The organism is Pseudomonas sp. Irchel s3a18, from assembly GCF_900187535.1.
Classification (GTDB): domain Bacteria; phylum Pseudomonadota; class Gammaproteobacteria; order Pseudomonadales; family Pseudomonadaceae; genus Aquipseudomonas.
Map to the genome: position 1 here is coordinate 223,765 of NZ_FYDV01000005.1, position 57,020 is coordinate 280,784.

Below are 57,020 nucleotides of genomic sequence, written 5' to 3' on the forward strand. Positions count from 1 at the left end.
ACCATTCTCGGTTACTTGCTGGTGCCTTATGCGGGCCTGGCGAAGCTGACCCACAACGAGCTGTTGCCGACCATGGGCCGGGAGTTCCTGGAGCAGCCGACCATCACCAAGATGGGCATCGTGGTGGTGTGCCTGGGGTTTCTCTACAACATCGGCATGACCCTGCTCAAAGGCCGCAAGACCACCGTCAGCATGGTCATGATGACCGGGTTGATCGGCCTGGCGGTGTTCTTCCTGTTCTCCTTTTACAACCCCGGCAACCTGGCCCGCGACAAGTTCTACTGGTGGTGGGTGGTGCACCTGTGGGTGGAGGGTGTGTGGGAACTGATCATGGGCTCGATGCTGGCCTTCGTGCTGATCAAGATCACCGGGGTGGACCGGGAAGTGGTGGAGAAATGGCTCTACGTGATCATCGCCATGGCGCTGATCACCGGGATCATCGGCACCGGTCACCACTTCTTCTGGATCGGCGCACCCGAGGTCTGGCTGTGGGTGGGCTCGATCTTCTCGGCACTGGAGCCGCTGCCCTTCCTGGCCATGGTGATCTTTGCCTTCAGCATGGTGAAGAACCGCCGTCGGCAGCACCCGAACCGCGCCGCCACGCTGTGGGCCAAGGGCACCACCGTGACCGCCTTCTTCGGTGCCGGAGTCTGGGGTTTCCTGCACACCCTGGCCCCGGTCAATTTCTACACTCACGGCTCGCAACTGACCGCCGCCCACGGGCACCTGGCGTTCTACGGTGCTTACGCGATGATCGTGATGACCTTGATCAGCTACGCCATGCCACGCCTGCGCGGGCTCGGTGAGGCCGCCGACGAACGCTCGCAGACCCTGGAGATCTGGGGCTTCTGGTTGATGACCCTGTCGATGGTGCTGATCACCCTGATGCTGACCGCCGCCGGCGTGGTGCAGGTGTTGCTGCAACGTTGGGCAGAGGACGGCAGTGCCTTGCCGTTCATGGCCACGGTCGAGCATCTGCAAGGCTTGTTCTGGGCGCGCCTGGTCAGTGGGCTGGGGTTCTTCGCGGGGCTGCTCTGCTACCTGGCGAGCTTCCGCCAGCGCGCTCGTGCCGCGTTACGCGCACCGGCGGCGGTGGTTCCATCATGAGTTGCCGTTAGGTCTGGAAAGGGGCGGTCCGGCGGCGACGCCGGGCCGTTTTTTGGCACATGAAACCAGGAGGCTCCATGGCCTTCACCCTTGAATTGGAAGAATGGGTCGGTAGCGTCTGGCATCGCTTCATCACCCGCCGCGCGAGTCCGGATTTTCCTGAGGCCCGGGTTGAACTGGCCCCGCGGCAACGCTCGCTGGCGCTGTTGCAGCGGGCCATGGGCGATGTCGGCAACCGGGGCGTGGAGGCCGCCAGCGAGCGTGACCTGCTGCTGCGGCGCACCCTGTTGCAGCAGATCGCCGGCACCTGCCGGCAAGTGCCGTTGGCCTGGTGCGACGCGCAGAATCTGCGTCTGCCGGCGAGCCTGGCGGTGTTTCCCGATGCCGGACTGAATGAGGAACTCTATCGCTGGCTGGCACTGTTGGCGGCGCATTCCGGGCCGATGCGGCACTGGGGCCGGGACAATCAACGCTGGACCCAGACCCTGTTACAGCGCTATCCGCCGTTGCGCGCCCGCTATCGGCGCCTGGTCGAGGCCCATCTGCAACTGCGCCCGGATCCGGCGTCGCTGAGCCCTGCCGAAGCCGCGCTGGAGCGCAGTGTGTGCCAGGCCCTGCGCGAACCGGGCAGTGTCAGCGAGTTTGTGCGCAGCGAGCGGGCGGCCTGGCCGGTGCCGCTGTGGCTGTATCCGCCGCTGCATCTGGCCAGCCCGCAAGCGGCGGATCTCGAGGAGTCGGATGAGTGCCTGGCGACACCTCCCGGCGAACAGCAAGGCGGTCGCAAGCGCGCCACGCGGATCGACGACAGCACGCGTCAGGGTGGGCTGCTGGTGGTGCGCCTGGAGAACCTGTTCAGCTGGACCGAGCACGTGGACCTGGATCGCTGGTCGGATGATCGCGAAGACCCCGACGCCGCAAGGGTCGCCGATGACCTGGACCAACTGACCCTGTCGCGCACCCGCCTGCGCAAGGGCGGTGGTCTCAAGCTGCACCTGGATCTGCCACCGGCGGACGTCGATGACATCCCCCTGGGGGCGGGCATCAAGTTGCCGGAATGGGACTATCGCCAAGCACGTTTGCGGGACGACTTCGTCAACCTGCAAATGCTTGTGCCCCGTGACTCTCAGGCGCAGCCGCTGCCTGCGCGGCTCAAGCCCTCGGCGCAGCGCTTGCGGCGACAGTTCGAACACCTGCGCAACGACCGGCAGTGGTTGCGGCAGCAGCCCCAGGGCAGCGAGCTGGATATGCAGGCCTGGCTGGACTTTCACGTCGAGCGTGCGCATGGGCAGTGCGCCGAACGAGGCCTGTTCATGGAGCAACGCCAGACTCGTCGCGATCTGGCGTGCCTGTTGCTGGCCGATCTCTCAATGTCCACCGATGCCCACCTGAACACTGAACATCGGGTGATCGATGTGATCCGCGACAGCCTGCTGCTGTTCGGCGAAACCCTGTCGGTGCTGGGCGACGACTTTGCCCTGTACGGGTTTTCCTCGTTGCGCCGCCAGCAGGTGCGGATGCAGGAACTCAAGGCGTTCGATCAGCGTTATGACGACACTACCCGGGGGCGCATTCAGGGGCTCAAGCCGGGTTACTACACGCGCATGGGGGCCGCCATCCGCCAGGCCACCCAACTGCTGGGCGACTGCAAGCGGCGGCGCAAGCTGTTGTTGTTGCTCACGGACGGCAAGCCCAATGACCTGGATCTGTACGAGGGGCGCTACGGCGTTGAAGACACCCGCCAGGCGGTGCTGGAGGCCAGGCGACAGGGGCTGACGCCGTTTTGCATCACCATCGATCGTGAAGCCGGTGCGTACCTGCCGTACATGTTCGGCGGCCATGGCTACACCCTGATCCACCAACCGCAACAACTGCCCCTGCGCTTGCCGCAGCTGTATCGGCAATTGACCCAGCCTTGAGGGTAATGCTGTTCAGTTAAGCGAACGCCGACCTTTTGTAGGAGCGAGCGGGCTTGCGATGGACGTTAACGATAACGCGTGTTTTCTGATTAAACGCGCTGCTCTTGAGTTCATCGCGAGCCCGCTCGCTCCTACAAATGCGGTCTCATCTTCTTAAATGAACAGCATTACAGCCTTGAGGGGGGGGAGGATGGCGGCGAGCGGCCGCGCTTAACCGCGCGGCAGCCAGAAAAACATCGTCACGCAGAAGATCGCAAGGCCGATGCAGAACCACCTGAAGCGTCGTAGCGTGCGTTGTCGGGCACCGTTCGCCAGCGCCGACAGGGGCATGCCGCAGTGGCTGCAAGTACTTTGCCGAGGCGGGTGGGGGCGTTGGCAATACAGGCAGACGGGCAGGGCATTCACTCGAAGTGCTCCAGGCGCGGACGGTCGAGAATGACAATCTGGCGGCCGTCCTGGGTGATGATCTTCTCATCGATCAGGCGGCGGATGATCCGCGAGAAGGTTTCCGGCTGGATGGACAGGTGGCCGGCAATCAACTGCTTGGCCATCGGCAACTCGAAATGGCGCTCGACCGGCTGCAGGTGCATCAGTTGCGTGAGCAGGTAACGCACGACCCGGTGGGTGGCGTTTTTCAGCGACAGGGTTTCGATTTCGTTGACCCGTTGATGCAGGCGCATGCTGAGTTTGCCGAGCAGGGCGAAGGTCAGGCGGCTGTTGCTCTGCAGCAGGCGCATGTAGGTGCTGTTGCTCAGGCGATAGAGCTGCGTGGGGCCCACGGCTTCAGCCGAGGCCACATAGTTGGGCGTGTCCATCAGCATCATCGCCTCGGCGAAGGTTTGTCGCGGGCCGATGACTTCGAACACTTTCTCCTGCCCGTCCGGGGTCAGGCGGTAGATCTTCACCGCACCGGCAATCACAAAGTAAAACGAATCGGCGGGCTCGCCCTGGCGAAACAGCGGTTCGCCCTTGTCGATGCTCAGCAAATGGCTGGACCCCATCAGCTCATCCAACTGTTCTTCATTCAAGGGCTCGAACAAGTGATGGCTGCGCAGAATCTGGTGATGGACGCGGTGAAGCACCATGAGAATTCATCCTGATAGCGGAAAAAGGGGGGAGCCATAGGGGTAGGAGCGAGCGTGCTCGCGATGAACTCAAGAGCAGCGCGGTTAATCAGAAAACACGCGTTATCGTTAACGTCCATCGCGAGCTTGCTCGCTCCTGCAAAGGTCGGCATTCGCAGGCCAAGCCGTCAAACCAGGCCCAGGGAGATGCCACTGGCCAAGGCGATGACCGAGCTGAGGACGACAAACCAAGCCAGTGGCTGGATAACGTTATTCATGACGACTCCGGCGGAGTGAAAGGGGATCAAGGTGGCATGGCTTGAGCAAGACTCGGGCCAGGCGCGCCTCCCTAGCATTTAGTGGGTTTTTCAAAATCATGAGGTCAAAATGACCAAGGTGTTACGAGTCAAAATGACCATCATCTTGTCATTTGGACCATTTTCTTGGTGGTCCTCGCGATGAGGGGGACTGCCGGGACCCTTGTGTGCCGGCACCGCAGTCTCACCACGGGGGCAGGGCACGGCCCTTGCAAGTCCTGGTGTGACAGCAGGCGGGCAGTTTGCCCCCGTTGTTGCCCGGTAAGCTTGATTTGCGACAAAGGCAGTGACGCGTCATTACCGGATGATTGCCTCGGAATTCAATTCGTCGCGAGCGGACCCGTGTCAGGTCGGCAGCGAGGTAAAGGAGTGGCTTGATGCAAGTACTTGACCGCCGTACGGCGATGGCCATCGCGCCAGTGTTACGCCTGGCTTTCCGGCCGTTGTTCCTCGCCGGCGTTTGCCTGGCGTTGCTGGCGATACCGCTCTGGCTGATCGCCTTGAAGGGGGGCGTTGGTGACTGGCAGCCCGCCGGTGGCTGGCTGGCCTGGCATCGGCATGAGCTGTTGTTCGGTTTTGGCCTGGCGATCATCGCCGGCTTCCTGCTGACCGCGGTACAGACCTGGACCGGCCAGCCCGGTCTGAGCGGCAAGCCGCTGGCGGCACTGGCCTTGCTCTGGCTGGCCGCGCGGGTGGCCTGGCTGGTGAATCTGCCATGGCCGCTGGTGGCGCTGCTGGAACTGGCGTTTCCGTTGGTGGTGGCGGGGCTGATGGGGCGCTCCCTGTGGCGCGTGAGGCAGCAACGCAACTACCCGATTGTCGTGGTGTTGCTGCTGTTGGCGGCGGCGGACGGCTTGTCGGTGTACGGCCTGGCACAGGGCCATGAAGGCTGGCAGCGCCAAGGCGTGCTGACCGGCATCTGGCTGGTGGCGGCGATGATGGGCTTGATCGGTGGACGGGTCATTCCGTTCTTCACCCAGCGTGGCCTGGGCCGGACCGAGGCCGTTGCCCCCTGGGCCTGGCTCGATCGTCTGTTGTTGGCAGGGGCGGCGCTGGTGGCGCTGCTGTATGCCGCCGGGCCCGCGCTGTCGGCCAATCTCTGGATCGGCCTGCTGTTCGCAGCATTGGCGGCCGGGCACCTGGTGCGGCTGGTGCGCTGGCATGACCGCGGGCTGTGGCGCGTGCCGTTGCTGTGGTCGCTGCACCTGGCCTATGGCTGGTTGGCGCTGGCGTGCCTGGGCATGGCGCTGTGGCATTTTGGGGTGGCACTCAACCCCAGCCTGGCGGTGCATTGCCTGACGATAGGGGCCATGGCCGGGCTGATTCTGGCGATGATCGCGCGGGTCAGCCTGGGGCACACCGGGCGTGCATTGGAACCGCCGTCGGGCATGACCCTGGCGTTCATTCTGCTCAACCTGGCCTGCTTCAGCCGGGTCGTACTGGTGCTGGTGCTACCGGTGGCGGCGTTGTGGCTGGCGGGACTGTGCTGGGCCCTGGCGTTTGCGCTATACGCTTGGCGCTACGGGCCGATGCTGCTGCGGGCCCGGGTCGACGGGCATCCGGGATAAGCGCACGGCGCAGGAGGCGGACGATGATCTATCCCTTTTTACTGGTCACCCATTTGCTGGCGGCCATCGGCTTCATTGGCACACTGTTTTTCGAGGTGTACATCTGGCACTCGGCGCGTCGGCAATTGGCGGCGGATGCCCGGGCAACGGCGGACCAGGCCATTGCCGTGCGCTCGCGCAAGGTGCTGCATGGCGTGGTGCTGGTGTTGTATGGCGCAGGTCTTGGCCTGGCCTGGCAGCATCGCAGTGTCCTGAGCCATCCGCTGGACAGCCGTTTTGCCAGCCTGTTGAGCCTGAAGATCGTGCTCGCCCTGAGCATCGTCGGGCACTACCTGCTGCTGGCGTACTGGCTGCACCACGCACGGCTGACAGAGGCCCGGGCCAGCTGGATTCGCCGCAGCATCCTGGGGCACATGCTGCTGATCGTGATCCTGGCCAAGGCCATGTTCTATTGGCACGGTTGAACGTCGGTGCGTTGACCGCCAGGGTTTCTTGATCAGTGAGGACTTTGTGCTGATGCATCACCCATTCAACGCCCGCTGTTGATGGTGATCAAGGTGTTGCTGTGCACGGCCTCGCAGACTGTGCGCAACCTCACCGGAGATCACCGTCATGCCCCTTTCCCTGGCTCAGATGCGTCGCAACTACACCCTCGATGGCCTGCAGGAGGAGGGCGCGCCGGACGATCCATGGCGGTTGTTCGGCCAGTGGCTGCAACAGGCCCGCGATACCGAACAGGCACCGGTCGAGGCCAACAGCATGCTGTTGGCCACGGTCGACCGTGAGGGCCGGCCGCACTGCCGGGTGTTGCTGCTCAAGGGTTTCAGCGAAGCCGGCTTGACCTTTTTCGGTCACTACCAGAGCGCCAAGGGCCAGGAACTGGCCGCCAACCCCCATGCCGCCATGACGTTCTTCTGGCCGGCGCTGGAGCGCCAGGTGCGGATCGAAGGGCAGGTATCGCGCCTCGACCCGGATCTGTCGGATGCGTACTTCGATTCCCGCTCCCGGGCCAGTCAGTTGGGGGCCTGGGCATCACCGCAAAGCCATCCGCTGGCCAATCGGGCGCAGCTGGATGGATGGCTGGCGCAAACAACCCGGCGCTTCGACGGCCAGCCCGTGCCGCGCCCCGAGCAGTGGGGCGGTTACTGCCTGCAGCCGCAACGCATGGAGTTCTGGCAGGGGCGCGCCGACCGCCTGCATGACCGGCTGGACTACCGTCTGCACCAGGGGGTGTGGGCACGCAACCGCCTGGCTCCCTGAACGGCGGCGCCTCGTGGAGGTACCTCCTTGGAGGAATAGGTTCGCCCGGTGTTTCGGTTCAGGCTTGGGCCAGTCCTCATTTACGGGAAGGCTTGGATATGGCCCATCTGGCGCAACGCACGTTTCAACCGTTGAACATTGCCGTGCTGACCATCAGCGATACGCGCACCTTTGCCACCGACACCTCGGGGCAGACCCTGGCCGACTTGCTGCAAAAGGCCGGGCATGTGCTGATCGATCGTGACCTGGTGCCGGACGATATCTATCAGATTCGCGCCAAGGTCTCACACTGGATCGCGGACCCCCAGGTACAGGTAGTGCTGATGACCGGCGGCACCGGTTTCACTGCCCGGGACAACACGCCGCAAGCGGTGATGCCGTTGCTGGACAAGCATGTGGAAGGCTTCGGCGAGTTGTTCCGCCAGGTGTCCCTGGCGGAAATCGGCATGTCCAGCCTGCAGTCCCGCGCCCTGGCCGGGATCAGCAACGGTGTGCTGGTGTGCTGCGTACCCGGCTCGCCGGGTGCCTGCCGCACTGCCTGGAACCAGATTCTGCTGCAACAGCTGGACAGCCGTACCGGTCCGTGCAATTTCGCTCCTCACCTCAAGCCTCAACCACACCAGGTGCTCGAGGCGTGCGAGGTGCGCTCATGACCGGCCGGGTCTGTGACAGCGGTCAACTGATGCCCGTTGACGAAGCTGTCCGCCATCTGCTCGACCAGGCACCACCGCCGCCCTCGGTGCAGACGATTCCCCTGGATCAGGCCCTGGGCCGGGTGCTGGCCCGCGACATCCATTCGCCGCTGAGCCTGCCCTGCTGGGACAACAGTGCCATGGACGGTTTTGCCTTCAGGGCCGCCGACCTGCCCGCCACGGGGGGCTGCCTGCCATTGGCCGGACGTATCGCCGCGGGGCAGCAGGCAGGCTCGCCCTTGCCGGCGCAAGCGGCGGTGCGGATCTTTACCGGCGCGCCGTTGCCGCCGGGGGCTGACACCGTGGTGCCGCAGGAGAGCTGCCGGGTCGAGGGCGATCGCGTCTGGTTGCCCCCGGCAACGGTGGGCGATCACGTGCGCAAGGAAGGCGAGGAGATCCGTCAGGGACATCTGTTGCTCATGGCCGGCAAGCGCTTGCGCGCCCAGGAGCTGGGGTTGCTGGCCGGTGCCGGGATTGCCGAGGTCGAGGTCTATCGGCCGTTGCGGGTCTGCCTGTTGAGCAGCGGCGACGAGCTGCGCGAGCCGGGCCAATCCCTGGCGCCGGGGCAGATCTACAACAGCAATCGGTATTGCCTGTCGGCCTTGTTGCGCGGCTGGGGCGTCGAGGTGCATGACTATGGGGTCATGGCCGATGAGTTGGCGGCCAGCCGGCATGCTTTGAGCCTGGCGTCGTCGGAGTGCGATCTGCTGTTGACCTCGGGCGGTGTCTCGGTCGGCGAAGAGGACCATCTGAAGCGGGCCATCGATGAGTTGGGCAGTGTGGATTTCTGGCGGCTGGCGATTCAGCCAGGCAAGCCACTGGCGTTCGGCGAAGTGGCCGGCAAGCCGTGGATCGGCATGCCGGGCAATCCGTCGGCGGCGCTGGTCACCGCCCTGGTGGTGGTGCGTCCGTTCCTGCTCAGGGCCCAGGGCGTGAGTCAGGTGATGCCGCGGCCCGTGGCGCTGCCAGCGGGCTTCGACTGGCTGCAAGCCAACCGGCGCCGGCAGTACTTGCGGGCAAAACTGGTCCCCGATGCCGACGGGCGATTGAGCGTGCAGCTGCATCCCCAGCAGAGCTCGGCCATGTTGTCGGCGGCCTGCTGGGCCGATGGACTGGCGGTCGTGGAGTGCGAGCAGCAGGTGCGCAAGCACGACAACGTGCAATTCCTGTCCTTCGCCGAGCTGATGCACTGATGGCAATTGATTGCCGTCAAGGCCGTCGCTGCCGGTCTCGCTAGACTGGCGGCGCACTCGACACCGCGGGCCTGTCCGCACCCGGCACGACGCGCAGGTCCGCACGCACTCCTTGATGAGGATTCCCCATGCAACTGGTCTGCCCGGCAGGCAACCTGCCTGCGCTCAAAGCGGCGGTGCGCCAAGGCGCCGACGCCGTTTATGTCGGTTTTCGCGATGACACCAATGCCCGGCATTTCGCCGGATTGAACATGGACGACAAGCAGTTCGATGCAGCGGTCGCCCACATTCGCCAGCATCAACGCAAACTCTATGTCGCGGTCAACACCTACCCGCAACCCAAGGGCTGGGAGCGCTGGCAGCGTGCCGTGGACCGTGCCGCCGATCATGGCGTGGACGCGCTGATCGCCGCCGACCCCGGGGTCCTGGCGTATGCCAGCCAGCGTCACCCGCAACTGACCTTGCACCTGTCGGTCCAGGGCTCCGCGACCCATGCCGCCGCGCTGGCGTTTTATGCGCAGCGCTACAACATTCGGCGCGCAGTACTGCCGCGGGTACTGTCGCTGGCCCAGGTGCGTCAGGTCGCGGCCAGCAGTCCGGTGCCCATCGAAGTCTTCGGCTTCGGCAGTTTGTGCATCATGGCCGAGGGGCGTTGCCACCTGTCGTCCTACATTACCGGCGAGTCACCGAACCTGTGCGGCGTCTGTTCGCCGGCCAAGGCGGTGCGCTGGAGCGAAGATGCCGAAGGCTTGAGCGCACGGCTCAACGACGTGCTGATCGACCGCTACACCCCTGACGAAGCCGCCGGCTATCCGACCTTGTGCAAGGGGCGCTTCCTGGTCGACGGCAAACGCTTTCATGCCCTGGAGGAACCCACCAGCCTCGACACCCTGGACCTGCTGCCGGAACTCGCGGCCATCGGGGTGGAGGCGGTAAAGATCGAAGGCCGCCAGCGCAGCCCGGCGTATGTCGAGCAAGTCACCCGGGTCTGGCGCGCGGCCCTCGATGCCCATCGCGCCGCGCCTAAAAGCTTCACGGTCAAGGACCAGTGGCGTCAGGTGCTGGCCGGTTTGTCCGAAGGCAGCCAGACCACGCTGGGCGCCTACCATCGATCATGGCAATGAGGGGCAGAACATGAAGCTGAGCCTGGGACCGGTCCTGTATTACTGGGACAAAGAACAAGTGGGGCGTTTTTACGCCGAGATGTCGAGCCTGCCCCTGGATGTGATTTACCTGGGAGAAACCGTGTGCTCGAAGCGCCGGGCATTGTCCCTGGATCAATGGCTGGGCCTGGGGCGCGAATTGCAAGCGTGCAGCCAGGCGCAACTGGTGCTCTCCAGCCTGACCCTGATCGAAGCCGCGTCGGAGCTCTCCAGCCTGCGCCGCCTGTGCGACAACGGCGAGTTGCTGGTGGAGGCCAATGACATGGGCGCGGTGCAGTTGCTGGCCGAACGCAAGCTGCCGTTCGTGGGAGGCCCGGCGCTCAATCTGTACAACGGTCACGCCCTGGCGCAACTGCAAGACAGCGGGATGATCCGCTGGGTGCCGCCGGTGGAGTGTTCGGCGGCCTTGATCCGTGCGGTGCTTGAGCAGGTGCGTGAGCTGGGGCGTGAAGTGCCGCAAGTGGAAGTCTTCGCCTATGGGCATTTGCCCCTGGCCTATTCCGCTCGCTGCTTTACCGCCCGGGCGGAAAACCGGCCCAAGGATGATTGCCAGTTCTGTTGCATCAACTACCCCGATGGGTTGGCGCTCAGCAGTCAGGACGGGCAGGCGCTGTTCACCCTCAACGGTATTCAGACGATGTCGGCCGAGGTGACCAATCTGCTGGCCGACTATCCGGGGCTGGTGGCCAGCGGCGCCGATATCGTGCGCTTGAGCCCACGGGCCCAGGGCATGGCCGAGGTGATTGCGGCCTGGCAGCGGGTCCGCCTGGGCGAGGCGCCACCGTTGTTCGTCGAAGGCTGCAACGGCTATTGGCATGGCCAGGCCGGGATGTTGCGCGTCGAGGAGGCCGGCCTGTGCTGAATCGAAAGAAATGGCTGTTGCACGGTGCTGATCGCGTGCTCCCGCTGGTCCGGCGGGTGCCTTTCGTGGTGCAGCGCCTGGCGTTGCAGCAGGCCCTCAATCGCTGCCTTGCCGAGCCGTTGCGCGAGGGCGAGTTCGATCTGTTGCGCGGGCGCTGGCTGTGCCTGCGGATTCCGGACCTCGGCCTGGCGTGGTACCTGACCCGATCCCGAGCAGGACTGCAGATCGCCGAGCGGGCCGAGGCCGATGTGACCATCAGCGGCAACTGGCGAGAGTTTCTGCTGCTGGCCAGTCGGCAGGAAGATCCGGACACCCTGTTTTTTCGCAGGCGCCTGGTCATCGAGGGGGATACCGAACTGGGGCTGACCCTGAAGAACCTGATCGACAGCCTCGACCCGGAGGTCTTGCCGGGCTGGTTGTGGCGCAACCTGGAGCGGGCGGGGAAGGGGTTGGCGGCAGGTTGAGGGGGCATTGAGTTGAGCGCGGAGCATTGTGGCGAGGGGGCAAGCCCCCTCGCCACAGGTTCGGTGTTCGCCTTCTCAGGCCAACTTCGTCACAGGTTCAGCCAGCGGCTGCTCACCCTGTTGACCCTCAGGGGCAATCAACCCTTTGATCTCTTCAAACAACTCATCACACTGCAGCCCCGTGCAATCCTCGCCATAGCGCTTGCGCAGCCCGTAATGGCTGAGAATCAGGTGCACATCGGCGTGCAGGCCATGTTGTTTCAAGCAGTTTTCGACGCATTGCAGGGGGCAGCCGTCCAGCGCCAGGATCCGGTGTGCGGAACGTGCCTTGTTGACCAGGGCGCTGACATGCCCGCCGACTCCGGCGATGCAGGACATTTCGGCAAGCCCCTGGCGATCCAGGCGCAAGGCCAAGGTGTTGGCCAGTTGGGCGACGTTGGAACAGCCTGAACAGGCGTAAACCAGAGGCAGGGTGGATGGGGGCATGAAGGCTCTCCGCTGATGGACCCTGCCAGTGTGCAAGGCTGTGCGCCGGGCGCCTTGATGATGGTCAAGTCCGCCCGCGCGCGCATCAGAGATGGTGGGCGGCCAACAGGTCTTGCGCGAGGATGTGGATGGTGCGCCGCTCCATGGCGATCAGGCCGCTCTCCACCAGGCGATGCAATATCCGCGAGAAGGTCTCCGGCTGGATGCCCAGCTTCGAGGCCACCAGGCGTTTGGATACTTGCAACACGACCTGGCCGTTGTCCGGGTCGTGCTCCTGCAACAGAAAATTGATCACTCGCCGGCTGGCGTTGCTCAGGGTCAGGGTGTCGATGTCCTTGAGGCGCTGATGCAGGTGAATGCTCATGCTCGCCAGGATCGCCAGGCAGACTTTCGGCTGGTCTTCCAGGGCATTGCGGTAATGGTTGCCCTCGATGCTCACCAGCACGCTGTCCTTCAGCGCCGTGGCGCTCACCGGGTAATAGCGGGTCTGGCTGAACAGCAAGGCCTCGGCAAAGGTCTGCCCGGGCTGGACGATTTCCACCAGGTTCTCCTGGCCGTCGCCGGTGATCCGGTACAGCTTGACCTGGCCGCTGACCAGCAGGAAAAAACGCTTGGCCGGGTCCCCTTGGTGCATGAGCGTGCTGTGACAACTCAGGCGCTTGAGCGTGGCCAGGCCACAGACCTCCTCGAAGACCTTGTCCGGCAGTTGCTTGAACAGGTGATGACGACGCAAGACTGAAACGGTGGATGGGTGGGTCAGCATGGCGTACCTCCGCTGCCGGCCATGGTAGAACGCGCGGCCGTCATGGCCTATGCCTCTGCCGGCCTACCTCCAAAGGGGCATGGCCCTCAGCCGGCGTTGCGCAGATGCTCCATGGCCCACACGGCCGCCTCGACGCGCGAGCGCAGTCCCAGTTTGTGCAGCAGATTCTTCACATGGACCTTGACCGTGCCTTCGGTGATGCCCAGCTTGTGGCCGATCACCTTGTTGCTGAAGCCGCTGGCAATGGTCTTGAGTACCTGGCGCTCGCGCTCCGTCAGCTCGACCTCGGCCTGGCGCGGAGGTGAGCGCAGCGCCTGGGCCATGACCCGGGTCAGGCCCGGGCTGATCACCAGGGCGCCGTTCAAGGCATCGCGGATGTACTGAATCAGCAGCTCGGGCTCCATGTCCTTGAGCAGATAGCCATCGGCATCCAGGCGCAACGCGTCGCGAATGTCGTCCTCGGCATCGGACACCGTGAACAGCAGCACCTTGGCGTTGCAGTGCATGGCCCGCAAGCGCCGCAGGGTTTCGATGCCATTCATTTGCGGCATGTTGTTGTCGAGCAGCACCAGGTCAGGTTGCAGGGGCTCGATCATGGCCAGGGCTTCCTCGCCGTGGCCGGCTTCGCCGACGATCTGGAAATCATCTTCAAGTTCGAGCATCTGGCGGATGCCGCGACGCATCATCGGATGGTCGTCTACCAGCAGGATTCGGTATTGCGGGGACGGGTTCATGTGACGCTACCTTCTGTGGGTTGTCCGAGAAATTCCGGTCGGAATTCCATCTGGACGAGGGTGCCCTGGGGCTCCCGGGACACTATCTGCAACTGGCCACGCAAGCTGCGGGCACGTTCGTTCATGATGTTCAGGCCGTGGTGCTCGCGCTGGTCGCAGCTGCCGCTGAAGCCCCGGCCATCGTCCTCGATCGACAGCCGCACGTGCTCGCCGTCCTGGCGCAGTTGCAGCCAGGCATTTTGCGCGTGGGCATGGCGCAGGCAATTGGAGAGCGCCTCGCGGGTGATCTGCAGGATGTGAATCTGTTCGCTGGCCGACAGCTCGAAGGCCAGGCTGTCGACATGCAGGTGCACCTGGAACTCTCCCCGGCGGGAAAACTCCTGGGCCGTGTCCTTGAGTTCCTGGACCAGGCCGGCGTCGTGAATCTGCAGGCGAAAGGTGGTCAGCAGTTCGCGTAACTGGCGGTAGGCATTGTTCAGCCCTTCGCGCAGTTCGGCGGTGACGGTTTCCAGGGTCGCGACCGGTTCGCCCCGGCGCATCAGGGTTTGCATGCGGCTGACTTGCAGCTTCATGTACGACAGCGCCTGGGCCAGCGAGTCGTGCAGCTCGCGGGCGATGATGGTGCGTTCTTCGAGCAACAACAGGCGATGATCCTGTTCCCGTTGCCGCTTGAGCGAGAGCGAAGTGCCGATCAGGTTGGCCAGGGCCTGGATCAGCTGGGTTTCCCAGGCTTGTGGTGCGTGTCCATCGATGAAGTGGGCCTTGAGCTCGCCCAGTTCGCTGCCCTGGTTGCTGATGCTGAGGGTGATCGGATGGGGCTGCTGGTGTTTCTGGCAGGAGGCGCAATTGCTGCTGGCGCAGACCTCACGGTTGCGCGCGCCATGCAGGGCGAGCAGTTGCTGGGCAGGGGCCTGCAACTGGCCTTGCAGGCACAGCGACAGGCGCAGCCCGGGCAGGCGCTTCTGGAAGCGCCGGATCAGTTCATCCAGGCCCTCGGCATTGGCCAGGCGTGTCGCCAGGCTGCGGCTGCTTTGATATAGCAGCTCCAGGGCGGCATTGGCCTGTTGCAGGTTCAGGGTCTTTTGCAGGACCTGGGTCTCCAGGGTGCGGTGCGACTCTTCGATGGTTTCGGCCATGGCATTGAAGCTCATGGCCAACTGTCCCAGCTCATCCGGGGAGCGATAGTTGACCCGGGCCTTGAAGTCGCCCCGGCGAAAGCGCTGGGTTGCCTCCACCAATTCCTCCAGCGGAGTGACCACGCTGTACTGCAGTTCGTACAGGCCAATCAGCAGGATGATCATGGTGGTGAACAGGGCGACGCCCTGGATCACCTGCTGCCAGGTTTGCTTGTGCTCGCTCTGGCGCTGCAACAGGCTGACGAACCGGTTCAGCTGTTCGACGAAGGGCAGGGCGCCGGCCTGAAACGTCGCCCCGTCGCCACGGACCAGAGCCGGATGCAGTGCCTCGTTCCAGTCTTGCTGGATCTGTTGGTAGCTGCGTTGCAGGTCGGGATTGGCACCGTCTTCCAGCACCGCCTTGAGTGACTGGCTGTTGAGGCGCTGTTGCAGGCTCTGGGCAATCCGGGTGAGCTCTTCGGCGTTGGCCCCCGAGGCCAGTTTCCAGCTCAGGTGATAGGTCTCCATGCGCACCGAGCCTGCGGTGTTGATGGCCGCCGCGTCGCCCTGGCTGAACCAGGCGATCAGGCCGGCGCTCAGGGAACTGGCGAGGGCGAGCACGGCAATCAGGATCACCGCCAGCCCGGCGCGCGCGGGCAGGGAGCTGCGCAACCAGCGGATCATGGGCGCGGGCCTTGGGCAAACACAGGAAAACCGGCCATGCAGAACTCCAGGGGGGGGCGGGCGATGGTGTTGCCGCCGATCCTTGGCGCACTACCTCTAAAGAGTTGTCGACCGCTCGATGTCAGCAATGGCCTTGAGGCGAAGCGGCAAGATGCTGATAAACAAAGGGTTTACAGGTTTTTACGGACTACCTCCTTGGAGGTAGGCAGCACAAGCATAGGCCTGAGGGCCCCGGGGCTTCGTTGATCCTGATCAAGTTTTTGCGGGGTTGCTCTCTCTAGTCTGCCGCCATGGCTAATTGACTGGAGAGCGAGATGACCCAACCGCGTGTACGACAGGGCCTGGTGCTGGGCATGAGTACGCTGGCCTTCACCGTGTGCTTCATGGTGTGGATGATGTTTGCCGTGCTCGGTGTGCCCATCAAGGAGTTGCTCCAGCTCAACGAAACCCAGTTCGGCCTGCTGGCCGCCACCCCGGTCCTGACCGGCTCGCTGGCACGCTTGCCGCTGGGGCTTTTGACCGACCGCTTTGGCGGGCGCAGCGTGTTTTTCCTGCTGATGCTGTCCTGCGTGTTGCCGCTGTACCTGATCAGCCATGCCACGGCCTACTGGCAGTTTTTGGTCCTGGGCCTGTTCGTCGGCCTGGCCGGGGGTTCGTTTTCGGTCGGCATCGCCTACGTTGCCAAGTGGTTCGACCAGGACAACCAGGGCTTTGCCATGGGCATCTTCGGTGCGGGTAACGCCGGGGCCGCGGTGACCAAGTTTCTCGCCCCGGCGTTGATTGCCGCCGGCAGCTGGCAACTGGTGCCAAAGGTCTTCAGCGCGATTCTGTTCATCACCGCGCTGCTGTTCTGGTTTCTCAGTGCCGACAACAAGCAGCATCGCAGTGCCTCGGGCGCCAGTTTGCGTGAGCAACTGAGCGCGCTGAAAGACCCGGCGGTGTGGCGCTATTGCCAGTACTACTCGATCGTCTTCGGTGGCTACGTGGCCCTGGCGTTGTGGATGACCCAGTACTACGTGAAGGAATACGGTTTCAGCCTGCAAAGCGCCGCGCTGCTGGCCGCCTGCTTTTCCTTGCCGGGCGGGGTACTGCGTGCGGTCGGCGGCTGGATGTCGGATCGCTGGGGCGCGCAGAGCGTGACCTGGTGGGTGCTGTGGGTGAGCTGGATCTGCCTGTTCCTGCTGTCTTATCCGCAGACCCAGTTGCAAGTGCAAACCGTCAACGGCCCGCTGGATTTCCACATCGGCCTCAACCCCGCGCTGTTCACCGTGCTGCTGTTCGTCATGGGCATCGCCTTCGCATTCGGCAAGGCCTCGGTTTTCAAATACATCGCCAACGACTACCCGAAAAACATGGGCGCGGTGTCCGGCATTGTCGGCCTGGCCGGTGGCCTGGGCGGCTTTGTCCTGCCGATTCTGTTCGGTGCGCTGGTGGACCTGACCGGCGTGCGCTCCTCCTGCTTCATGTTGTTGTACGGCGTGGTCTGGGTCTCCCTGGCCTGGATGTACCTCAGCGAAATACGCCAACGCCCACTGCTCGGCAAGCCAGCACTGGCGGCCGCGCCCCGGATTTCCAGCATTGCCCAAGGAGACAACCATGTCCGTTCTGCAAAAGCCTGACAAGGGGCCGGTCATTCATGACTGGCGCCCGGAAGACCCCGAGTTCTGGGGGCGTAGCGGTAAACAGACGGCGACGCGCAACCTGTGGATTTCCATCCCTGCGCTGCTGCTGGCGTTTGCCGTGTGGATGGTCTGGAGCACGGTGATCGTGCGCCTGAACGCCATCGGCTTCAGTTTCACCACCGACCAGCTGTTCTGGCTGGCGGCGTTGCCGGGGCTGTCCGGTGCGACCTTGCGGGTGTTCTATTCGTTCATGGTGCCGATCTTCGGCGGCCGCCGCTGGACCGCCCTGAGCACCGCTTCGTTGCTGCTGCCGGCGTTGTGGATGGGCTTCGCCGTGCAGGACCCGAGCACGTCCTACAGCGTGTTTGTATGGATTGCCCTGCTGTGTGGTTTCGGCGGCGGCAACTTCGCCTCGAGCATGTCCAACATCAGCTTTTTCTACCCCAAGTCCCAGCAAGGCACGGCCCTGGGCCTGAACGCCGGCCTGGGTAACCTGGGGGTCTCGGTCATGCAGTTCTGTGTGCCGCTGGTGATCACCTTCGGCGTGTTCGGCTTCCTCGGCGGCCAACCGCAGACACTCGAGGACGGCAGCCAACTGTGGTTGCAGAACGCCGGGTTCATCTGGGTGCCCTTCATCGTTGTCGTGACCGTGCTGGCCTGGTTCTGCATGAATGACCTGTCCAGCGCCAGGGCCTCGTTCAGCGAGCAGGCGGTGATCTTCAAGCGCAAGCACAACTGGCTGATGTGCTGGTTGTACTTGGCCACCTTCGGTTCGTTCATCGGTTTTTCCGCGGCCTTTCCGCTGCTGATCAAGACCGCCTTTCCCGAAGTCGTCGCCCTGAAATTTGCCTTCCTCGGCCCGCTGGTGGGTGCCCTGGTGCGGCCATTGGGCGGCTGGCTGGCGGACCGGCTCGGCGGTGCCAGGGTCACGTTGTGGAACTTCGTGCTGATGATCGTGATGGTGTTCGGGGTCCTTCATTTCCTGCCGCAGAACGGCACGGGCGGCAACTTCTACGGGTTCCTCGGCATGTTCATGCTGCTGTTCATCACCACCGGCGTGGGCAACGGCTCCACGTTCCGCATGATCCCGGTGATCTTCCGCACCCTGCATGAGAAAGCCGCGACCGGCAAGGCGCCGGCGGTCCGTGAACAAGCCTTGAAAAATGCCGGCAAGGAGTCGGCTGCCGTCCTGGGGTTCAGCTCGGCCATGGGCGCCTTCGGTGCGTTCTTCATTCCCAAATCCTTTGGCACGTCGATGGCCCAGACCGGTGGCCCGGAGATGGCCTTCTACATGTTCGTCGGCTTCTACCTGAGTTGCATTGTGGTGACCTGGTGGTGGTACGCCCGTAAAGGTGCCGCGACGCCCTGCTGACATGAACCGAATCCAAACCTTGCATGGGCGGGGCATAGAACCCCGCAGCAAGCCTGAGAGGAAAGCACCATGAGTCATTTGCTGGATCAACTGCGGTATTTCAATCGCAAGCAAGGCGAGTTCTCCGATGGCCACGGGGAGACCCGCAAGGAGTCCCGCGACTGGGAGAATGTCTACCGCTCGCGCTGGCAGTACGACAAGATCGTGCGCTCCACCCATGGGGTGAACTGCACCGGTTCCTGCTCGTGGAAGATCTACGTGAAGAACGGCCTGATCACCTGGGAAACCCAGCAGACCGATTACCCGCGCACCCGCAACGACCTGCCCAACCATGAGCCGCGCGGCTGTCCACGGGGGGCCAGTTACAGCTGGTACATCTACAGCGCCAACCGGCTCAAGTACCCGAAAATCCGCAAGCCATTGCTCAAGTTGTGGCGCGAGGCGCGCCAGACCCTGGCCCCTGTCGAAGCCTGGGCCAGCATTGTCGAGAACAAGGCCAAGGCCGACTCCTACAAGAGCAAGCGCGGCATGGGCGGCTTCATCCGTTCCAACTGGGAGGAAGTCAACGAGATCATTGCCGCGGCCAACGTCTACACCGTCAAGCAATACGGGCCTGACCGGGTGGTGGGCTTCTCGCCGATTCCGGCCATGTCGATGGTCAGCTATGCCGCGGGGGCCCGTTACCTGTCGCTGATCGGCGGCGCTTGCCTGAGCTTCTACGACTGGTACTGCGACTTGCCGCCGGCCTCGCCGATGGTCTGGGGCGAGCAGACCGACGTGCCGGAATCGGCCGACTGGTACAACTCCAACTACATCATTGCCTGGGGCTCCAACGTTCCGCAGACCCGTACCCCCGACGCGCACTTCTTCACCGAAGTCCGCTACAAGGGCACCAAGACCGTGGCCATCACCCCCGACTACTCGGAAGTGGCCAAGCTCACCGACCTGTGGCTCAACCCCAAGCAGGGCACTGACGCAGCGCTGGCCCAGGCGTTCAACCATGTGATCTTCAAAGAGTTCCACCTGGACAAGCCGAGCGCCTATTTCACCGACTACGCCAAACGCTTCACCGACCTGCCGGTGCTGGTGCTGCTCAAGCCGATGCTCGGCATGGCGCCGGGCGCCGGCTATCAACCGGATCGCTTCCTGCGGGCCTCGGACCTGACCGACAACCTCGGCCAGGAGAATAACCCGGAATGGAAAACCATCGCCCTCGACGCGAGCGGCGAACTGGTCTCGCCGCTAGGCTCGATCGGTTACCGCTGGGGTGAGCAGGGCAAGTGGAACATCCAGGCCCGCGAAGGCGGCGAGGGCCGCGAGATCGACCTGACCCTGAGCCTGATCGGCGGCGAGGTCACGGAAGTGGCGTTCCCGTACTTCGCCGGTGAGTCCCAGGAGTACTTCCAGCACGTCGCCGGCGATGCCGTGCAGTATCGCCGTGTGCCGGTGCGCAGCCTGACCCTGGCCGATGGCAGCCAGGCCAAGGTCGCCACCGTGTTCGACCTGTCGGCGGCCAACCTGGCCATCGATCGCGGCCTGGGCGGCGCCAACGTGGCCAAGGACTACAACGACGCCACTGTGCCCGGCACCCCGGCCTGGCAGGAGCAGATTACCGGCGTCAGCCGCGAGAAGGCGATCCAGATCGCCCGTGAGTTCGCCGACAACGCCGACAAGACCCGTGGCCGTTCGATGATCATCGTCGGCGCGGCGATGAACCACTGGTACCACATGGACATGAACTACCGCGGGCTGATCAACATGCTCATGCTCTGCGGTTGCGTCGGCCAGACCGGTGGTGGCTGGGCGCACTACGTGGGCCAGGAAAAACTCCGTCCGCAATGCGGCTGGCTGCCCCTGGCATTCGGCCTGGACTGGAGCCGTCCGCCACGGCAGATGAACGGCACCAGCTTCTTCTATGCCCACAGTTCCCAGTGGCGCCACGAGAAGATGAGCATGCACGACGTGCTCTCGCCGCTGGCGGACAAGAGTCAGTTTCCCGAACACGCACTGGACTACAACATCCGCGCCGAACGCGCCGGCTGGCTGCCCAGCGCGCCACAGCTGAACACCAACCCGCTGCACATCTGCCGTGACGCCGCCGCGGCCGGCATGGCGCCCAAGGACTACGTGGTCAAGTCGCTGCATGAAGGCTCGCTGCGCTTTGCCTGCGAACAGCCGGACAGCCCGGTCAACTTCCCGCGCAACATGTTCATCTGGCGCTCCAACCTGCTGGGCTCCTCCGGCAAGGGCCACGAGTACATGCTCAAGTACCTGCTGGGTACCAAGAACGGGGTGATGAACGAGGACATCGGCCAGGTCGGCGACTGCAAGCCTACCGAAGCCGAGTGGGTGGACGAGGGCGCCATCGGCAAGCTCGACCTGGTCACCACCCTGGACTTCCGCATGTCCTCGACCTGCGTCTATTCCGACATCGTGTTGCCGACGGCCACCTGGTACGAAAAAGACGACATGAACACCTCGGACATGCACCCCTTCATTCACCCGTTGTCGGCAGCTATCGACCCGGCCTGGGAATCGCGTTCCGACTGGGAAATCTACAAGGGCATCGCCAAGGCGTTTTCCAGCATGGCGGTCGGTCACCTGGGCGTTGAGCAGGACCTGGTCACCGTGCCGTTGATGCATGACAGCGTCGGTGAACTGGCCCAGCCCTTTGGCGGCACCGACTGGAAAAGCGCCGGCGTGGCGCCGCAACCGGGCAAGAACGCACCGAACCTGCAGGTGGTGGAGCGCGACTACCCGAACATCTACAAGCAGTTCACCTCCCTGGGGCCGTTGCTGGAGAAGCATGGCAACGGCGGCAAGGGCATCAACTGGAACACCGAGGAGGAAGTGAAATTCCTTGGCGAGCTCAATTACCGCGAAGGCGAGGCGGGGATCAGCCAGGGGCGGCCGAAGATCGACACGGCCATCGATGCCGCCGAGGTGATTCTGTCCCTGGCCCCGGAAACCAACGGCCATGTTGCCGTCAAGGCCTGGGCTGCGTTGTCGGAGTTCACCGGTATCGACCACAGCCACCTGGCCCTGTCCAAGGCTCATGAGGCGATTCGTTTCCGCGATATCCAGGCGCAGCCGCGCAAGATCATTTCCAGCCCGACCTGGTCAGGCCTGGAAGACGATCACGTCAGCTATAACGCCGGCTACACCAACGTTCATGAAGCGATTCCATGGCGCACCATCACCGGCCGCCAGCAGTTCTACCAGGATCACCCGTGGATGCAGGCCTTTGGCGAGCAGCTGATGAGTTACCGGCCGCCGGTCAACACCCGGACCATCGAAGGGGTGAAGGGCAAGCGCAGCAACGGCGAAACCGAAATCGTCCTGAACTGGATCACTCCGCACCAGAAATGGGGCATCCACAGTACCTACAGCGACAACCTGCTGATGCTCACGCTGAGCCGTGGCGGACCGATTGTCTGGCTCTCGGAAATCGACGCCAAGCGTGCCGGTATCGAGGACAACGACTGGATCGAATGCTTCAACGCCAACGGCGCCCTGACGGCGCGGGCGGTGGTCAGCCAGCGGGTCAAGGAAGGCATGGTGATGATGTACCACGCCCAGGAACGGATCGTGAACGTGCCAGGCGCCGAAACCACCAAGACCCGTGGCGGCCATCACAACTCGGTCACCCGGGTGGTGCTCAAGCCGACCCACATGATCGGCGGCTATGCCCAGCAAGCCTACGGTTTCAACTATTACGGCACGGTCGGTTGCAACCGCGACGAGTTCGTCGTGGTGCGCAAGATGGCCAAGGTCGACTGGCTCGATGGTTCGACTGGCGATGACTTGCCGCGCCCCCTGCCGACCGAGATGGATTGAGGAGTTGTCATGAAGATTCGTTCACAAATCGGCATGGTGCTGAACCTGGACAAGTGCATCGGGTGCCACACCTGTTCGATCACCTGCAAAAACGTCTGGACCAGCCGCGAAGGCATGGAATACGCCTGGTTCAACAACGTCGAAAGCAAGCCCGGGATCGGTTACCCGAAAGAGTGGGAAAACCAGGACAAGTGGAAGGGCGGCTGGGTTCGCCACGCCAACGGTTCGATCAACCCGCGCATCGGCGGCAAGTTCCGGGTGTTGGCGAATATTTTCGCCAACCCGGACCTGCCGAGCCTCGACGACTACTACGAACCCTTTGACTTCGATTATCAGCACCTGCACACCGCGCCGCTGGGCGAGCACCAGCCCACTGCGCGCCCGCGTTCGCTGGTCTCCGGCAAGCGCATGGAGAAAATCGAATGGGGCCCGAACTGGGAGGAAATCCTCGGCACCGAGTTTGCCAAGCGGCGCAAGGACAAGAACTTCGACAAGATCCAGGCGGACATTTACGGCGAGTACGAAAACACCTTCATGATGTATTTGCCGCGCCTGTGCGAGCACTGCCTGAACCCGGCGTGCGCGGCGTCCTGCCCGAGCGGGGCGATCTACAAGCGTGAGGAAGACGGGATTGTCCTGATCGACCAGGAGAAGTGCCGCGGCTGGCGGATGTGCATCAGTGGCTGCCCGTACAAGAAAATCTATTTCAACTGGAAAAGCGGCAAGTCCGAGAAGTGCATTTTCTGCTACCCGCGTATCGAAGCCGGGATGCCGACGGTGTGTGCCGAAACCTGTGTCGGGCGCATTCGCTACCTCGGTGTGCTGCTGTATGACGCCGACCGCATCAGCGAAGTGGCGAGCACCGCCAATGAGCAGGACCTGTACGAGAAGCAGCTTGAGATCTTCCTCGACCCCAACGATCCGGCGGTGATTCGCCAGGCGCTGGAAGACGGTGTACCGCAGTCGGTGATCGACTCGGCACAACGCTCGCCGGTCTACAAAATGGCCGTGGACTGGAAGCTTGCGCTGCCTCTGCACCCGGAATACCGCACCCTGCCGATGGTCTGGTACGTACCGCCGCTGTCGCCGATCCAGAACGCGGCCGCCGCCGGCACCGTGGGCATGAACGGGGTCATCCCGGATGTCGACAGCCTGCGCATTCCCCTGCGCTACCTGGCCAACCTGCTGACCGCCGGCGACGAGAAACCGGTCAAGCGCGCCCTCAAGCGCCTGCTGGCGATGCGCGCCTACAAGCGTTCCGAACAGGTGGACGGGGTCCAGGACCTGCAAGTGCTCAAGGATGTCGGACTGAGCGTGAGCCAGGTCGAGGAGATGTACCGCTACCTGGCGATCGCCAACTATGAAGACCGTTTCGTGGTGCCCAGCGCACACCGTGAGGAGGCCATGAGCGACGCGTTCGCCGAGCGTTCCGGCTGCGGTTTCAGTTTCGGCAGCGGCTGCAGCGGCAGCTCCGACACCAATATGTTCGGGGCGAAGAAGGCCAACCGCCGCGACATCCTGAAAACCGTGCAGTTGTGGGAGGACTGAGCATGCGCATTCTCAAAGTGATTTCACTGTTGCTCGATTACCCGACCGACACCCTGATAGCGGCTCGAGACGAACTGGAGCAGGCAATCATCCACTCCCGGGAAATCAGCCCCCGGCAACGGGGGGCGCTGTTCGAGTTGCTGGAACTGATCTGCGGCAACGACCTGATGGATGGGCAGGAGCACTACGGTGCCTTGTTCGGTCGCGGTCGCTCGCTGTCGCTGCTGTTGTTCGAGCATGTGCACGGTGAGTCCCGTGACCGTGGCCAGGCGATGGTCGACATGATGGCGCAGTACGAGGCCGCCGGTTTCGCCATCGGCGTCAAGGAGCTGCCGGACTATATCCCGCTGTACCTGGAGTTCCTGTCTACCCGCGAAGACCTCGAGGCCCGCGAAGGGCTGGCCGATGTTTCGCACTTGCTGGCCTTGTTGGCGGCACGTCTGGAGGAGCGCGAGAGCGCCTATGCCAGCTGCTTCCGGGCGCTGTTGCAGATTGCCGGTGCCGAGCCGCAGGAGGCGGTGGCGCAATTGCGCGCGCAGGTCGCCGCCGAATCCAGGGACGACTCGCTGGAGGCCCTGGACAAGGTCTGGGAAGAAGAGGCGGTGGACTTCCTCCAGGCCGAGCAGCAGGACCGTTGTGGCGCGCAGCCGAGTGCGCCGGGCAAGGCCCGGGAAGAAAGCGCGGTACCGCTGCACTGGGTCGATTTTCAGCATGAAGGCGTGGCCAGCGTGCCCGCCGGGGAGGTGGGCAATGTCTAAGTGGAACCTGTTGTTGTTCGGGGTGTATCCCTATATCGCGCTGGCGATCTGTCTGCTGGGCAGTTGGGCCCGCTTCGATCTTTCGCAGTACACCTGGAAGGCTGGCTCCAGCCAGATGCTCAACAATCGCGGGATGCGCGTGGCGAGCAATCTGTTCCATGTCGGCGTGCTGTTCGTGCTGGCCGGCCACTTCGTCGGCCTGCTGACCCCGGCGTCGGTCTATCACCATGTGATCAGCACCGAGCACAAGCAATTGCTGGCGATGGTCTCCGGGGGCTTTTTCGGCCTGTTGTGCCTGATCGGCCTGCTGATGCTGGTGAACCGGCGCCTGAGCGACCCGCGGGTGCGCGCCACTTCCAGCACCTCGGACATCCTGGTGCTGCTGGTGCTGCTGGCCCAGTTGGTGCTCGGCCTGCTGACGATCGTGGCGTCCACCGAACACATGGACGGCTCGGTGATGGTGCTGCTCGCCGACTGGGCGCAGAACACCGTGCTCCTGCGGCCGGTGGAGGCAGCGGCGGCGATGGCGCCGGTTGGCCTGATCTACAAGTTGCACGTGTTGCTCGGCTTGACCCTGTTTGTGCTGTTCCCGTTCACCCGTCTGGTGCACATCGTCAGCGCACCGGTCTGGTACCTGGGGCGGCGCTATCAAATCGTTCGGCAGAAAATCTGAGGAGGCAATCATGTCAGGTGGATGTGGATGTGGCGGCGGTAAAGGCGGCAGCGGTGGTTGTGGGGCTTCCAGTGCTCCGCAGCCGCTAGCGGTCGAAAGCGTAGCGGGCGGGGCGGTGGCGTTTGAACCGCCGCACCCTGAACCGGCGGCGGCTGAGCAAGCCCCCGCACAACTGATCGCCAGTAGTGAGCAGGAGTGGCCGATCATCAGCGTCAATCAGGTGCCGATCACCCCGGAAGCGATGGCCCGGGAGCTGCAATATCATCCGGCGCCCAGCCGTGAGGAGGCGGTGTACCAGGCGGCCAGGGCGTTGGTGATCCGCGAACTGTTGCAGCAGCGCATCGCCGAGCTTGGCCTGTCGCTGCAACTGGGCGCCGGCGAAAACGAAGAGGAGGCCGCCACGCGCTTGCTGCTCGAACGCGAGGTGCAGGTGCCCGAGTGTGACGAGGCCACCTGTGAGCGTTACTACGACAGCAACCGCGCGCGCTTTCACAGTGCGCCGTTGCTGGCGGTGCGGCACATTCTGCTCGAATGTGCCCCGGACGATGCCGAGGCGCGCAGCCTGGCGCACGTTCAGGCCGAGATCCTGGTGCAGCGCCTGGAGGAATTTCCCGGCAGCTTCGCCGAGCTCGCACAAAAGTACTCGGCCTGCCCGTCGAAGGCCCAGGGCGGTTCGCTGGGGCAGATCAGCAAAGGCCAGACCGTGCCGGAACTGGAGCGGCAGTTGTTCACCCTGGCGCCGGGGTTGGCCAGCAAGCCGCTGGAAAGCCGGTTTGGCTGGCATGTGGTCAGTGTCGACCAGCGGATCGAAGGCAAGGCGTTGCCCTATGAGGTGGTCTCGACGGCGATTCGCACCCAGTTGCAACAGGGTGTCTGGCAAAAGGCGCTGGTGCAGTACCTGCAAACCCTGATTGGCGCCGCGGATGTTCGTGGCATCCATCTACAGGGCGCCGACTCACCGCTGGTGCAGTAACCACGAGGCCAAGGGGAATGTGATGAGCACGCTGATGCAGGATGGATATGGACGGCAGATCGACTACCTGCGGATGTCGGTGACGGACCGTTGTGATTTTCGCTGTGTGTATTGCATGGCCAAGAACATGACGTTTCTGCCGCGCCAGCAGGTGCTCACCCTGGAGGAGTTGCAGCGTCTGGCGACGCTGTTCGTCGGCCTGGGTGTGCGCAAGATCCGCCTGACGGGGGGCGAGCCGCTGATTCGCCCCGGCATTGTCGACCTCTGCCGTCACATCGCCGCCTTGCCGGGCTTGCGCGAGCTGGTGATGACCAGCAATGGCTCACAACTGCAACGCCTGGCCCGGCCGCTGGTAGAGGCCGGGGTCAAGCGGATGAACATCAGCCTCGATAGCCTGGACCCAGAGAAGTTTCTCGCGATCACCCGCAACGGCAATCTCGATCAGGTCCTGGGCGGCATCGAAGCGGCGCGGGGGGCGGGGTTCGAGCGGATCAAGCTCAACTGCGTGGTGATGAAAGGGCGCAACTTCGATGAAGTGCTGGCGCTGGTGCAATACGCCATCGACCAGCGCATCGATATCAGTTTCATCGAGGAAATGCCCTTGGGCGATGTCGGCCGTGCCCGGGGCGAATCGTTCTGTTCCAGCGACGAGGTCCGGGCGCTGATCGCCAGTCGCTATCCGTTGCTCGACAGCACCGAAAACAGCGGTGGCCCCGCACGCTATGTGCGTCTGGCGCAGCATCCCGAGACCCGGATCGGTTTCATTTCGCCCAACAGCCACAACTTCTGTGGCAGCTGCAACCGGGTGCGGATGACCGTTGAAGGGCGGCTGCTGCTCTGCCTGGGACAGGAGGATGCCCTGGACCTGCGCGGCTTGCTGCGTCGTTACCCGCTGGACGACCAGCCCCTGATCAACGCCGTGCAACAGGCATTGCGCCACAAGCCGTTGCGCCACGACTTCAATCCCGAAGGGACGGTGCAACTGGTGCGATTCATGAACATGAGTGGGGGGTGATTCGGCGTGTGCGGTTTTTATGTAGGAGCGAGCATGCTCGCGATGAACGCAAGAGCAACGCGTTGAGTCAGAAAGCACGCGTTATCGTTGACGACCATCGCGGGCAAGCCCGCTCCTACAGGTGGCGTTTGGCAATCGAGCGTCGACCGGCTGCCGTCACAGGTTGTGCGCCATGGCTGACTGCCACTGGCGTTTTTTTTTGCCGGTAAATCTTGATATCGATCAATTGCAGGCGTGTCCTTTATCCGTAGCCTGCACTGCATATTGTGTTTTCAAGTTAATTAAAACCTATATGTAGTGTTTGGAGTTCCAATGCATAGCACGCTGATCAGTGTAGGACGCAACCGGCTGCACAAACGCGATGGCAGTCTGGTTGCCTTCGATGCGGACAAGATTCGCCAGGCGTTGATCGCAGCGGGCAAGGCCACTGGCGAGTACACCGAGGTCGAGGTCGAAGGGTTGCTCGAGGCTGTTCTGGCCCAGCTCGAAGGACACGCGCGACTGCATGTCGAGCAGATCCAGGACCGGGTCGAACGGGTATTGATGGACGCCGGGTTTTTCTTCGCCATGCGCGCCTACATCGTCTATCGCGAGCAGCACGGACGCTTGCGCCGCGACCGCAAGACCATGGTCGAGGTGGCGACCTCGATGAACGAGTACCTGGACCGAGAAGACTGGCGGGTGCAGGCCAATGCCAACCAGGGCTATTCCCTGGGCGGGCTGGTGCTCAACGTATCGGGCAAGGTCACCGCCAACTATTGGCTGGACGAGGTGTACAGCGAGGCCATCGGTCGGGCCCATCGCGAGGCGGATCTGCACGTGCACGACCTCGACATGCTGGCCGGCTACTGCGCGGGCTGGTCGTTGCGCACGCTGTTGCACGAAGGGCTCAATGGCGTACCCGGCCGGGTCGAGGCCGGCCCGCCGAAACACCTGAGCAGTGCCCTGGGGCAGATGGTGAACTTCCTCGGCACCCTGCAGAACGAATGGGCCGGGGCCCAGGCATTCAGTTCGTTCGACACCTACCTGGCGCCCTACGTGCGCCAGGACCAGTTGAGTTTTCAGCAGGTGCGCCAGGCGATTCAGGAGTTCATCTACAACCTCAACGTGCCATCGCGCTGGGGCACCCAGACGCCTTTTACCAACCTGACGTTCGACTGGGTGTGCCCAGAGGATCTGCGCGAGCAGATCCCGGTGATCGGCGGCGAGGAAATGCCCTTTGCCTACGGTGACCTGCAGGTGGAAATGGACCTGCTCAACCGTGCCTATATCGAGGTGATGCAGGCCGGTGACGCCAAGGGGCGGGTGTTCACCTTTCCCATCCCGACCTACAACATCACCCATGATTTTCCCTGGGACAGCGAGAACGCTGACCGACTGTTCGAGATGACCGCCCGTTACGGCCTGCCGTACTTCCAGAACTTCCTCAATTCGGACATGCAGCCCAACCAGGTGCGTTCGATGTGTTGTCGGTTGCAACTGGATGTGCGCGAGCTGCTCAAGCGCGGGGGCGGCCTGTTCGGCTCGGCCGAGCAGACCGGATCGCTAGGCGTGGTGACCCTCAATTGCGCGCGCCTGGGTTACCTGTTCAAAGGCAACGCCAGCGGCCTGCTGCAGCGGCTGGACGCCTTGATGGAGCTGGCGATGGAGAGCCTGGAGGTCAAGCGCAAGGTGATCCAGCACCATATGGACGCCGGTTTGTACCCTTACACCAAACGGTACCTGGGGACCCTGCGCAATCATTTTTCCACCATCGGCCTCAATGGCCTGCATGAAATGCTGCGTAACTTCAGCGGTGACGAGCAGGGCATGCACACTGAGCAGGGCCGTACGTTTGCCCTGCAGTTGCTGGACCATGTGCGCGCCACCCTGGTGCGCTTCCAGGAAGAAACCGGCCATCTCTACAACCTCGAAGCGACCCCGGCCGAGGGCACCACCTACCGCTTTGCCAAGGAAGACCTTAAGCGTTACCCCGACATTCTTCAGGCCGGCAGCCGCCAGGCGCCGTACTACACCAACTCCTCGCAACTGCCGGCGGGCTTTACCGACGACCCCTTCGAAGCCCTTGAGTTGCAGGACGAACTGCAATGCAAATACACCGGTGGCACGGTGCTGCACCTGTACATGGCCGAGCGGATTTCCTCGACCCAGGCTTGCAAGCAACTGGTGCGCAAGGCGCTCGGGCGCTTCCGCCTGCCGTACCTGACCGTGACCCCGACCTTTTCCATCTGCCCGGTCCACGGTTACCTCGATGGCGAACACGAGTTCTGCCCCAAGTGCGACGAGGCCTTGTTGCGCGAGCAGCACCCGGGCACGGCCCATTGATTTCATTTCACTCAACCGCAAGGAGCTACACCATGAATGCACTGCACACATTGCCTCAGGCCAAGCGTCAACGTTGCGAAGTCTGGACCCGGGTGATGGGTTATCACCGCCCGGTCTCGGCGTTCAACCCGGGTAAGCAGTCCGAGCACCGCGAGCGGGTCCATTTCACCGAATGCGCGGCATCGGCCGGGCGCCAATGAGTCGAACGCTCAGGGTCGGGGGCATGGTGCCCCTGACCACGCTCGACTATCCGGGCATGCTGGCCTGCGTGCTGTTCTGCCAGGGGTGTGCCTGGCGTTGTCGTTACTGCCATAACCCGCAGTTGATCCCGCCTCGCGGCAGTGAAGAGGTGGACTGGTGCCGGGTGCTGGCGTTCCTGCAACGCCGTGAGGACTTGCTCGATGCCGTGGTGTTCAGCGGCGGCGAGCCAACCTTGCAGGACAGCTTGCTGGCGGCCATGGATGAAGTGCGCGCGATGGGTTTTCGTATCGGCTTGCACAGTGCCGGGATCAAACCGGACGCCTTTGCCAGGGCTGTGGCCGGTGCCGATTGGGTCGGCTTCGACGTCAAGGCGCTGGCCGAGGATTGCCAGGCGATCACCGGTGTCCGGGGCAGTGGCGTGGCCAACTGGCAGAGTCTGGAGCATCTGCTGGCCAGCGGCGTCGACTATGAGTGTCGCACCACGGTGCATTGGCATCTGCTCGATCCCGCACGGCTATTGACCCTCGCCCGACGTTTGAGCGAGCGCGGGGTCAAGCGTTTTGCCGTGCAACTGGTCAGGACCGAACGGATGTTCGATCCGCGCTTGTCGAGTGTTTCATTGCAGTTTGACCAGGTTGAACTGTGGGCGGCCCTGCGTGATCTGTTTCCGGAGTTCGTGTTGCGTGGGTAGGGCCAGACAGGATGATCGTTCCCACGCAGAGCGTGGGAGCGATCTAGACAGGCTGTGCATGATGTTGTTGGATACCTCAGTTCCACCCCCAGAATTGCAACCACCAGCCATACCCCACCAGTGCGTTGGCCAGTAACAGGCAAGCACCCACAGCGCTGCGCCGGGGCAGGGGAATGCCCTGGAGGGCCATCCGTTTCCAGCCCAGCAACAGGCTCCAGCCGATGGCGCCCAGCAACAGCCAGGCCCGGGCCGGCTGTACCCATTCCAGCAACAGCCCTTCATAGCGCAGCAACTTCACGGTGGTCGCCGACAGCCCGAGAAACAGTCCGGCGGCGCCCAGAGGGGTGAGTGTCAGGCTCAGGGGCACGTAGAGCGCAGGGTCACCGGCCAGTCGCGCCGCCCCGCGCAGCAGGATCAGCAAGCCGCCACCCAGCACCAGGGCGCTGGCCGTCAGGTACAGGACGATACTGAAGCCGTCGAGCCAGCTGAAACTGTCGTTGAGTGCGGGGTAGTGGGTCAGCAGCCACCAGGGCGCGTTGTCCTGCAAGGGCCAGAACACTTCGTGCCCGACCAGCCATTGCGCGAGGGACTGCTTGAGGGCAATGAACCAGGGGCTGACCGTCCATTGAAACGCGCCCATGGCCAGACCGATCACGCCGAACAGCAACAAGCGGGCGTCCCACGGCGACAGGTTATCTTCTGTCGCGTGGAGGATCTCCTGGTTGCTGGACCGGGCGATCAGTTGCACGGCGTCACGTTGCCCGCTGCAACGCCCGCAGGCATGGCAGTCGCTGGCGCCCCGCAGGCGACGGATGTCCAGCAAGGGCGCGCAATTGGGAGGGGGCAGGCGGGGGCCTGCATTGTCTTTCCAGCGCTGTTCGTCGACCTGGAAGTGCACCGGGGCCAGGCGCGCAAGCAGGGCAAAGACGCCGCTGACCGGGCACAGGTAACGACACCAGACGCGCTTGCCCCTGGCGAACAGCAGGCCGACGCCGACCGCCACGACCGTGGAACCGCCCAGAATCAGCAGGGCGGCCTGGGCGTAGTCATACACACTGATCAACTGCCCGTAGAGGGTGGTCAGGCAGAACGCCAGGGTCGGCCAGCCGCCCCAGCGCACCCAGCGCGGCACGCCCAGGCCTTTGCCGTACTGGCTGGCCCACTCGCTCAGTGAACCTTCCGGGCACAGCACACCGCACCAGAGTCGCCCGAACAGCAGCATCGACAGCAGCACGAACGGCCACCAGATACCCCAGAACAGAAACTGCGCGAGCAGGGTCAGGTTGTCGAGTATCCGGGCCTGGCTGTCCGGCAGCGGCAACAGGGCCGGCAGCACCAGCAGCCCGCCATAGAACAGTACGACCAGCCACTGCACCACGCGAATCGCCGTCGCGTGGCGGCGCATGCCGTCGCCCAGGCGCTGCAACCAGCGGTTGTGCCGACTCAGCCCGGGCATGGGACGGCCCTCGGGGGGCGTTGACGCAACCAGCCGCCGACCGCCAGCCAGTAACCGCTCAGCACCAGCAGGCTCAAGCCGCTGGGCGCCGCCCGGTAACCGGTCATACTCGCCAGGAAACCGCCCAGGCCATGGCTGTCATTGAGTACGGTACGGCTGTCCCACAGCGCTTCGCCGATCAGGCCATAGGCCCAGTCCGGCAAGTCCAGGGCGAGCAGTTGGCCGCTGATTCTTTCGGTGGCACTGATCAGTAGCGCCGCGCCGAGCAACAGTAGAATGACTTCGCTGGCGGCAAAGAAGCGCTGCCATGAAATGAGTCGACGGGTGCTGTGCAGCAAGCCGATGGTCAACCCCGACAGCACCAGCCCCGCACCTGCGCCGACGGCAAACAGGCCCAGCGCCGGACCTTGCAGGCGGGCCCCGGCGCCATACAGAAAGACCACGGTTTCGCTGCCCTCGCGGCTGACCGCGAGCATGGCCAGGAGCATCAGGCCAACGCCGCCCTGGCGAGCCAGCTGGCTGTCGGCCTGGCGTTGCAAATCAGTCTTGAGGCTGCGTGCGTTGCGGTGCATCCAGCCGACCATCTGCACCATCAGCAAGCTGGCCACCAGCGCCAGGGAAGCCTGGAACCATTCGTTGGCGGAACCGCTCATGGCGTCACCGGCGAACAGAATCAGCAGCGCCAGCAAACCCGAGAGCATCAGCCCCAGGACCACGCCCGCCCATAGGTAATTGACCAGCCGAGCCGCCTGGCTTTGCTGGCTTGCCCAGGCCTGGAGAATGCCGATCACCAGCAGCGCCTCGACGCTTTCGCGCCAGACGATGAACATTGATTGATTCATGGAAACTCCGTGGTTGAGCCGGTTATTTCGCGAGGATGGCGCCCTCGGGCAACTGCGGGTTGAACTCGTCGAAGAACGGGTAGTGGCCGGGCCGCAGGGGGTGAATCACGACGAAGGTGGTGACCCCCGGTGACAGCACCTTCTCGACCCGTAACGGGGTGCTTTCGAATTCCGCCGGCCCCTCGCCGACGTTCTTCAGGATGATTTTGAAGCGCTGCCCGGCGGGGACTTCCAGCAGGGCGGGGGTGAAATGGCCGTCGCGCAGGCTCAGCTCGAAGCTGGGCAATTGGGCATGGGCCATCAGGGGCGTGACCGCCCAGGCCAGCACCAGCCAGGCCAGGCGTCGGTGAAACGGGGCCAGGGGGCCTGGTGCGGGTGGCTCGGGTGCCAGGGGGGGCATTTTAGTAGCCGCCTTTTTTGCCGATCCCGGCATAGATGAACTCGTAGCGCAGTTCGCACTGTTCGAACCAGGGTTCGACACCGGTTTCCTTGTCGGTATGACGGCCCAGGGAACCATGGCCGCCGGGCGGCAGGAGGGTGAAGGTCAGCTGGTATTTGCCGGGGCCCTGCAGCTTCACGTTGTCGCCGTAGTGAGGACCGTCGTTGGCGACCATGGCATGAAAAATCCCTTTGACCGGTGGCTCGCTGCCGGATTTCTGCAGGCTGAAGGCAACGTTCAGGTAGGGCACGAAACTGCCTTCCTGAAAGCCCTGGCGATTGTCCGCTGTGGCGCGGATATCGGCTTCCAGGTGGATATCGGAGTCGGCGGTGGCGCGCATCATGCCCGCAGGCGCCATCTCGATCGGTTGCAAGTACACCGCGCCGACTTCCAGCCCCGGGCACAACTGGGGCTCTCCGATCGGGTATTCCTTGGCGTGTGCCAGTGGCGCGAACAACAGCAGGGCGAGAGACAGCGAGAGGGGAGTACGCATGATGGCTTCCTGGGGACTGACGAGTAGGAGCCCGAGTCTAGGAAGCATTACTGAGAATAATAATGATTATGGTCAATTTTCGCAGCGATCAACCGGGGGCGTCAGTGCGCCTGTCCAGGCGTGTCATGGAAGCAGGGATGCCGGAATTGACCTGCATCAAGGGCAGAGTCGCCCCGGCGCGGTAGGTTGGACGCCTACCCATCGATCATCCGGGGATCGACATGGCCAAGACCTTTCCCATCAGTCCCAAACATCCTGAACGCATTTGCTGGGGGTGCGACCGCTACTGTGCCGCCAGTGCCCTGGCGTGCGGCAATGGTGCTGACCGGACGATGCATCCGGCCGAGATGATTGGCGACGATTGGTACCTGCATGGCGACTGGGGCATCGAGCCGCCCGTCGTCACCGACAAGACGGTGGACGAAGGGCGCTCCTGAGCGGGTCGGCGCGCTAGCTGGAATGGGCGATTTCTTCGTCCACCGCTTCATCCTGCGGTTGCGCTTGCCCCGGCTCTTCGGTGATCACCGTGAAGTCACTGACCTCGACCGCGCCCAACCCATAGCCCAGCAGGTGGAAGGAGAACGCCTTGCGCGACTCCGGGTTATCGAAGCTGAAATCCATCTCCAGCGGTTGGTCGGCGGTGACCATCATTTCTTCCGGCAAGCCCAGCGGCACATCCTGTTCCAGTTCCTTGGCCTTGAGCAGGATGTACGCCGTCTGCTGCGGGTCGACCGCGCGCACGGTCAGGCGCACGCGGGTCTGTGAGCCCTTGGGCATTTCCAGGTATTGCGCGCCGATCAGGTTGTCTGCCCAGTCGTCCTTGATCTGCGCCTGCAGCGGGATGATCGCCGGGCTGCCGAACTGGTAGTGCTGGTTCAGGGGCGTGCGCAGCAGGGTGCGATCCAGGGCCTCGGCCCGGGCGGTGATTTGCCGTGCCCGCAGGCCGCCATATTGCCCGCCATACACCGCGCGATCGGCAATGAAGCCCTCGCTGGTGTAATAGCGGCACCGTTGCTGGAAGTCGCACTCGGTGAACGTGCCCTGGCCATCGTGATAGCGCAGGTTGCCGTTGGTGTACGACATGATCTCGCGACCGGTTTCATAGTCTCGAAACAACGAACGACCGCTCAGGCTCGGCGGTACCGGCAGGGCGAAGTAGTCGAGGACCGAGGAGCTCAGGTCGACATGGCCGTAGACCCCGGGATTGATGTTGGGCAGCTGCGCCTGCTCGGGTGCCAGGGTCAGGTTGAAGCCCCAAGAGGAGGCCAGGCGCACGCCATCGATGCCGTGGGACTCGTCGGAAGTGATCATCACCAGGGTGTCCTGCAGAACGCCTTGTTGCTCCAGGCCACTGAGGAAGTTGCCCAAGGCATCGTCCAGATAGGCAACGGCCGCCTGCTTGGGTGTGTCGTAGCGCTGCAGGTAGTCTTCGGGCGCCGAGTAGGGCTGGTGTGTGCCGACGGTCAGCAGGGTGAGCATCCAGGGTTGCTGCTGCGTCTTGAGCTGGCTGACATAGTCCAGCGCCCCTTCGAAGAAGGCCTTGTCATCCTTGCCCCAAGGGAAGTCCAGGTACGATACATTGGTGAACCAGTCCAGGCCCAGGGTGGTGTCGAAGCCGATGTGCGGCATGATCTTGTCTTTGGCCATGAAGCGCAGGCCGGCACCCTGGAGGTAGTGGGTGGCAAAGCCGTGCTTGCGTAACTGGGCCGGCAGGCACGCCTGGTTACGCTCGTTCTGGGTCAGCATCTCGACGCCCTTGGGCGTGCCGTTGTCCAGCTTGTCGTAATCGCCACAGAGCATGGCGTACAGGCCACGGATGGTCTGGTGGCTGTGTAGCACGTAGTCCGGCGTGTTCATGCCACGCTCGGCCCAGCGGCTGAGGTTGGGCATGAGGTTTTCTTGATAACTGCTGTGCAGGGCCTGGCGGTTGGCCTGGACATAGGCGCCGGGAATGCCTTCCAGCGCGATGATCAAGACGTTGCGCGCGCGGCCGGGTTCGGCAAGGATTTTCTGTCCGTTCAAGTCCAGTTGGGTGAGCCCGGCCATCTGCGGGGCCGTCTCGACCACGTCGCCCTCAAGCCATTCTTCCGTGCGCATCTGCACCTCGCCGACACCGGCGGCCAATAATTGATGGGGCAGGTTGAACAGGCGCCATTGATCGGCATCGGACGGTGCCAGGTTCTGTACGCCCCAGTGCGCGAGCAACAGCAGCAGCGGAGCCGCCCAGGCTTTTCGGGGCAGTGCTGGCCGGGGCGTCGAGCGGCCGGTCCACTGGGTGATCAGCCAGGCCAGCAGGCCCAGCCCGAGGGCCGCGGCCAGCCAGGGTTGGGCAAAACTGCCACTGGTGGATTTTTCCACGAACTGCGGATCGATCAGGTAGTTCAGATCGCCGGCATTGGGCAGTCGCCCGACGGCGCTGACCAGTTCGGCGGTGGCCACGGACATCAGGCCCCAGACCAGCAACACCGGGAGCGCCAGCCACCAGGCACGGCGATGCAGGAGCACCACCAGCAGGCTGCCGATGGCGAGGTCGGACAGGTAGCCGAGCGGATTGGACCAGCCCAGTGCGGTACGCAGGCACAGGGGGACGATCAGCACCAGGGTGATGAGGGCAATGAGGCGGGCGCGGGGGTGCTGTAACCGATGACGAAAAAGATTCACAAAAAATACTTCCAGGCACGAATTCTTCACATAAGTGTGCGCAATGGTACCAAGTGATGCCAGGAATGACCGGGATATTGGCTGTGGGATCGCCCGGCTGGGCGGGGGCGGGCACGGATCACGCCTGGCATTGACCGGGCGGCTGCGCTGCAGGCCAACGGTAGAGCGTGTCAGGGGGCAGGGGCGCGCTTGCGGACTGCCAGGGGATTAAGTGTTTCAGGCTGTTTAATCGGATCGCTCAGCGGATTTTTTCCACTGCGCATACGCCTGGGGCATGCATACCGCGCACGGGCGATAACCGGCGGCGCGGGCGGTGGCTTCGTCGGCGAAGAACACCCGATGCTTGACGTAGCCGCCCCGTGCGATGGCGCGCAGGGCGCCAGGGCAATCCAGACGGCCATAGATCCTTGAACGACGATGGCCACCCAGCAGCCCCGGTTCCGTGCTCGGCACCGTCTCGCGGCGGGCGTTCAGCAAACTGTAGGTTTTCATGTCTTCGGCACTCGCCACAGGTACCACGACGCCACCGTACGGTAAGGGTGGAAGGGTTGGCCAAGGTCGATCATCTGCTTGCGACTCGGCGTGGTCGCCAGGCCTTTGAGGCGTCGATAGCCGTCCCGCACCCCGAAGTCGTCGGCGGGCAGGATGTCCGGGCGTTCGAGGGTGTAGATCAGCAGCATCTCCACGGTCCAGCGACCAATGCCACGCAGCGGGGTCAGGCGCTCGATCAGGGTTTCGTCGTCCAGGGCCAGTGCGGTCGCGTAGTCGGGCACCACACCGTCCAGGGTCGCTTGGGCGATCCCCTGGATGGTCGCGACCTTGCTGGCCGAAAAGCCGCAACCGCGCAGCAGGGCAACGTCGCTGGCCGCCAGTTGTTCGGCACTGGGAAATGACTGGCCGGGGAACAAAACCAGCAACCGGCCGACAATCGCATCGCCGGCGCGCACGTGCAGTTGTTGATAGGCGATGGCCCGCACCAGCGCTTCATACGGATCGCGAGTCGGCTTGGGTTCGTGCAGGCAAGGGCCGACGGTGGCGATCAGGCGCGCCCAGTCAGCGTCGAGGGCGGCCAGGAACTGGCTGGCGTGGTCATAGGGCATGGCGGATCCGGATAGGCAGTGGGGCACCCTGGACAGATTAGTCCTGTGTCCAGGGTGTCGCACCCGGAGTCTTGCGGTCACATTCGTCGTGGCTGCGCCATCAGGCCTTGCTGGCGGCCAGGTAGGCGCCCAGGCGGCGTCCCATTTCTTCGGCCAGCGCCTGCAAACCGCTCATGGGACGGACCATCACTTCAAACTCGACGATTTTTCCCTGTTCGTTGAAGCGGATCATGTCGATGCCTTTGAGCGTCTTGTCGCCGACCTTGGCGCTGAATTCGAGGACAACGTTCAGCCCGTCGGCGGTCGCCAGCTCACGGTAATAGGTAAATTCCTCAAGCACGTCGATCACCGTATTGAGGATCATCGACACCACGGGCGCCCCCGGGTAAGGCGAGTGGGCGATCGGCGAGCGGAATACCGCCTGAGGGTCCAGCAAGTCGGGCAGCGCCCGCAAGTCATGGCTGCGGATCATGGCGTGCCACTGTTGCAGGGACGCTGCGGCGTTGGGATGCAGTTTCAGCTCGGGCATAGTCAGCTTCCTGTGTTTTTGTTGTGCTGGAAACGTTGCTGGATGGCCTGGGCCGCATGGTCTGCCCACAGACTGTAGATTGCCGGGCCTGGATGGAACCCGTCCGTCGCCATCAGGCCGGCCACCGGGACCAGGCTGATGGCCAGCAATGTGCAGTGGTCCTTGCGCTCGGCCAGGCCGGCCAGCCGGTGGTTGAAACGACTGGCCCGGCTGCCCAGGTACCAGCGTAGCGGTTGCGGCAGCGCCGGGAATAGGTGCATGGGCGGCAGCGGGGACACCACAATCTGCTTCACGGCGTATTTGCCGCTCAATAACTCCATCAAGCGGTCCTGTTGAGCCAGCCATCGATCAGCGCTGATGCGGCTGGTGACATCGTTCACGCCGACGCACAGCAACACCACATCAAAGGGTTCCGGTGAGTTGCGTTCGAGCACGTTCAACAGCGCCTGGGAATCCAGGCCCGATTGCGCCCAGAGTGTCCAGGTAATCCGATAATCGTTGGCCAGCCGTGCGACCAGCTTCCCGGTTATGGCTTCGTCCTGGGTCGCTGCGCCGACACCGGCGGCCGCGGAATCACCCAGAATCAACAGGCGCAGCGCCACGCCACAACCGGCCACGCCCTGGCGCTCGCCCTCGGCTTCCGGCAACTTTGGGGTAACCCAGCGGGTGTAGAGGCCCTGAATCAGCAGCAATGGCCCCAACGCAATCCTTGCAAAGGCTTCAGTCATTTTACCGGTTCACCTCAGGCGCGGCGCGCCATCAAGAGCACGGTTGCCGCCGCCGACAACAACCCGGCGCAGCACCGATTGAACATCCGCTTGCCCTGGGGGCGGGCAAACCATCGACGCATATGCAGGCCCATGTAGGCATACGCCGCGATGGCAATCCACTCTAGCACCAGAAACAACAGGCCCAGCAGCGCGAACTGCGGCGTTACCGGCTGCGCCGGATCGACAAACTGCGGCAGGAAGGCGGTGAAAATCAGGATCGCCTTGGGGTTGCCCGCCGCCACCAGAAACTCCTGCCGGGCCAACGCCAGCAGTCCCGCTTCAGCGGTCCTGGCCTGTGTTTCGGCCTGGGGATTGGCCTTCCACAATTGATAGGCGAGGTAAAACAGGTAAGCCGCGCCGAGGATCTTGATCCCGTAGAACAACCACTCCGACGTTTGCAGCACCACCGCCAGCCCGGCCGAGGCGAGGGCGATCATCCCGGCGAACGCCAGCAAACGCCCGACCCCGGCCAGGCAGGAGGTGCGGTAGCCGTAGCGGGTCGCGTTGCTGACCGACAGCAGGTTGTTGGGGCCTGGCGCCATGTTCAGGGCGAAGCAGGCAGGGAGAAACAGGGTGAAGGTGGCGAGATCCATGGACGGCTCCGGTATGAAGGTGTTGTCCTGTTTTCAGGAGGCGGACCCGAAGCAGACTCTGGAAACATAGGACATGGGCGCAAATCCGTGCAAGGGTCATCTTGGATTGCGAGGTTTTTGTCTTGCGCGCTTCGCCTGCATCTGATGAGCGCTGTCCTGCGGGGACTTCGGTTTCTGTATCGTGCGGGACAGAATATTGCTGCTGGCACGGGCCGACCAGTGCGATCCAGCAATCACGACCAAGCGCTCAGGCGGGGCCTAGTAATGTTGCAAGCATGCGTCCGATTTCAGCAATGCCTGCGTTGCGTTCATCCATGGATGCTTCGGTCTCGGTGATGTAAATGGCGACCACCGCTGGTTTGCGCTCAGGCGGCCAGATCACCGCAACGATGGACCGTGAACCATACCCGCCTGCACCTGTTCGATCAGCGATTCGCCAGTTCGCTGGCAAGCCTGCACGAAGCAATGGTCCGCCCACTTTGTTACCGACAAGCCAATTTTCTAGCTGCTGGCGGGAGGAGGGTGAGAGTTTGGTCCCCAGGACAAGTTCCTGCAGGCTCCGTGCAATAGCTTCAGGAGTTGTGCTGTCGCGCGGGTCGTCGGGCATGGCTTCGTTAAGTGCGGTTTCCCAGCGATCGAGTCGGGTTATATCATCCCCCAACGAGCGCATAAACCTGGTGAAGCCATCTGGTCCTCCAAGGGTGCCAAGGATTATGTTGGCCGCAGTATTGTCACTCATGGACATGGCTGCCTCACAAAGCTCAGAAAGCGTCATGCCGTCGCCGCCAACGCGTTGCTCCGTCACGGGGGAGTACGTGACGAGGTCATCTTCATGGACGACGACCCTGCGATTTGGATCCTCCTTTCCCGCATCGATACGAGCAAGAAGGCCTGCGCAAGCAAATGCCTTGAACGTGCTTGTCATGGGGAATCGTTCGTCAGCCCGATGAGACCAAACCTTTCCCGACTCCGTATCGATGATCGTTGCCCCCAGGCGTGCATTCAGGTGCGTCTCGATCTCGGTGAGTGTGCGAGATAACGGGTCATCCGTCTCGTGTTTCGCCACGGTGATTAGCGGAAATAGGCTCAAACCTACTGCGAAAGCCGCACTGAAGAAGTGTGCATATTTTAAGGGTGGGGACTTCTTGTTGTATTTGCTCATCGGCTCAGCTAACGAAATGGAGTGGCGTAGGGCAAGGTTCGTACCCCAAGCGTAGAGAATACAAAAATATCGGCTGTCTGTTGGCGTTCAGGTTGGAAGTCGACGAAAAAGCAGACCCTGTAGAGCTGATTGCGTTTGGCACCGATGAGTAACGAGAGCGACCGCTGTGATGCGGCGCGCGCATGCGGTCTCTCCCGGAGCACTGATTTACATATAAAGAGGTTTTTCCTCCTGATAATTCAAAGTCTCCCCTGGGTGGGGCACCGCCCGTCACTACTGGAAAAGGGGTAAGCCAGCCGTACCGGCATAGAAGACAATCAACTCGACGGCTTCAGCGCCGGTGACCCCTTGATGAGTGGTATCCATCACTTCAAGTACTGCATCCCCCGTGCTGAAGGATTGACGCTCCCCTGTCGCTTGCTTGATGACTTGCAAGGAGCCTTTCACCACGTATGCAGCACTGGGCATGGGATGGCGATGCCAGCGAAGCGATGTATTGGCTGGAATGACAATCCGTGTAACGGTGAGCTGGGGAGTACCTTTGGGATATTGACCATAGGCAATACCGTCCCATGACGCTGTACCCTGAACCAGCACTGTTGACGTGGGTGTTGACGACTGCTCAGCCGAAGCGTTTACGGGCAGCAAGATGACTAAGCCGATGACGCAGATTATTGTTCTAAACATATCGTACCCACGCGTTGGGAAAATAGAGAAAGCATCGCTTGTCGATTGAGGTTCGGCGATACAGTGGACGCTGTGAAAAAGTTGCCTTCTGTCGTCTGGCCGGGAGATTAGCCTGCACGGGCGATGACAAAAAAGTTCGCTTGAGCCGTTTTAAGCGTTTTTGAGAACTATCTCACTTCAGCCGTCCTGGCCTGTGTTTCGGCCCGGGAGCGGGTGTTCCCCATCAGCGCGACGTCGATGGGGGAGAATCAGGGGGGGAGGGTGGCGAGATCCAGAGGCGGGTCCACACTTGTTGTTCTGTAAGCGTCTGTTTGTGGACCCTGAGTGACGGTTCGTGAATGCCTGCATCGAACCCGTGGCGACGGCGACAGCCTCACGAGACCGGTCTGCGCAGATCCTTCATGGGCGATGACCCACCGGCGACAAGGGGGCACATCCATAGAGGCTATCAATACCATTCCCAAAACCTATTGGATGGGGTGGGAACCGCGTTCCACACTGCACAGTGGATTAGTCTGAAAACAACAGTTGGAGTTAGCCATGTCAACCGAATCGAAGTGCCCGTTCGCGGGTGACGCTCGTAAACATGTGGTAGCACAAGCCCCGTCGAATGCCGACTGGTGGCCAGATCAACTGAAACTGAGCATCCTGCACCAGCACTCTTCCAAGTCCGACCCCATGGGGGAGGGATTCAATTACGCCGAGGCCTTCAAGCAGCTTGATCTGGATGCCGTGATCAAGGACCTGCATGCCTTGATGACCGATTCGCAGGACTGGTGGCCAGCGGACTTCGGGCACTACGGCCCCTTGTTCATCCGCATGGCCTGGCACAGCGCTGGCACGTACCGCATCGCCGATGGTCGCGGCGGCGGTGGGACCGGCAATCAACGGTTCGCCCCGCTCAACAGTTGGCCGGACAACGCCAACCTCGACAAGGCGCGCAGGCTGCTGTGGCCGATCAAGCAAAAATACGGCCGCAACATTTCCTGGGCCGACCTGATGATCCTGAGCGGTAACGTTGCACTGGAGTCGATGGGCTTCAAGACCTTCGGCTTCGCCGGCGGGCGCGCGGACATCTGGGAGCCGGAAGAAGACATCTATTGGGGCTCCGAGACCACCTGGCTGGGCGACAACCGCTACACCGGCGACCGGGACCTGGAAAACCCCCTGGGTGCCGTGCAGATGGGGCTGATCTACGTCAACCCGCAAGGCCCCAATGCTAACCCGGACCCGATTGCGGCAGCGCGGGATATCCGCGAAACCTTCGCCCGCATGGCCATGAATGACGAGGAAACGGTCGCGCTGATCGCTGGCGGCCACAGTTTCGGTAAAACCCACGGTGCCGGCGATGCGCAACTGGTGGGCCCCGACCCTGAGGCGGCCGACATCGCGCAGCAAGGCCTGGGCTGGAAGAGCGCCTTTGGCACCGGGGTCGCGGGAGATGCGATCACCAGCGGCCTGGAAGTCACCTGGACCAGCACCCCAACGTCGTGGAGCAACAACTTCCTGTCCAACCTGTTCGGCTACGAATGGGAACTGACCCAGAGCCCGGCCGGTGCGCACCAGTGGAAGCCCAAGAATGGCGCTGGTGACGGTACGGTGCCGGATGCCCATGACCCCTCGAAACGTCACGCACCTTCGATGCTGACCACCGACCTGTCGTTGCGGTTCGACCCGGCCTACGAAAAGATTGCCCGGCGCTTCCACGACCACCCGGATCAGTTGGCGGACGCCTTCGCGCGGGCCTGGTACAAATTGATCCACCGCGACATGGGGCCGATTGCCCGCTACCTTGGCCCGCTGGTGCCGACCGAGCAACTGCTGTGGCAAGACCCGATTCCCGCCGTGGACCACCCCTTGATTGACGAGCAGGACATCGCCGCCCTCAAGGCCAGGCTCCTCTCTTGCGGCTTGTCCGCACCTCAGTTGGTCACCACGGCCTGGGCGTCCGCGGTCACGTTCCGCGGCAGCGACAAGCGCGGTGGCGCCAATGGCGCGCGTATTCGCCTGGCGCCGCAGAACAACTGGGCGGTCAACGAACCGGCTGAACTGGCCAAAGTCCTGGCGCAACTGGAGGCGATCCAGAACGACTTCAACAACGCGCAGTCCGGCGGCAAGAAGGTGTCGCTCGCCGACCTGATCGTGCTGGGCGGTTGCGCCGCCATCGAGGCCGCCGCAAAAAAAGCCGGTCACGACGTGAAGGTACCGTTCTCGCCAGGGCGCATGGACGCCGTGCAGGACCAGACCGACGTGGACTCGTTCGCCGTACTGGAGCCGATTGCAGATGGTTTCCGCAACTACGCCAGCAAGGGACTGGAGGATTGTGCAGCCGAGGTGCTGGTGGACAAGGCACAGTTGCTGACACTCACCGCGCCCGAGATGACGGTGCTCATTGGCGGCCTGCGTGCGCTCAACGCCAACTTCGGGCAGTCCCACCACGGCGTGTTCACTCAGCAACCGGGAACACTGAGCAATGATTTCTTTGTGAACCTGCTCGACATGAACACCCAGTGGGCGAAATCCGCCACCGCTGAAGGCGTGCTGGAGGGGCGCGACCGGGCCACGGGCACGCTCAAGTGGACGGGCACGGTGGTTGACCTGGTCTTCGGCTCCAACTCCCAACTCCGGGCACTCGCCGAAGTCTACGCCAGCAGCGACGCCCAGCCGATGTTCGTGCGTGACTTTGTCGCGGCCTGGAACAAAGTGATGAACCTTGATCGATTCGACTTAACTTAAATAGCGGGGTATAGCGCAGAGGTTGTCATGATGTTGGCGTTTGCGGCAAAAAAGCGCCTCGGCGCGGTTGCCGGCTCCAACATCTGCAGAAGGCATCCAGCGGCCATGAACTCTGGCTATCATTGTCCAGTCTTCATGGCCTAACTGCTTGGCTACCCACATTGGATGCTCTCCCGCCGAGAGCATCATCGATGCGTATGTGTGGCGGCGTTGGCATGGCCTGCGGTATCGGACCCCTGACTTCTTCATTGCCGGTACCCAGGCAATTTTGTAAATTTGTCCTGCGTGCTCCCATGGCTTCCCGATGACTGGACTCATGAAGATCCTGCACCCGCCAGCCAAGTCGAAGCTTTTTGCTGAATAAGCGCCTCGCGCGGCGGGCTCTTACGTTACGCCCGCGGGCATCGCCAGTGGCGTCGCGAAATTCAACGCAACCATGTACACCAAGCCTCTGCCTGGCCCGGTTAGCCCGGCGTTTGCACAGATGAAGTCGAACACCGCTTCGGCCTGGGCGTCATCCACCACCACGTTGACCACCCGGGAGAGCACCGCTTCTGGCACTTCGTTGCGGGGCGCCTTGGCGGCCTGCAGTACGGCTACACCGCGGCAACTGACGCTGTCCGCGCGCGTAATGCCATGCGCCTCTCGCAACAGCAGCAACAGCCTGCGTTCCGTGCCATCGTCGGGCAACACGCAGGTAATGAGTTTTGCAGCCCCGCCCGGTATACCCGCAACCGGCACGCTCACGAGGCATTCCCCTGTTCCAGCATTTCCCGGGGGATGTAGGTGGCCACTTTTTCCACCGGTGTCGTATAGATCATGCCCGCACCGGGAACATCCAGGTTGGCCGCGTGATAGATGGCCTCGAGTACCGCGTCCTGGTAGTCGGTAGCGACCAGCAGGCTGACCACTTCTTTCTCCGCATCGATGGCGATGCTGAGCAGGCCGTGCCGCTCACGGGGGCCAAGCCCGTTGGCGTGGTAGACAATGGCGCCTGGCGCGCCCATGCCCTGGGCCGCACGGATCACCAGGTCTGCGCGCCCGACGGGGACAATGCAGGTGATCAGTGCAACGTCAGTAAGGTAGGTAATGCCTTCAGCTTTCATCCCGCTTCTCCCGTGCCCAATAATTGATTCGCAGGCTGTTTCGTGACGGCCTTTGCCTGTCTCCACAACTGGAAACGCGCCCACTGTCCGAGGAGCATGACGGTGATGACGGGGCCGACGGATGCCATACAAAGTATTCCGAAACCCTCGACTGCGTTGGTGGCATTGCCCAGTCCCAGCCCCATGGCCAGAACGAGCGGCACGGTGATTGGCCCCGTGGTGACACCCGCACTGTCCCAAGCCACATTGACAAACTCTTCGGTGGAAAAAACCGTCAGTACCACAGCGAATAGGTAGGACGGCACCACCAGCCAGACCAGTGGCAGGCCGAATACCAGCTTGGCCACACCCACGGCAATACCGCAGGCGACGCCTATCGATACCGCACGTATCAGGCTGCGCTTGCGGATAAAGCCGTTGGTCAGGGTCTCTGCGGTGACGCCGAGCGCATTCAGCGCGGGTTCGGCGACGGTCGCGCCGTACCCGAGCACCCAGGCGAAGGCCAAGGCCAGTACCAGCCCCACCTGATACCTATAGAGCGGGGAGTCGTCCGAGCCGGGAGTCTGCATGAAGGCCGTCGGAATCAGCGAACCGGCACTCCCTCCCAGCTTCGACAGACCGTAGGTCAGCCCGAGATTGAACACGCACATGCCCACCACGGTCAGGGCGATACCGAGCAAGATCTCACCGCGCCGCGGCAGGCTCTGGCGCAGCAGCAGTTTCAGCACGATCAGTAGGAATACCACCAAAGGCACAATGGCCCGTAGCCCCGACACAATCTCCAGTCCGGGGCTGACCCTGTGCCAGTGCGCAGCCTGTTGTCCGGCGTCGGTAGCGGCCTGCGCCGCGGCGATGATTTCCGCCGGCGAGGAGATAGCCGCCACGTACAGGCCCAGCGCCATAACCCCGATGACGGGAAACAGCGAGGCCAGGGTGACAATACCGAACCCGGACAGCCCGGAGCCGCCCTTGCCTGCGGCAGCCGCGATGCCGATGCCCAACGCCAGGACCAGCGGTACAGTGACCGGCCCGGTGGTGACCGCGCCAGCATCCCAGGCCAGGCCAATAACCTTTGCCAGCTCAGGGTCACTGCTCATATACACCGTCAGCAGCAGAACGGGCGCCAGCGATAAATAGATCAACGGCTTCAGGCTCCAGCCGTAGAGGAAGCGGAGCGTGCCGGCTACAGCGGCCAGGCCGACGCTGGCCCCTACAACCAGGACCAGTTCGCTGGTCCACTGATTGAGTATCGCCCAGAGGTAGGGCGCGTGCTGCGCAGAAACGTTCTGCCCAGCGGCGCGCAGCGCGCCGATAGCGGGCTCGGCGAACGTCACCCCGATGCCCAGCAGCAGGGTAACCAGCAACACCACAGGCAGGGATAACTTGCGCGGAAGGTTGCTGCCGATGATTTCGCCGAATGGCATCAGGCCGAGTTTCAGCCCTTCCATGAACAGCATCAGGCCGACGATCACGGCGAACAGGCCGCCCGTGACAAGCAGCGAGTCCTCCACCAACTGGCGCAGGATGATGATCTGAAACAACACCAGGTACAGGGCCAGCGGCACCACGGCGCGAAGCTGCGCCATCAGCCGGACATTGATATAGGGCTTGAGGATGGCGGCGATCTCGTCTCCGCGCAATTTCGCAGCTTTGTGGGGCGCGGCCTGCCAGCGGCCATCGACATCGCGAACCGGTGCGGATACCAGTTCACGCATGGGTATTTCGCGGCGACCGGCTCCGATCATGTGCATGTAGTCGGCGTAGCGAATGGGGTCTTTCATAGGGTCATCTGTTGAGGTTGATCTACCGGTGTACGATCAACAGGCGGTCTCGCATTGTCGCGATTCTGGCTAAAAGCCTGTTTTCTTTTCCTGTCGCGTAGGATTTTGCCTGCCCTCGGCAAGCAACGTGATGACTTTAGTCATGATGTTGATTGATCTATCACCCCTGCTTTCGCAGGCGTCCGAGGGGGACTTTTGTCCTTTCCCCAGCTATCGGGAAGGGCCGATACCACTCATTCCGGTCAATCGTGACCAGGACGCCGCGAACGATTTCGGCAACCTGGGCGCGATCCAAAGCTTGAGTTCCATGATGGCCGCTTCCAGGGCGAGCTGATTTTCGTTGATCTTGAATAACAGGGAAGGGAGCAGGCCAGAGTCTGACCTCGCCTGTCCGTCGTGGCGTTTTCAGCGTGGCCGCGTGGGACAGAGCAGGTGGGGGGCTTTGTACGCTCGGAAGGACGTCTGTGATGGCTGGTAATGTTGTCATGAAGCTGGCATTGCGCAGCCCGCTGGAGCCATTCAGGCCCCAAAGGGTTCGAGCGATACCGCTACAGGCCTCGTGGAATAGGGCCTGAAAATCCACTGGGTGAGGATCGAGCCTCGATCGCTTCGACCTCACGTAATCCCGGGATCTGGAGGCTTCTGTACCCACTGATCCCCGACCTGGCGCCGGATGCCTCGCGCCAGTTTGGGGCAGGAGGGCGCCTGCCCTGCACGCTCAAGGGGTGATTCTGATCCGTATTTTTCGTTGCTTTCTGCTGCTGTAACGAACACCGCCTGCGTCGCACAATAACGCCATGACCGCAGACTGAAAAAGGTGGAGACCACATGTTGAAGATGGCCGTGTTTCTGGGTGGATTTCTGGCGTTAACCATCCTGATTGGTGTACTCGCCACCATTTCTCCGGTTTGACCGGAAGAGGGCAAGAGCCACGTTCGGCAACCCCGACCCTTGCACGCCAAGGGGGGAAGGCCTTTAAAAATCAGTGGCTTGCACAACAGTGTGCGTGCTAACCTATTGAAATTCAGGGTGTTATAGCCGGATCGTTCGCGACCTCGGCCGACCCTGTAGAAAGCTCTGCAGATCCATGATCTACAGAGCTTTTTTGTTTCGATTGCGTTGCAAGGTTTTGTCTTGAAATTAGCCTCGACGAACTTGCTTAGCAGGGGATGGCTGTATATATTTCTCCCCCTGCCGCGACAGTGGCAAAAACGACGGGTTTGCATCAGATCGTCGTGAAGGCTTCACCGCGCTACCGCCCGAATGGCGAAACTGGTAGACGCATGGGACTTAAAATCCCCCGCTCGTAAGGGCGTGCCGGTTCGATTCCGGCTTCGGGCACCAATAATATGATTTCAGATGTTCCCGTAAACACCTGAAGCCTAGAAAAACCGGCCTTATAGCCGGTTTTTTTGTGTCTGAATATCCCCGTATGTTCCTGTACAGCCCCACGATTTAGGTATACGTTTAGGTATATATCGGTTCGATATCGAGGCGTATACCTATGGCGCGCACCGTAACCCCTCTTACTGACCCCAAATGCGAGGCCGCCAAGCCCCGCGCAAAGGACTACACCCTGTTCGACGGGCAAGGGCTTTTTTTGCTTGTAAGGGCTACCGGCACCAAGGTCTGGCGCTTCAAGTATAAAAAGCCAAGCGGTAAGCCTGGTCTGGCCACGTTCGGCAACTACCCGGCTCTCACTCTGAAAGCCGCCCGCGCGCGTCGAGCCGATGCACTCGAGTTGCTGGCGCATGGCCAAGACCCCATCGAGAGCGCTAAGCAAGCAAAGATCGATGCGGCCAATGAGGCGGGGAACACCTTTGAGGCGTTGGCTCTGGAATGGCACGCCAGCATGGCCGGCAAATGGTCGAAGGATCACGCGGTCAGGGTGCTGAAAGAGATTGAGGTTGATCTTTTCCCCATGCTGGGCAAACGCCCCGTATCCGACCTGAAAACCCGCGACCTGCTGGCCTGTCTGAAGGCGGTAGAGAAGCGCGGCGCGCTTGATGTGGTTGGGCGACTGCGCCAGCGCATCGCCGGAATCATGCGAATCGCCGTTCAGCGCAACTTCATCGAGTACAACCCGGCGCTTGATCTGGTCGGGGCGACCGCTACCCGCAAGACCAAGCACCGCCCGGCCTTGCCCTTTGAGCGGTTGCCGGAGTTGTTGCAACGCATCGAGGCCGACACCGGGCGCCCACTAACCCAACTTGCCGTAAGCCTTACTCTGCTGTTGTTCATTCGCTCTAGTGAGCTGCGCTTTGCCCGCTGGTCTGAGTTCGACTTTGCCCGGAGCATGTGGACGATTCCCGGCGAACGGGCACCAATCGAGGGCGTCAAGAGCTCGCACCGAGGGGCCAAAATGGGGACGCCGCACCTTGTCCCTCTGTCACGCCAGACGCTTGAAGTGCTAGAGCAGATACGCCGGCTTAGCGGGCGTTTTGATCTGGTGTTGCCGGGCGATCACTACCACTGGCGGCCAATGTCGGAGAACACCGTAAACAAGTCACTGCGCCGCATGGGGTACGACACCAAGATAGAGGTTTGCGGGCACGGTTTCCGCACTATGGCCTGTTCCGCGTTGGTCGAGTCCGGCCTGTGGTCGCGTGACGCGGTTGAACGGCAAATGAGCCACCAAGAGCGCAACGGCGTGCGCGCGGCCTACATCCACAAGGCTGAGCACTTGGAAGAGCGCCGACGGATGATGACGTGGTGGGCTGACTACCTGGACGCCAACCGGGAAAAGCACATCACGCCTTATGATTTTGCACACCGGAACACCGAAGTGGTGAGCGTGGAGAGGGGGCTACAAGCATGGCAATAATAAGGGGCAAGCGATCAAAGGCACTTCCAGTATTCGACAATCAACTCGAGTGGGGTACAGGTGATTTGGTCGATGAAAGCCTGTCTGATGCTGCGCAGGCAATTATCGCTGACATGGCCGAACATCACGACGGCGATCTTCAGGAATGGTTAAAGCAAAGGCTTGGGTCCTACAGAGCGGTCACCCGCGAAACGGAAAAAGGACCCGCGCGCCACGAAGAAATTCGCGAAATACAGCAGGCGCACCTGAGTCTTCGTGAAGCGCTACAGCGGCTAAGCAATTTCTCTCCTTTCGTCGAGGGTCTCATCAACGAGGCCAGCTGGCGTAGCCATGGGTGCTTTTTCAGCGGTGGCTTGCTTTCTGACCTTGAGGCGAAGGCCACCATGGTGTCCGATGTGTTGGATATTACCGAGCAGAAGTTGGAGGCCGCTCCAACTATTCGTGGCGTGAAGCCGAAGTTTCAGCGAGATGCTTTGCTGGCTGATACCGCAGACAAGCTACGGCAGTCATCCATAGCGAAGATGACCAAACGCAGAGCTGCAGAACTCGCCCGAGAGCTTCTCGTTGCCGCAGGAGTCGAGGTGCCAGAGGACATTGTCGTATATGAAAAATTGATCCGACGTGCAAAAAGGGTGGAAAAAAGCCTCTAACTAATCTCTTTTGAGCACTGCGACAGCAATCGGGGGTTCAACAAAAATGGCTCCGTACCCGATACGGAGGCACTCAAATGCAGCCAGCAACAATTCCCCCGAAAGCTCTCATCCGTCAGCCAGCGCTCTGTCTATGGCTGGACCTGTCCCGCTCTGGCCTAGACAAGCTCCGCAAGAAAGACCCGACATTCCCGAAGCCGATTAAGGCCAACGAAAGCCGTCAAGCCGCGGCTTATTACGTCTTGGCTGAGGTGGAGGCTTGGTTACGGACCAAGATTGAAGCGAGGGACGCAGTATGAGCCATTCATCAACGCTTACAGCTTCCTGGAAGTTTCGCGTAATGGCCGCCCTGCACGTTGATTCCTTCCCGTCTCCTTCTAACTGGTCCTGGCGCAAAGCCAAGCAGCGCGGGGTGTAACCCATGAAAAGTCAAAACAGCGCCCATGCGCCGACGGGATCGGCTTGGCTGAAATCCATGATTGGGCCAGTAGCCCGGTACCTTCTTGGCGAGCCAAATACTGCAATGAGCAAGCCAACCGAGCTTCGGTTCGGAGCGCATGGCTCGTTATCCGTTGATCTGGAAAAGGGGGTATGGCACTCGCACGAAGACGGGTGCGGTGGCGGCGTACTGGAATTGATTGCTTGGATAACCGGCATCGAAAGTCGGGCCAAGCAAATGGGCTGGCTTGAGCAGCACGGCTTAAAAGAAAAGCAGCCGGCGCCATGTCCTGATGTCCTACCGGCCAGCCGTCGCATGTCGGCTTGTTATGACTACACCGACGAAGACGGCAACGTTCTGTTTCAAGTTGTCCGCTACGAGCCAAAGGACTTTCGCCAGCGCAGCCCGGACGGCAAAGGCGGCTGGGTGTGGTCGGTGAAGGGCGTGCGTCAGGTTCCCTTCCATCTGCCTCAATTGCTGGGCGCACCGTGGGATACGCCAGTGTTTGTCGTGGAAGGCGAGAAGGACGTACTGCGCTTGGAATCGCTGGGACTGGTCGCAACCTGCAACGCCGGCGGCGCTGGCAAGTGGCCTGATGCGCTCAACGAATTCTTCGCGCGCCGCCGCGTAGTGATTCTGGCTGATAACGATGAACCGGGACATAAGCACGCCGCCAAGGTTTGTCGGGCTCTGAGTCTGGCAGAGGCCGGAGTTCGCGTGCTCTGCCTTCCAGGGCTGCTGCCGAAGGGCGACGTATCCGACTGGCTGGACGCGGGCGGCACCGTCGAGCAACTCCTGCAAATGGTGGACGCTCCCGACAATCACCAGTTCGAAGGCGACGATCAGCAGCCAGTCCAGGAACACTTCGAGCCCGGTGTTGATGCTGACGAAAAACAGAGCCAAGCTTCTCTGCTGGTCAAGTTCGTGGAGCAACGCTTCGAGCTGTTCCACGATCAAAACAAGGACGTCTTCGCCAAGGATCGCACGACGGGCGAAGTGCGTAATCTAGCCGCTCGCCAGTTCCGAGATGCACTGGTCGCCGGCTTTTACTCCGACAGCGGAAAGGCGCCCCGAGATCAATCGGTCCGGGAGGCGCTGGGCACCCTGGCCGGCCTCGGCCGATTCCATGGAGACTGTCAGGAGGTACACCTGCGCACTGCCGGTGCCGCTGGTGATTACTTTCTCGACCTGGCTGTACCAGGCAGTAGTCGAGCGGTTCGCATCCGGCCGGGTAAGTGGGAGATCGCCGAGTCACCCGAGGCCATGTTCGTTCGACCTGAATCCATGCAGCCGATTCCGGCTCCCGCTCCGGGTGGATCGATCGAGCAACTTTGGCACGTGGCGAACATCCCGCGCGGCTCCTGTCTGCTGGCCCTGGCTTGGCTGATCGAATGCCTGCGTCCTGATACGCCTTATCCAGTGCTAGAGCTGCTGGGCGAGCAGGGGAGTGCAAAGAGCACGACACAAACAGCACTGCGCCAGCTCATTGATCCGAACTCCTGCCCATTGCGCAGTGCACCGAAGTCGTCGGAAGACCTATTCGTTTCTGCTGGTGTGTGTGCGGTAGTGAGCCTGGAGAACGTCTCGCACTTGCCCGCAGCAACTCAGGATGCCATGTGCGTATTGGCAACCGGAGGCGGCTTTGCCAAGCGCAAGCTGTACTCGGATGCCGACGAAAGTGTTATCAGCGTGAAGCGTCCCGTCGTGCTGAATGGCATATCTGCGGCAGTCACGGCGCAAGATCTGGTGGACAGAACGATCACCATCGAGACGCCAGTTATCAGCGAGCGGTTGGAAGTGACAGACCTTTGGCGGGAGTACGAAGCCGAGCGTCCATGTTTGCTGGGGGCGCTGCTGGATATATTCGCCAAGGCGCTGGAGTTGTTGCCGCAGATGCAAATCCCCGCCGACGATCGTCCGCGGCTGGTTGAGTTTGCTCGCCTCGGTATGGCTGTCGCCGCCGCAGCAGGTCATGAGCCCGAGGACTTCCTGCGCGAGTTCAAAGCCAGTCGGCAGGAAAGTCTGGCTCGCACCATTGACGCTAGCCCGGTAGCTGCCGCCGTAGTGGAACTGGTCGAGGCGCGTCCGCACGGCGTGACCGCCCCGGCAAAGGATATTCTGCGTACCCTGGAACAGTACCGTCCAACCGGCTGCGATTCGTGGCCCCGTTCCGCTAAGGGGCTAGGGGACGCCCTGCGACGTGCTGCTCCCGCTCTTCGGCAGATAGGCATCGAGTGCAAGTCTCTGGGTAAATCTGGGGGGGCGGTGAAATGGGGTATCGGGAGAAAGTTATCGAAGCAATGTCCTGCAAGTCCTGATGTCCTGCCAGACGATCACCCCGAGCAGGACATTGGGACTTGCAGGACTTCGAGTCGGCAACTATCCCCCGACAACACCGGTACTTCGCCGGACATGGTCTTCGATGAATCCGACGCGGAGGCCTTCTGATGAAAGTTATCGACTATCTCCGTGATCGCGGGTTCGGTGCCAAGGTGGTGGGTACCCGCTTAATCGTCTGGCCATCCAGCAGGCTGACACAGGAGGAGCGCCGCTATATCAAGTTGCACCGTTTGGAGCTGATGGTCGAAGTTGCGGCCAACGATGGTGAAGCCCGCAGCAGTCACTGGTCGGTGCTCGTGACAGGGTACAGCCCCATCACAATGATCGGCGAGCCGATGACTCATGTCGAAGCCTTGGTTGAAGCCCGAACGCGATGGCCTAACGCGAAGGTCGAGTAACTCGGAGCCCGGATAACTACCGGGCTTTATTCTTTACGCAGTTGATTGGTGATGATTTCGCTTGCATGGGTGTCCGGGAATAATTGACCAGTTCAGGTTGCCTCCAGACTACTTGATCACTGCTTTTGTTTTGGCGTAGATTTGCTCTTGTCGTTCCCTTGAAGGGGCGATGTTGGGCCGGATCGAGTGACTCGACTGGTACCGTTTCTTGCCTTTAGGCGCAGCGGACTTCCTTATTCATAAAGGAGGCCGCCATGGCCCATAAATCTGTTATCAAAAATCGTTTTGCTGCGTTCGATCGCCAAGGTGGCCGCTGCTATTACTGCGGCTTCCAGATGTGGCGCGATACTCCTGAGGCCTTCGCCCACCGCTATGGCCTTTCCCTTCGGCAAGCTAGGCACTTCCAGTGCACAGCCGAGCATCTAGTCGCCAGGCAGGATGGCGGAGGAGATACCCAGTCCAATATTGCTGCCGCCTGTCAGCGGTGCAATCAGCGCCGTCATAAGCGCAAGGGCGCGCCTGAGCCGCAGGAGTACAAGGCTCTAGTGGAGAAGCGGCTGAGCAAAGGTGGCTGGCACCCGCTCCCAGCAGGTACCCATTAGTTCTGATCACCAAGGTGGTCTTGGCGGCTCTGGAACGCGTCTATCGGGAGCCGATCATCCGACCCAAATCTGATGGTGGTGACAGACAGAAATCGGCCAGAAGCTGCCCTTCCACCCGAGCGCCACCGCCCAGCCACACACCATAGCCGCTCCCGCCAGGCTACGCTGGCACCTGGGTAGGCTGAATATCTCCAGTATGGTCGAGAATCAGCGCAGCCTGCGGCAGCGGCCACGGTGCGGAGGCTGACTAGCCGCTTGGGTCAGTTGTCGCCAGTCGTGATAGACGCAGTCGACCGACTCTGTAGAAAACAATGGTTTTTCCAGAAAGCGTGATGCTGAGCTTGGCCTTCAACAGAGAACCCACTTACCACTGTTAAGTGGCGTTTCGCCTCGAAGCTTGATAGGTTGCTATGGGTAGTTTCCAGGATCGCCACAACATCAAGGATAGAATTTTGCCAGGCCTGAATTTTGAAAAACAAGCGCAGGACTACTACAACAAGGCTCCCCTTATCATCCTGGGCAGCGGTGCGTCAGCTGCCCATGGTATGTCTGGCATGTGGGCGCTTGCGAAGCACCTAGTCGCAAATACCGACATTTCAGGATTATCCGCTGGCGAGATAGAAGCCTGGGAGAAATTCTGCCAGGTCTTAGATGCTGGCGTTGATCTGGAGTCGGCGCTGCACCAGGTAGCTGTGACAGACGAGCTAACTTCCAGAATTATCAAATCAACCTGGTCGCTCATCAACGCTGAAGACATTCACATTTTCAACGAAAGCCTTCAGAATCAGGCGATGTTCCCGCTGAGCCGACTGCTGAGCCACATGTTCAAAAGCAGCCTCACCAAATTAAACATCGTTACTACGAATTACGACAGGCTTGCAGAATATGCCTGTGATCAGGAACGGATTCACCATTACACGGGCTTCACGCACGGGTTTTTTCGGCAACTGGCCGCGCCGAATGAGATAAATTCTGCCCGCAGAGTCAATATCTGGAAAGTGCACGGCTCGCTGGATTGGTTTAAATCGCCACTCGAAGACATTGTGGCACTTTCAAATATTCAAGGGATACCTGTCAACTACAAGCCGGAAATCGTGACTCCGGGCACTCAGAAATATCAAACGACGCATTTAGAGCCATACCGCTCAATCATCAACAATGCTGACCAAGCCATTACTGCGGCGAACTCTTACCTATGCATTGGCTACGGCTTCAATGACGAGCATATTCAGCCGAAACTCATGGCCAGATGTCAGCGTCAGAATACCCCGATCACGATTATTACCTATGCGCTTTCAGATGCGGCAAGGAAGCTAATTACTGACGGCAAGGCGCAGAATTACTTGGCAATTGAGCGGGGAGCAACAGACGACCAGTCTATCGTCTACTCCTCTTTGGATAAGGCTCCAGTGACCGTTGAAAAAAACATCTGGAGTCTTGAGGGTTACCTGTCACTCATCATGTAGGAAGAAGAGATGCCGATATTTAATTTTAGGGATGAAGACGCGCTTGGAAAGGTTGCTTCCGTTGACACGACAAACGTTATCGTGGACGTGGAAAATGTCGACCAACTCAAAAGATTGCAAGTCAACCATCTGGCCGTGCTCCAAAGCAGCAGGCCTGGACAGCATCTCATCGGTCTCATCACCCAGGTGACCCGCAAGCGTGGCATCGAGGACATTGCCAATGATGGCATCAGCGAGCAGACCTCAGAACTGAACCTGTGCAAAATCGCCCTGATTGGCACGATGCTGGATCGTGACGGAGAAAGAGAAAATGTCTTTCGCCGTACTCTGGAAAGCGTTCCAGAAATCGACGCGAATTGCTTTTCGCTTGAGGGCGAAAACCTTACCAACTTTATGCGTACGCTCTCCAGTGTTTCAGCCGAAGGCAATGCCCTGACGCTTGGCAAATACACACTGGACGAACATGCCATTGCCTATCTCAACGGTAACAAGTTTTTCCAGCGCCACGCCTTCATCGGCGGAAGCACCGGGTCAGGTAAGTCCTGGACAACAGCCAAAATTATTGAGCAGATGGCTGGGCTCTCTACGGCTAACGCGATTGTTTTTGATCTTCACGGTGAATACTCGCCATTGGTAGGCCAAGGCATCCAGCACTTCAAGGTGGCCGGTCCCGCAGATGTTGAGGCTAAACGCACCATTGATGAGGGTGTGCTTTACCTGCCTTACTGGCTGCTTTCGTATGAAGCACTCGTGGCAATGTTTGTTGACCGGAGCGACCAGAATGCGCCCAACCAGGCCATGATCATGTCCCGCGAGATCAACCAGGCCAAAAGAAAGTATCTGGAGGATGGCGACCAGAAGGAAATTCTAAAGCACTTCACCGTAGATAGCCCGGTTCCATTCGATCTGGATGTTCTGATGAGCAGACTGAACGAGATCAACGTGGAGATGGTTCCGGGGGCATCGGCGGGTAAAGAAAAGCAGGGTGATTTTTTTGGAAAGCTCGCCCGGATGATTTCACGGCTTGAGAATAAAATCTCCGATAGGCGCCTTGGCTTTATGTTCAATGGTGGTGGAGACGTTCTGGATTTTACCTGGCTTGAAAAGTTCACCACTGCCGTGCTCGGAAGCTCTGGAGAAAATGGCAAAGCTGGTATCAAGATCATCAACTTTTCCGAGGTTCCATCAGACGTTCTCCCGCTGATCGTTTCCCTTGTCGCGCGTGTCACATTCTCTGTCCAACAGTGGACGCCATCCGAGCTGCGCCATCCTATTGCGCTTCTCTGTGATGAAGCGCACCTCTACATGCCCCAACGAAACATGGCGGAATCAGCTGACGATATCTCCCTGGATATTTTCGAGCGCATCGCCAAGGAAGGCCGTAAGTACGGTGTCAGCCTTGTCGTGATAAGCCAGCGTCCGTCCGAAGTAAATAAGACGATGCTCAGCCAATGCAGCAACTTCGTATCCATGCGGCTGACCAACGCCGAGGATCAGGGCGTTATCAAGAGACTTCTTCCCGATAGCCTCGGTGGATTCAGCG

At 61.8% G+C, this 57,020-nt stretch carries 52 protein-coding genes, 1 tRNA gene and 1 pseudogene (2 of these 54 only partly in view); 32 read left to right on the plus strand and 22 right to left on the minus strand.

Features of this window, described 5'->3' with window-relative positions; genetic code table 11:
- Positions 1-1,107, plus strand: the 3' portion of a protein-coding gene (locus CKW29_RS10095; RefSeq protein ID WP_095143405.1) for a cbb3-type cytochrome c oxidase subunit I. 321 nt of this gene lie to the left of the window's left edge; the window shows 1,107 of its 1,428 coding nt (coding positions 322-1,428); the start codon falls outside the window, past its left edge; it ends in the stop codon at positions 1,105-1,107.
- A 77-nt stretch (positions 1,108-1,184) separates the two neighbouring features.
- A complete protein-coding gene (locus CKW29_RS10100) occupies positions 1,185-3,023 on the plus strand; it encodes a nitric oxide reductase activation protein NorD (protein WP_095148358.1) in 1,839 nt (612 codons plus the stop codon).
- Positions 3,024-3,233: 210 nt separating this feature from the next.
- Here CKW29_RS10100 and CKW29_RS10105 read toward each other — a convergent pair whose 3' ends face one another.
- On the minus strand, positions 3,234-3,428 hold the full coding sequence (locus CKW29_RS10105; RefSeq protein WP_095143407.1) for a protein DnrP: 195 nt from the start codon (positions 3,426-3,428) through the stop codon (positions 3,234-3,236).
- Positions 3,425-4,108: a Crp/Fnr family transcriptional regulator gene (locus CKW29_RS10110; RefSeq protein WP_095143408.1), complete on the minus strand. Its 684-nt coding sequence runs from the start codon at positions 4,106-4,108 to the stop codon at positions 3,425-3,427. Before CKW29_RS10110 ends, CKW29_RS10105 begins: the two co-directional genes overlap by 4 nt.
- 673 nt (positions 4,109-4,781) lie before the next feature.
- Between CKW29_RS10110 and CKW29_RS10115 the strand changes: the two genes are divergently transcribed.
- From CKW29_RS10115 to CKW29_RS10150, 8 genes are all read left to right on the plus strand, one after another.
- Positions 4,782-5,972 carry an NnrS family protein gene (locus tag CKW29_RS10115; protein WP_095143409.1) on the plus strand — a complete coding sequence of 397 codons (1,191 nt, stop codon included), beginning with the start codon at positions 4,782-4,784 and terminating at the stop codon, positions 5,970-5,972.
- 23 nt (positions 5,973-5,995) lie between these two features.
- The gene (locus tag CKW29_RS10120) at positions 5,996-6,436 is read left to right on the plus strand and encodes a CopD family copper resistance protein (protein WP_095143410.1); all 441 of its coding nucleotides are present in this window, start codon (positions 5,996-5,998) and stop codon (positions 6,434-6,436) included.
- Positions 6,437-6,584: 148 nt separating this feature from the next.
- Positions 6,585-7,232, plus strand: a complete 648-nt coding sequence (pdxH, locus tag CKW29_RS10125) for a pyridoxamine 5'-phosphate oxidase (protein WP_095143411.1) — start codon at positions 6,585-6,587, stop codon at positions 7,230-7,232.
- A gap of 98 nt (positions 7,233-7,330) precedes the next feature.
- On the plus strand, positions 7,331-7,885 hold the full coding sequence (gene moaB / locus CKW29_RS10130; RefSeq protein WP_095082473.1) for a molybdenum cofactor biosynthesis protein B: 555 nt from the start codon (positions 7,331-7,333) through the stop codon (positions 7,883-7,885).
- Positions 7,882-9,117 (plus strand): gephyrin-like molybdotransferase Glp, encoded by a 1,236-nt coding sequence (gene glp / locus CKW29_RS10135; protein ID WP_095143412.1) that lies wholly within the window; start codon positions 7,882-7,884, stop codon positions 9,115-9,117. The genes moaB and glp overlap by 4 nt, the downstream gene beginning before the upstream one ends.
- Positions 9,118-9,245: 128 nt before the next feature.
- Positions 9,246-10,241, plus strand: a complete 996-nt coding sequence (locus tag CKW29_RS10140) for a peptidase U32 family protein (protein ID WP_095143413.1) — start codon at positions 9,246-9,248, stop codon at positions 10,239-10,241.
- A gap of 10 nt (positions 10,242-10,251) precedes the next feature.
- Positions 10,252-11,142 carry a U32 family peptidase gene (locus CKW29_RS10145; protein ID WP_095148359.1) on the plus strand — a complete coding sequence of 297 codons (891 nt, stop codon included), beginning with the start codon at positions 10,252-10,254 and terminating at the stop codon, positions 11,140-11,142.
- On the plus strand, positions 11,136-11,606 hold the full coding sequence (locus tag CKW29_RS10150) for an SCP2 domain-containing protein (RefSeq protein WP_095082478.1): 471 nt from the start codon (positions 11,136-11,138) through the stop codon (positions 11,604-11,606). The genes CKW29_RS10145 and CKW29_RS10150 overlap by 7 nt, the downstream gene beginning before the upstream one ends.
- A 75-nt stretch (positions 11,607-11,681) precedes the next feature.
- On the opposite strand, the gene CKW29_RS10155 is transcribed toward CKW29_RS10150, so the two are convergent.
- The 4 genes from CKW29_RS10155 to CKW29_RS10170 form a co-directional block, all read right to left on the minus strand.
- Positions 11,682-12,092 carry a putative zinc-binding protein gene (locus CKW29_RS10155; protein ID WP_095148360.1) on the minus strand — a complete coding sequence of 137 codons (411 nt, stop codon included), beginning with the start codon at positions 12,090-12,092 and terminating at the stop codon, positions 11,682-11,684.
- 85 nt (positions 12,093-12,177) lie between these two features.
- Positions 12,178-12,855 carry a Crp/Fnr family transcriptional regulator gene (locus tag CKW29_RS10160; protein WP_095148361.1) on the minus strand — a complete coding sequence of 226 codons (678 nt, stop codon included), beginning with the start codon at positions 12,853-12,855 and terminating at the stop codon, positions 12,178-12,180.
- A gap of 86 nt (positions 12,856-12,941) precedes the next feature.
- Entirely contained in the window at positions 12,942-13,589 is a 648-nt protein-coding gene (narL, locus tag CKW29_RS10165) for a two-component system response regulator NarL (RefSeq protein WP_095148362.1), read from the minus strand.
- The gene (locus CKW29_RS10170; RefSeq protein ID WP_095143417.1) at positions 13,586-15,388 is read right to left on the minus strand and encodes a HAMP domain-containing protein; all 1,803 of its coding nucleotides are present in this window, start codon (positions 15,386-15,388) and stop codon (positions 13,586-13,588) included. The genes narL and CKW29_RS10170 overlap by 4 nt, the downstream gene beginning before the upstream one ends.
- A 314-nt stretch (positions 15,389-15,702) precedes the next feature.
- On the opposite strand from CKW29_RS10170, the gene CKW29_RS10180 reads away from it, so the two are divergent.
- From CKW29_RS10180 to CKW29_RS10235, 11 genes are all read left to right on the plus strand, one after another.
- The gene (locus tag CKW29_RS10180; RefSeq protein ID WP_095148363.1) at positions 15,703-17,007 is read left to right on the plus strand and encodes a nitrate/nitrite transporter; all 1,305 of its coding nucleotides are present in this window, start codon (positions 15,703-15,705) and stop codon (positions 17,005-17,007) included.
- Positions 16,985-18,382, plus strand: a complete 1,398-nt coding sequence (locus CKW29_RS10185; protein ID WP_095148364.1) for a NarK family nitrate/nitrite MFS transporter — start codon at positions 16,985-16,987, stop codon at positions 18,380-18,382. The genes CKW29_RS10180 and CKW29_RS10185 overlap by 23 nt, the downstream gene beginning before the upstream one ends.
- Before the next feature lie 69 nt (positions 18,383-18,451).
- Positions 18,452-22,219: a nitrate reductase subunit alpha gene (locus CKW29_RS10190; RefSeq protein ID WP_095148365.1), complete on the plus strand. Its 3,768-nt coding sequence runs from the start codon at positions 18,452-18,454 to the stop codon at positions 22,217-22,219.
- Positions 22,220-22,228: 9 nt separating this feature from the next.
- The gene (gene narH, locus CKW29_RS10195; protein ID WP_095082495.1) at positions 22,229-23,767 is read left to right on the plus strand and encodes a nitrate reductase subunit beta; all 1,539 of its coding nucleotides are present in this window, start codon (positions 22,229-22,231) and stop codon (positions 23,765-23,767) included.
- Between the two features lie 2 nt (positions 23,768-23,769).
- Positions 23,770-24,525 carry a nitrate reductase molybdenum cofactor assembly chaperone gene (gene narJ / locus CKW29_RS10200; protein ID WP_095082497.1) on the plus strand — a complete coding sequence of 252 codons (756 nt, stop codon included), beginning with the start codon at positions 23,770-23,772 and terminating at the stop codon, positions 24,523-24,525.
- Positions 24,518-25,198 (plus strand): respiratory nitrate reductase subunit gamma, encoded by a 681-nt coding sequence (gene narI, locus CKW29_RS10205; protein WP_095082499.1) that lies wholly within the window; start codon positions 24,518-24,520, stop codon positions 25,196-25,198. The genes narJ and narI overlap by 8 nt, the downstream gene beginning before the upstream one ends.
- Positions 25,199-25,208: 10 nt before the next feature.
- Positions 25,209-26,171: a peptidylprolyl isomerase gene (locus CKW29_RS10210; RefSeq protein WP_095148366.1), complete on the plus strand. Its 963-nt coding sequence runs from the start codon at positions 25,209-25,211 to the stop codon at positions 26,169-26,171.
- Between the two features lie 22 nt (positions 26,172-26,193).
- A complete protein-coding gene (gene moaA / locus CKW29_RS10215; RefSeq protein WP_095143424.1) occupies positions 26,194-27,186 on the plus strand; it encodes a GTP 3',8-cyclase MoaA in 993 nt (330 codons plus the stop codon).
- Positions 27,187-27,498: 312 nt separating this feature from the next.
- Positions 27,499-29,511 carry a ribonucleoside triphosphate reductase gene (locus tag CKW29_RS10225; protein ID WP_095143426.1) on the plus strand — a complete coding sequence of 671 codons (2,013 nt, stop codon included), beginning with the start codon at positions 27,499-27,501 and terminating at the stop codon, positions 29,509-29,511.
- A 32-nt stretch (positions 29,512-29,543) separates the two neighbouring features.
- Entirely contained in the window at positions 29,544-29,711 is a 168-nt protein-coding gene (gene nrdD, locus CKW29_RS10230) for an anaerobic ribonucleoside-triphosphate reductase (RefSeq protein ID WP_095082507.1), read from the plus strand.
- Positions 29,708-30,403 carry an anaerobic ribonucleoside-triphosphate reductase activating protein gene (locus CKW29_RS10235; RefSeq protein WP_305887440.1) on the plus strand — a complete coding sequence of 232 codons (696 nt, stop codon included), beginning with the start codon at positions 29,708-29,710 and terminating at the stop codon, positions 30,401-30,403. The genes nrdD and CKW29_RS10235 overlap by 4 nt, the downstream gene beginning before the upstream one ends.
- Before the next feature lie 76 nt (positions 30,404-30,479).
- On the opposite strand, the gene CKW29_RS10240 is transcribed toward CKW29_RS10235, so the two are convergent.
- From CKW29_RS10240 to CKW29_RS10255, 4 genes are read right to left on the minus strand one after another with little or no spacing between them, the layout of a single operon-like run.
- On the minus strand, positions 30,480-31,859 hold the full coding sequence (locus CKW29_RS10240; RefSeq protein ID WP_095148368.1) for a 4Fe-4S binding protein: 1,380 nt from the start codon (positions 31,857-31,859) through the stop codon (positions 30,480-30,482).
- Positions 31,847-32,701, minus strand: coding sequence for an FTR1 family protein (locus CKW29_RS10245; protein ID WP_095148369.1), 855 nt, complete (start codon positions 32,699-32,701; stop codon positions 31,847-31,849). Before CKW29_RS10245 ends, CKW29_RS10240 begins: the two co-directional genes overlap by 13 nt.
- A 22-nt stretch (positions 32,702-32,723) precedes the next feature.
- The gene (locus CKW29_RS10250; RefSeq protein ID WP_095148370.1) at positions 32,724-33,101 is read right to left on the minus strand and encodes a cupredoxin domain-containing protein; all 378 of its coding nucleotides are present in this window, start codon (positions 33,099-33,101) and stop codon (positions 32,724-32,726) included.
- A gap of 1 nt (position 33,102) precedes the next feature.
- Complete coding sequence (locus tag CKW29_RS10255; RefSeq protein ID WP_095143431.1) at positions 33,103-33,633, minus strand: iron transporter; 531 nt, start codon at positions 33,631-33,633, stop codon at positions 33,103-33,105.
- Positions 33,634-33,854: 221 nt separating this feature from the next.
- Between CKW29_RS10255 and CKW29_RS10260 the strand changes: the two genes are divergently transcribed.
- Positions 33,855-34,070 (plus strand): DUF3079 domain-containing protein, encoded by a 216-nt coding sequence (locus CKW29_RS10260; RefSeq protein WP_095148371.1) that lies wholly within the window; start codon positions 33,855-33,857, stop codon positions 34,068-34,070.
- Positions 34,071-34,083: 13 nt separating this feature from the next.
- On the opposite strand, the gene CKW29_RS10265 is transcribed toward CKW29_RS10260, so the two are convergent.
- The 8 genes from CKW29_RS10265 to CKW29_RS25485 all read right to left on the minus strand — a co-directional run bounded on the left by CKW29_RS10265 (position 34,084) and on the right by CKW29_RS25485 (position 41,135).
- Positions 34,084-36,294, minus strand: coding sequence for an LTA synthase family protein (locus CKW29_RS10265; RefSeq protein WP_095148372.1), 2,211 nt, complete (start codon positions 36,292-36,294; stop codon positions 34,084-34,086).
- A 225-nt stretch (positions 36,295-36,519) separates the two neighbouring features.
- The gene (locus CKW29_RS10270; protein WP_095143434.1) at positions 36,520-36,786 is read right to left on the minus strand and encodes an Ada metal-binding domain-containing protein; all 267 of its coding nucleotides are present in this window, start codon (positions 36,784-36,786) and stop codon (positions 36,520-36,522) included.
- Entirely contained in the window at positions 36,783-37,394 is a 612-nt protein-coding gene (locus tag CKW29_RS10275; protein ID WP_095148373.1) for a DNA-3-methyladenine glycosylase, read from the minus strand. The genes CKW29_RS10270 and CKW29_RS10275 overlap by 4 nt, the downstream gene beginning before the upstream one ends.
- 100 nt (positions 37,395-37,494) lie before the next feature.
- On the minus strand, positions 37,495-37,923 hold the full coding sequence (locus CKW29_RS10280; protein WP_095148374.1) for a nuclear transport factor 2 family protein: 429 nt from the start codon (positions 37,921-37,923) through the stop codon (positions 37,495-37,497).
- A 2-nt stretch (positions 37,924-37,925) separates the two neighbouring features.
- Positions 37,926-38,651 carry an SGNH/GDSL hydrolase family protein gene (locus tag CKW29_RS10285; RefSeq protein ID WP_095148375.1) on the minus strand — a complete coding sequence of 242 codons (726 nt, stop codon included), beginning with the start codon at positions 38,649-38,651 and terminating at the stop codon, positions 37,926-37,928.
- Positions 38,652-38,665: 14 nt separating this feature from the next.
- Positions 38,666-39,286, minus strand: coding sequence for a LysE family translocator (locus tag CKW29_RS10290; protein WP_095148376.1), 621 nt, complete (start codon positions 39,284-39,286; stop codon positions 38,666-38,668).
- A 247-nt stretch (positions 39,287-39,533) separates the two neighbouring features.
- Positions 39,534-40,448 carry a class A beta-lactamase gene (gene bla, locus CKW29_RS10295; protein ID WP_095148377.1) on the minus strand — a complete coding sequence of 305 codons (915 nt, stop codon included), beginning with the start codon at positions 40,446-40,448 and terminating at the stop codon, positions 39,534-39,536.
- 273 nt (positions 40,449-40,721) lie between these two features.
- Complete coding sequence (locus CKW29_RS25485; RefSeq protein WP_141234413.1) at positions 40,722-41,135, minus strand: cupin domain-containing protein; 414 nt, start codon at positions 41,133-41,135, stop codon at positions 40,722-40,724.
- Between the two features lie 540 nt (positions 41,136-41,675).
- On the opposite strand from CKW29_RS25485, the gene katG reads away from it, so the two are divergent.
- Positions 41,676-43,871, plus strand: a complete 2,196-nt coding sequence (gene katG / locus CKW29_RS10305) for a catalase/peroxidase HPI (protein WP_095143440.1) — start codon at positions 41,676-41,678, stop codon at positions 43,869-43,871.
- A 384-nt stretch (positions 43,872-44,255) separates the two neighbouring features.
- Here the strand turns inward: katG and CKW29_RS10315 are convergent, their stop codons facing one another.
- The 4 genes and pseudogenes from CKW29_RS10315 to CKW29_RS26010 form a co-directional block, all read right to left on the minus strand.
- Positions 44,256-44,618, minus strand: coding sequence for a hypothetical protein (locus CKW29_RS10315; RefSeq protein WP_095143441.1), 363 nt, complete (start codon positions 44,616-44,618; stop codon positions 44,256-44,258).
- On the minus strand, positions 44,615-44,977 hold the full coding sequence (locus CKW29_RS10320; RefSeq protein ID WP_095143442.1) for a P-II family nitrogen regulator: 363 nt from the start codon (positions 44,975-44,977) through the stop codon (positions 44,615-44,617). The genes CKW29_RS10315 and CKW29_RS10320 overlap by 4 nt, the downstream gene beginning before the upstream one ends.
- Complete coding sequence (locus tag CKW29_RS10325) at positions 44,974-46,758, minus strand: DUF1538 domain-containing protein (protein WP_095148378.1); 1,785 nt, start codon at positions 46,756-46,758, stop codon at positions 44,974-44,976. The genes CKW29_RS10320 and CKW29_RS10325 overlap by 4 nt, the downstream gene beginning before the upstream one ends.
- A 160-nt stretch (positions 46,759-46,918) precedes the next feature.
- Positions 46,919-47,127: pseudogene (locus CKW29_RS26010) on the minus strand (hypothetical protein).
- An 888-nt stretch (positions 47,128-48,015) separates the two neighbouring features.
- Between CKW29_RS26010 and CKW29_RS10330 the strand changes: the two are divergent.
- From CKW29_RS10330 to CKW29_RS10370, 9 genes are all read left to right on the plus strand, one after another.
- Positions 48,016-48,102 (plus strand) — tRNA-Leu (locus CKW29_RS10330).
- A 160-nt stretch (positions 48,103-48,262) separates the two neighbouring features.
- Positions 48,263-49,582: an integrase arm-type DNA-binding domain-containing protein gene (locus CKW29_RS10335; protein WP_095148379.1), complete on the plus strand. Its 1,320-nt coding sequence runs from the start codon at positions 48,263-48,265 to the stop codon at positions 49,580-49,582.
- The gene (locus CKW29_RS10340; RefSeq protein WP_095148380.1) at positions 49,573-50,232 is read left to right on the plus strand and encodes a hypothetical protein; all 660 of its coding nucleotides are present in this window, start codon (positions 49,573-49,575) and stop codon (positions 50,230-50,232) included. Before CKW29_RS10335 ends, CKW29_RS10340 begins: the two co-directional genes overlap by 10 nt.
- Positions 50,233-50,309: 77 nt before the next feature.
- Positions 50,310-50,531, plus strand: coding sequence for an AlpA family transcriptional regulator (locus tag CKW29_RS26015; protein ID WP_063321337.1), 222 nt, complete (start codon positions 50,310-50,312; stop codon positions 50,529-50,531).
- 122 nt (positions 50,532-50,653) lie between these two features.
- Entirely contained in the window at positions 50,654-53,119 is a 2,466-nt protein-coding gene (locus CKW29_RS10350) for a toprim domain-containing protein (RefSeq protein ID WP_256584853.1), read from the plus strand.
- On the plus strand, positions 53,119-53,409 hold the full coding sequence (locus tag CKW29_RS10355) for a hypothetical protein (RefSeq protein WP_095148381.1): 291 nt from the start codon (positions 53,119-53,121) through the stop codon (positions 53,407-53,409). Before CKW29_RS10350 ends, CKW29_RS10355 begins: the two co-directional genes overlap by 1 nt.
- Before the next feature lie 254 nt (positions 53,410-53,663).
- A complete protein-coding gene (locus CKW29_RS10360) occupies positions 53,664-54,011 on the plus strand; it encodes an HNH endonuclease (RefSeq protein WP_095148382.1) in 348 nt (115 codons plus the stop codon).
- Between the two features lie 410 nt (positions 54,012-54,421).
- Positions 54,422-55,477, plus strand: a complete 1,056-nt coding sequence (locus CKW29_RS10365; RefSeq protein ID WP_256584854.1) for an SIR2 family protein — start codon at positions 54,422-54,424, stop codon at positions 55,475-55,477.
- A gap of 9 nt (positions 55,478-55,486) precedes the next feature.
- Positions 55,487-57,020 carry the 5' portion of an ATP-binding protein gene (locus CKW29_RS10370; RefSeq protein ID WP_095148383.1) on the plus strand. Its footprint extends 200 nt past the window's final position, so the window shows 1,534 of its 1,734 coding nt (coding positions 1-1,534); it begins with the start codon at positions 55,487-55,489; its stop codon lies beyond the right edge, outside the window.

Bases quoted from the DNA above. Each gene is read 5' to 3' on its own strand.
- CKW29_RS10100 (WP_095148358.1), top strand. From the start codon at position 1,185: ATGGCCTTCACCCTTGAATTGGAAGAATGGGTCGGTAGCGTCTGGCAT.
- CKW29_RS10110 (WP_095143408.1), bottom strand. From the start codon at position 4,108: ATGGTGCTTCACCGCGTCCATCACCAGATTCTGCGCAGCCATCACTTG.
- CKW29_RS10115 (WP_095143409.1), top strand. From the start codon at position 4,782: ATGCAAGTACTTGACCGCCGTACGGCGATGGCCATCGCGCCAGTGTTA.
- CKW29_RS10120 (WP_095143410.1), top strand. From the start codon at position 5,996: ATGATCTATCCCTTTTTACTGGTCACCCATTTGCTGGCGGCCATCGGC.
- pdxH (WP_095143411.1), top strand. From the start codon at position 6,585: ATGCCCCTTTCCCTGGCTCAGATGCGTCGCAACTACACCCTCGATGGC.
- moaB (WP_095082473.1), top strand. From the start codon at position 7,331: ATGGCCCATCTGGCGCAACGCACGTTTCAACCGTTGAACATTGCCGTG.
- glp (WP_095143412.1), top strand. From the start codon at position 7,882: ATGACCGGCCGGGTCTGTGACAGCGGTCAACTGATGCCCGTTGACGAA.
- CKW29_RS10140 (WP_095143413.1), top strand. From the start codon at position 9,246: ATGCAACTGGTCTGCCCGGCAGGCAACCTGCCTGCGCTCAAAGCGGCG.
- CKW29_RS10145 (WP_095148359.1), top strand. From the start codon at position 10,252: ATGAAGCTGAGCCTGGGACCGGTCCTGTATTACTGGGACAAAGAACAA.
- CKW29_RS10155 (WP_095148360.1), bottom strand. From the start codon at position 12,092: ATGCCCCCATCCACCCTGCCTCTGGTTTACGCCTGTTCAGGCTGTTCC.
- CKW29_RS10160 (WP_095148361.1), bottom strand. From the start codon at position 12,855: ATGCTGACCCACCCATCCACCGTTTCAGTCTTGCGTCGTCATCACCTG.
- narL (WP_095148362.1), bottom strand. From the start codon at position 13,589: ATGAACCCGTCCCCGCAATACCGAATCCTGCTGGTAGACGACCATCCG.
- CKW29_RS10170 (WP_095143417.1), bottom strand. From the start codon at position 15,388: ATGATCCGCTGGTTGCGCAGCTCCCTGCCCGCGCGCGCCGGGCTGGCG.
- CKW29_RS10180 (WP_095148363.1), top strand. From the start codon at position 15,703: ATGACCCAACCGCGTGTACGACAGGGCCTGGTGCTGGGCATGAGTACG.
- CKW29_RS10185 (WP_095148364.1), top strand. From the start codon at position 16,985: ATGTCCGTTCTGCAAAAGCCTGACAAGGGGCCGGTCATTCATGACTGG.
- CKW29_RS10190 (WP_095148365.1), top strand. From the start codon at position 18,452: ATGAGTCATTTGCTGGATCAACTGCGGTATTTCAATCGCAAGCAAGGC.
- narH (WP_095082495.1), top strand. From the start codon at position 22,229: ATGAAGATTCGTTCACAAATCGGCATGGTGCTGAACCTGGACAAGTGC.
- narJ (WP_095082497.1), top strand. From the start codon at position 23,770: ATGCGCATTCTCAAAGTGATTTCACTGTTGCTCGATTACCCGACCGAC.
- narI (WP_095082499.1), top strand. From the start codon at position 24,518: ATGTCTAAGTGGAACCTGTTGTTGTTCGGGGTGTATCCCTATATCGCG.
- CKW29_RS10210 (WP_095148366.1), top strand. From the start codon at position 25,209: ATGTCAGGTGGATGTGGATGTGGCGGCGGTAAAGGCGGCAGCGGTGGT.
- moaA (WP_095143424.1), top strand. From the start codon at position 26,194: ATGAGCACGCTGATGCAGGATGGATATGGACGGCAGATCGACTACCTG.
- CKW29_RS10225 (WP_095143426.1), top strand. From the start codon at position 27,499: ATGCATAGCACGCTGATCAGTGTAGGACGCAACCGGCTGCACAAACGC.
- nrdD (WP_095082507.1), top strand. From the start codon at position 29,544: ATGAATGCACTGCACACATTGCCTCAGGCCAAGCGTCAACGTTGCGAA.
- CKW29_RS10235 (WP_305887440.1), top strand. From the start codon at position 29,708: ATGAGTCGAACGCTCAGGGTCGGGGGCATGGTGCCCCTGACCACGCTC.
- CKW29_RS10240 (WP_095148368.1), bottom strand. From the start codon at position 31,859: ATGCCCGGGCTGAGTCGGCACAACCGCTGGTTGCAGCGCCTGGGCGAC.
- CKW29_RS10245 (WP_095148369.1), bottom strand. From the start codon at position 32,701: ATGAATCAATCAATGTTCATCGTCTGGCGCGAAAGCGTCGAGGCGCTG.
- CKW29_RS10250 (WP_095148370.1), bottom strand. From the start codon at position 33,101: ATGCCCCCCCTGGCACCCGAGCCACCCGCACCAGGCCCCCTGGCCCCG.
- CKW29_RS10255 (WP_095143431.1), bottom strand. From the start codon at position 33,633: ATGCGTACTCCCCTCTCGCTGTCTCTCGCCCTGCTGTTGTTCGCGCCA.
- CKW29_RS10260 (WP_095148371.1), top strand. From the start codon at position 33,855: ATGGCCAAGACCTTTCCCATCAGTCCCAAACATCCTGAACGCATTTGC.
- CKW29_RS10270 (WP_095143434.1), bottom strand. From the start codon at position 36,786: ATGAAAACCTACAGTTTGCTGAACGCCCGCCGCGAGACGGTGCCGAGC.
- CKW29_RS10275 (WP_095148373.1), bottom strand. From the start codon at position 37,394: ATGCCCTATGACCACGCCAGCCAGTTCCTGGCCGCCCTCGACGCTGAC.
- CKW29_RS10280 (WP_095148374.1), bottom strand. From the start codon at position 37,923: ATGCCCGAGCTGAAACTGCATCCCAACGCCGCAGCGTCCCTGCAACAG.
- CKW29_RS10285 (WP_095148375.1), bottom strand. From the start codon at position 38,651: ATGACTGAAGCCTTTGCAAGGATTGCGTTGGGGCCATTGCTGCTGATT.
- CKW29_RS10290 (WP_095148376.1), bottom strand. From the start codon at position 39,286: ATGGATCTCGCCACCTTCACCCTGTTTCTCCCTGCCTGCTTCGCCCTG.
- bla (WP_095148377.1), bottom strand. From the start codon at position 40,448: ATGAGCAAATACAACAAGAAGTCCCCACCCTTAAAATATGCACACTTC.
- CKW29_RS25485 (WP_141234413.1), bottom strand. From the start codon at position 41,135: ATGTTTAGAACAATAATCTGCGTCATCGGCTTAGTCATCTTGCTGCCC.
- katG (WP_095143440.1), top strand. From the start codon at position 41,676: ATGTCAACCGAATCGAAGTGCCCGTTCGCGGGTGACGCTCGTAAACAT.
- CKW29_RS10320 (WP_095143442.1), bottom strand. From the start codon at position 44,977: ATGAAAGCTGAAGGCATTACCTACCTTACTGACGTTGCACTGATCACC.
- CKW29_RS10325 (WP_095148378.1), bottom strand. From the start codon at position 46,758: ATGAAAGACCCCATTCGCTACGCCGACTACATGCACATGATCGGAGCC.
- CKW29_RS10335 (WP_095148379.1), top strand. From the start codon at position 48,263: ATGGCGCGCACCGTAACCCCTCTTACTGACCCCAAATGCGAGGCCGCC.
- CKW29_RS10340 (WP_095148380.1), top strand. From the start codon at position 49,573: ATGGCAATAATAAGGGGCAAGCGATCAAAGGCACTTCCAGTATTCGAC.
- CKW29_RS26015 (WP_063321337.1), top strand. From the start codon at position 50,310: ATGCAGCCAGCAACAATTCCCCCGAAAGCTCTCATCCGTCAGCCAGCG.
- CKW29_RS10350 (WP_256584853.1), top strand. From the start codon at position 50,654: ATGAAAAGTCAAAACAGCGCCCATGCGCCGACGGGATCGGCTTGGCTG.
- CKW29_RS10355 (WP_095148381.1), top strand. From the start codon at position 53,119: ATGAAAGTTATCGACTATCTCCGTGATCGCGGGTTCGGTGCCAAGGTG.
- CKW29_RS10360 (WP_095148382.1), top strand. From the start codon at position 53,664: ATGGCCCATAAATCTGTTATCAAAAATCGTTTTGCTGCGTTCGATCGC.
- CKW29_RS10365 (WP_256584854.1), top strand. From the start codon at position 54,422: ATGGGTAGTTTCCAGGATCGCCACAACATCAAGGATAGAATTTTGCCA.